Source organism: Polyangium sp. y55x31 (genome assembly GCF_029946505.1).
GTDB lineage: Bacteria > Myxococcota_A > Polyangia > Polyangiales > Polyangiaceae > Polyangium.
Genome location: NZ_JARZHG010000019.1, coordinates 57,672 through 115,342 on the forward strand (window position 1 = coordinate 57,672; position 57,671 = coordinate 115,342).

The window sequence follows — 57,671 nt, forward strand, 5'->3', positions numbered from 1 at the left end:
TCGTCGCGTGATGATCTCGCGCTTGGCGAGGTCGCCGAGCTGCATCCGCACCTGCGTGGCGTCCGTTTCGCCGCCGAGCAGCGTGACGACCGCGCCCTCCCAGAACGTGACGCCGACGAGGGCCGCCGCGCGGAGGAGCCGACGCGCAGCCGGCGCGAGCTCGGCGATCGCGGGGCCGTGCACGGCGAGCAGCGCCTCCGGCGTGACGGCCTGCGCGCCGTGCGCGAGCTCCTGCAGGAAGAGCGGATGCCCATCGGCCCGCTGCGCGAGCGCCGCGAGATCCTCGTCCGCCACGTCGGGCCCGAGCGCGCGTCGCAAGAACTCGCGCGAGGCGCGCTGCGAGAGCGTCCCGAGGCGGATCTCCTGCACGCTGCGGCGCGCGAAGAGCCCCGGCGCGCGATCGCGCACCTCGGGCCGCGCCAGCGCGAGCACGCCGAACGGGCGATCCGTGAGCTCCCCGAGCGCCTGATCCACGAGCGCGAGGGATGCCCCATCCGTCCACTGCACGTCGTCGAGCACGAGCAAGAGCGGGCCCGCCTCCGCGCGCGCTCGGAGGACGTCGAGCGCTCGCTCCTCGAAACGAGCCGCGTCGTTCGCGGCAGGCGTGGGCGAGAGAGCGCGGATCACGGGCTCGATCACGCCGAAATCAGCGCCGAAGGCGCCGGGCCGTCCGAAGCCGACCACGAGATCCGGACGGCTCGCCCGGAGCGAGCGAACCACCTCCTGTGCGAGGCGCGTCTTTCCGAGCCCGGCCGGCGCGACCACGAGCGCCGCGGCCGCGCGTGGCTCGTCGAGACCTTCTTCGAGCAGATCGAGGATCACCGCGAGCTCGCCCCTGCGGCCCATGAGCGTGCACGGACGCCCGAGCAGGGGACACGGCTCGCCGAGATCGTTTCGTTCGCCGCGCAGACGCGCGTCGTCGGGTGATCCTTCGAGCTCGAACCGCGCGGGCAGCAGCGCCTGCGTCCGATCGTCGATCCGAACCCCGAAGGCCGGCGTGCGGCACCCGCGCTTGAGCAGATGGAGCGCGCGCTCGACGACGTCGGGGGCCGGCAGATCACGCCCCGCATCGGACCGACCCGTGACGAGCGCGACCCGGAAGCCGAGGAGGAGCTCGGCCATCTCGAGCGCGCAACGCGCAGCGCGCACCGGCCCGTCCGCGGTGCCATCGAGCGAGAGCAAGAGCGTGCCCGATGCAAGCTCGGTGGCCGACGCGCCGTGCCTTCGCGCGATGACCCGCACGTCGTCCCAGGACGAACGAGGGAGCTGCGTGCGCAACGTGGGGCTCGAAGGCCGCACGGCCGCCTCCACGGCAGGCGCCGCGACGACCGCGCAGACGAGGCGATGCTCGCGATCGCTGATCCCCTCGGGCAAGGCCGGCACGACGGAGATCCTTTCACCTCCAACGGTGTCGATCCCTTCGAGAGCACGCAGCACCTCGGCGCCGTCCGCGGGCCGGGCCTCGGCCACGCGCGAGAGCATCCGCGCGACGAGCGTGTCGAGCGCGCGGGGTATGTCGGGCCGGAGCGAACGGACGCGCGGCGCATCCTCGAGGAGGAGCCGCGCCAGGATGGCCATGACGCCCTCGCCCTCGAACGCAGGTTTGCCCGTCAGGCACTCGAAGAGCAGCGCGCCGAGGGAAAACACGTCGGCCCGCGCATTGACGCGGATGCGCGAGCCCTGGGCCTGTTCGGGAGCCATGTACCCGGGCGTGCCGAGGACGCTTCCGGTGCGGGTGAGGCGCGCCCCGCCCGCGGCAGCCTGCGCGAGGCCAAAATCCAGGACCTTGGCGGCGTCGGGCGAGCCGCCGACGAGGAAGACGTTGCTCGGCTTGACATCGCGGTGGACGATGCCGCGCGCGTGCGCCGCCGCGAGGGCAGAGGCGATGCGGATCCCGAGGATGACGGCCTCGGCCTGCGTGAGGTGCCCTTCGACGAGGCGTGACGCGAGGCTCCTGCCCTCCAGCCATTCCATGACGAGCCACGGCGCGCCCGAGGGCGCGGCTCCGTGCGCGACGTAACGCACGATATGCGGATGGCCGAGCTCGGCGAGGATCTTGGCCTCGTGATCGAAGCGGCGGATGGCCTCGAGGTCGTGCTGGCCGAGGACCTTGATGGCCACGGGCTGCTGCGTGATGCGGTCGGTGCCACGGAACACCGAGCCCATCCCCCCCGTGCCGGCGATGCGCTCGAGGACGAAACGACCGCCGACCACGTCTCCAGGCTGCACGGCGAGAGGATGCCGACGCTGCGCTGGATAGGCAAGCGGGACGGAGAGGGGGGCCGCCGAGGCGGGAGAAGATGCGGAAGCGGGAGCGGCGGCGGAAGCGGCAAGCGGAAGATGCTCGTGTGCCGTGGCCTTGGCGAGGCGCTCGCTGAGCGTGATGTCCAGACAGCACCGATCAGGTGCGTGATGCGCGCCGGGTCGGGAACGGGTCTCGTCCACAGCCAGCCGATCCCCGGCGCCGCCTCAGCATGGCGGCCGCTGCCCGGCGCCGCCTGTGCCGACGCCCATGGTGCCGGACGTCCCCGTCGCGCCGTCTCCCCCTGTCCCCGCGCCGGTGCTCGCGCTTCCGGCGGCGCCTCCCGTGTCATTGACGCTGCTCGCGCCGCCGCTGTTCCCTGCGCCCGTGCCGGAGCTGCTGCTCGTCCCTCCGCCCGCTCCACCGGAGCCGGAACCTTCGCCGACGCTTTGCAGGCGCCGCCCATGCACGGGCTGCCGTCGGCCTTCGCGGGATGGTCGATACAGTGGCCCCGTCGTGCAGTCGACATCGAGACCGCAATTCGAACCTTGGGCGAACACCGCCGCGTAGCTCCACGTATCGCCCAGGCTATCCGTCCTCGTGCTTCGTGCACCTTTTTGCGCACCACTTTCAAAGCAGGGAGGAGAGATGGTAAGCCGGTGGCAATGAAAGCCTGCCTCATCTACAACGCCGCCGCCGGCAGCGCCGCCGATGACGTCCTCGAGCGCGTGCACGCGATTCTCGCGCCCCGTTTCGAACTGAACGTGCTCAGGACGGGCCCCGACCGAGACCCGTCCGCATGCGCGCGGGAGGCACTCGACGCGGGCGCGGAGTTGCTGATCGCGGCGGGGGGCGATGGTACGGTGTCGTCCGTGGCGGGTGTGCTCGCACAGAGCCAGGTGCCGCTCGGGATCCTGCCATGTGGCACGTCGAATTCGCTGGCCGCAGCCCTCGGCATTCCAGGGGACCCGATCGCCGCATGCGAGACGCTGCTCGCAGACCACCGTCGGGTGATCGATACGGCCCTCGTCGACAATCGCTGCATGGTGTTGCACACGTCGGTCGGTCTCCACGCCGACACGGTGGCGGAGACGGCGAGGGAGGACAAACAGCGCTGGGGCGTGCTCGCCTATGTCGCGACGGCAGTGCGCAAGCTCAGCACGCTCTCGCCGTTCGAGGTCGAGCTGGAGACCGACGAGCAAATCGTCCGGTGCCGCGCCGTGGCCGTGACCGTGGCGAACATGGCGCCGCTCCGCACGGTGCTTGCACAAGGCCCTTCGGCGCTCGTCGGCGACGACGGGATGCTCGACGTGACGGTCGTCGCGGCCACCACGCTCAACTCGGCCGTGGCCACAGGCATTCACCTCTTTCTCACGGCCGCGCGCGGGGAGCCCGCGACGCGCGACGAGGTCGGCTATTTCTCGTGTCGCCGCTTGCGCATCCTCGCCGACCCAGCGCAGCAGTTGCTCGTCGACGGCGAGGCAGCAGGCACGACCCCCGTCGCGATCGAATGCAGGCCGGCAAGTCTCGTGGTGCTCGCGCCGCCTCTCGCCGAGCCCGCAAAGGTCGGCCCCGAGATCAAGCTCCCGACGAGTCCGGAGGCGAAGGTCGAGATCGAAGTGTCGGAGGATTGATTTCCTCGGGGGGGAGGCGGGAGCGGGGGCGGAGGCGCGAGCGCGAGGGGAACGGGGGCAGGGGATCCCGCTCGGGGACGGCGATCGTGCTCGGATTGCCGAGCGAATCGAACGCAGGGATCGGGACCTGGCGCATCAGCTACGGCGCGCGATGCACAGCGTGGCGTTGAATGTCGCCGAAGCGGTGGGAAGCTTTCACCTAAAGAACGCTAACGTCATGAGACGGCTTGGGTTTTCGTCTACGTCGACGTCACGAATGGCCGCATCGTTGACCTTTCGCCAAAACGTACCGGCTTGCTCGTCGTCTCGCTGGGGCAGTCGTGATCTCGGCGAGCCGAAGCGGTGGAGTTCTCGCCCAAGTAACTCGAGGACGCGAACCGCACGTCGCTGCTTCCGGCGCGAGCCACCTCCCGGCCCGGTCAGACACGCGTACTCGCCTAGCACCACGACCGATCACCGAGGCCCTAAAGCCCCCTACCAGCATCCACTCTGCGACCCAATTTCCGTTGCGCGGTCGGGCCTGCGTGCGAGGGAGGCTTCGAGTGCGGCAATCGCGTCGATGGGAATCTGTCAAGAGGAAATCTTGCGGAGCTGGTGGCGCCGGCCATCGGGCAAGACGGGGGCCGGCGCGTGGCCATCGAGCCGAGCTAGCGTCGAGCGAGCGATGACGTGTCGGAGGGCACCTCGGAGACCACCGACGTTACTCATCGTGTCGACGAAGGCCGGGTTCGCGGCAGCGTGCGAGGCGGTTCCGGTGGCTGTGGAAATCTTGCAGGGACGATTGGTTGGCATACGACGGCGGGTCGAGCGGCGAGCTGCTCTTGGGCGAGTTTGGCGAGCGTGCTGTTGGAGTGCAGGGGCCAAGCGAAGGACATCGCGGTCGCCGATGCTCTTGAGCCGTGTGGCCGTCTCTGTCGCTGCCCCGGCTGTTGCGGACATCGAACGTGTTAGCATCCGGCCGGCATGGATGAGCACGAGCTAGAGCGCAGAGTCGGCACGGTCCTGTGCGGAAAGTGGACGCTCGAACGGCTGCTGGGTTCCGGCGGCATGGCGGCTGTCTACGTCGCCGTGCACAAGATCGGGCGGCGAGACGCCATTAAGATTCTCCACCCCGAGATCGCTCGCGTACCCGAGCTGCGCGCGCGGTTCGATCAGGAAGCGCGTGCCGTCAATCAATTCGTGCATCCTGGAGCTGTCGAGATCCGCGATGTCGACACGACCGAGGACGGTTGCCCGTTCCTCGTCATGGAGCTGCTCGAGGGTGAGTCGCTCGCCGCGCGTGCCCGTCGCGGCCGGATGGATATATCCGAGATCCTGCGAATCATCGACGAGCTTTTGGACGTCCTCGCAGCGGCGCACGCGCATGGCATCGTCCACCGCGACATCAAGCCGGACAACTTGTTCTGCCTGCGCGACGGGCGCCTGAAGGTGCTCGACTTCGGTGTTGCCCGCGTGCGACAGGCGGCCAACTCCGTTCACACGCGCACCGGAACGACGCTCGGCACGATCGCGTACATGCCCCCGGAGCAAATCGCAGGCAAAGACGTCGATGCGCGCGCCGATGTGTTCGCAGTCGGAGCGACGATGTTTCGGCTGATCACGAGGAGGCGCATCCACGAGGCGCACTCCGATTCCGAGCTGCTCATCAAGATGTCTTCGCTGCCGGCGCCGTCACTCGCGAGCGTCGCTCCGGAGACGCCCCAGGCAGTGTGCGCCATCGTCGATCGAGCGCTCGCGTTCGAGCGCGATAAGCGCTACCCGAGCGCGAGGGCGATGCTGCAAGACATACGCGCAGTCCGAGCCGGCCAACCGCTCGCCATCCCCCAGCAGGTCGTCATAGCCGCGGCCTCCACCCATCCGGATGAGGCGATCGGCACTGACAAGACGGTGGCCGCTCCGCACGCAGCGGCGGCGGGGGCCGGACAGGGGCTCGTTCCTTCATCGGCCGCATCGGCGCGCGCTGGATCGGCGGTCGCTCCAACGCCTGCGCCGTCCTCCACCGCGTCGGTCTTCACCCAGGCGACGCAGTGGACGGTAACCACGGTACGCGGACGAAGACTGCGATGGGCCGCGCTGGCGTTCCCGTTGCTCGGCGCTGGCGTGCTCGCCCTCGTGTATTACCGCGCAGTGCACGTCGATTCCGACGCGAGGCCTCCCGCGTCGAGCCGGGCGCTCGGGCCACTGGCCTCGTCGCCCACACGGAGCCCCGCGGGAACTCGCAGCACGGCTGCGGTTGTAGATCCCAGCCTCGCGAAAACGGGCGGCGACAAGCCTCGCCTGCCGAGCCAGGCGCCCCGCGGCAGCGGGCAAGGGGCTGGCGCCCTGCCGCATACCAACTGCATGACGACCAACGCCTGTGACTACGTGTGCGACGACGCGTGCGAGGTCTCATGTAAAGACCCGCGCGGCTGCGAGATAGGAGCGCGCCGCGATGCGCTGGTAGACTGCACGGGATCGTTGACGTGCAAGGTCTCGTGCGAAGGGGATTGCGTGATCAACTGCATCGAGGGCACCCCATGCCTGGTGCACTGCACGCCTGGATCCCGATGCGTGTTCGGCGCGTGTCCGCAGCAGACCGAGACCTGTGCGGGCGATATCACCGTGTGCGGAGCCAAATGCCCTGAATGACGAACCTGCGGGGAGTGTGAATGGCCACGAATCGGTTCGACAGCCCTGACAAGGTCGCGTCCGGCTCGCATGCCGACGCCGATAGCCGTCCTCTTGACGCGAAGGCGAGCGCGCCTGATGAGGCACGGTTGCCGGCGCGCTTGCCGCACGCCGTCCCTCCGACGATCCCCGACGTACAGCCAGGACCGCTACCGCCCGCAGGCAGCGCCCACCAGCGCAGGCGAAAGGTGCCTTGGAAACGACGCTTGCGGCGGTGGATGTGGCGCATTGCTACGGCCGCTTCGATATTGCTGGGCCTCGGTTTTCTCTCGTTTGCGGCCCTCATCTGGTACTACGGCCAAGGCCTGCCAGAGACCTCGGAGCTCAAGAACTACCGTCCGCCGCAGGTCACGCGCATCCTCGCGCGCGACGGGACACCGCTCGCGGAGCTCTTCACCGTGCGACGCACGGTCGTCCCGATCTCGGTGGTGCCAAAGGGCATGAAGTCCGCTGTCCTGGCTGCGGAAGACGCGAGCTTCTACTCGCACGAGGGGCTGAACTACTTCGGCATCTTGCGGGCACTTTTGGTGAACCTGGTGTCCGGGCGAGCGCGCCAGGGCGGCAGCACGATCACCCAGCAAGTCGTCAAGAATGTGCTCCTCACGAACGAGCGCACCTTCGCGCGCAAGATCCGTGAGCTCATCCTCGCGCGCCGCATCGAGCAGGAGCTCACGAAGGACGAGATCCTCGAGCTTTACCTCAATCACATCTATTTCGGGCACGGTCGCTACGGCATTGAAGAAGCAGCGCGGTATTACTTCGGCAAGAGCGTTCGAGACGTGCAGCTCGCCGAAGCCGCCACGCTCGCGGGCCTGGTCAAGGGGCCAAGCATCTACTCTCCGCGCGTCGACCTTGCCAAGGCCGAGGAGCGGCAGCGCTACGTACTCCGGCAGATGGGCGACAAAGGATTCGCGCCGCTCGCCGACGTGGAAGCCGCCGCTCGCCAGAAAATCACCCTCGCCCCCCTGCCGGAAAACAGTGCCGAGCTGGCGCCCGAGATCATGGCCGAGGTCGAGCGCCAGCTCGGCGCCGTGGCCGGCCCGCAGGCCGACCACGGTGGCTACACGGTGACGACCACGATCGACCCAAAGCTGCAGACAGCGGCGAGGGCGGCGGTGCGCAATAACCTCGACGCGTACGCCGCACGCCGCGGGCTCGTCGCTCCGCTCAAGCGTGGCAAGGGCGATCCGGCTCCCTTCAAGGGAACCCCCACGCCGGGCAGCGGGCGCGTCTATAGCGGCGTGGTCACGAAGGCCGACGACGGACGCGGCACGCTCACCGTGAGCGTCGGTACGGCCGAAGGCATCGTGAAGTTGGACAATGCGAAGCGCTATAATCCTCGCAATCTGCCCCCGAGCCAGTTCGCCGAGGTCGGCAAGGTCGTGCGTGTCACCTTTGCCGGCGACGACCCGCGCAGCGGACGGCTGGAGCTCGCGCTTGGGCCCCAGGCTGCGCTCGTCGCCCTCGACGTCCGTACGGCCGAAGTGCTCGCGGTCGTCGGCGGCTATGACGCCGTGCGCGGCGCCTTCGATCGGACAAGATCGGCGCACCGGCAGCCTGCCTCGACGTTCAAACCGATCGTTTACAGCTACGGGATCCACTCGCGCGCATTCACCGCGGCGTCGATTCTCGAAACCGATCCGGCCGCTCTCGGAGGGAGATACCAACCCGCCAACTACGACGAGAGCGACGGACAGTCTCCGCGTCGGCTGCGCGAGGCGCTTGCCACGAGCGTCAACGTCGCCGCGGTATGGACACTCGACAAGCTCGGGCCGGCCAAGGTCGCGGCGTGGGCGCAATCCCTGGGCATCGCCTCGAAACTCGGCGCGGATCTGTCGCTGGCGCTCGGAGCTTACGAGGTTACGCCGTTCGAGATGGTCGCCGCGTACAATACGTTCGCCGCTGGCGGCACGTACCGTGAGCCGGTGCTCATTCGGAGCATCACGGGCCCGGACGGCAAGCCGCTGCCGCTGCCCGACGCAACGCCTCCACGCCGCGTGATGGATGAAGCCGAGGCCTACATCATGACGAGCCTCTTGCGTTCGGTCGTCGAGTCGGGGACAGCCAAGCGCGCGCGCTCCATGACGATACCCGTCGCGGGCAAGACGGGCACCTCGAATGCCGCGAAAGACACCTGGTTCGTGGGTTACTCCCCGGCTATCGCATGCGCCGTCTGGACGGGTTACGACGACGCCTCTCCGCTCGGCGCCGGAGAGACGGGCGGCACGACGTCGCTGCCGGCCTTCATCGCGTTCATGCAGGAGGCACACAAGACGACACCGCGTACCGACTTCGCCGCGCCGCCGGTCGGGCTCGTGCGCGTGCCCATCGATCCGCAGACCGGTCAACTCGCGCCGCTGGGTGTCGGGGGCATCGAGGAGGTGTTCCTTGCGGGCACCGAACCGACGGAGCCCACGGAGCTGCCGTCGAGCAACGAGCCTGCTCCCTCGCTGTGGCCTTTTTGAGTCTCGGTCAGCTTTGCAGGATGGCGATCAAGAGCGCGATGCTGAGCAAGAGCAATACGACGATGGTCGCAATGAGCCACGGCCGCATCGCCGGCGAGGTCCACCGGGACGCGAGCGATGTCGCGCTCGTCTGGTGCCCCGGAGCACCGAGGTGCATCGAAACGGTCGGCTCGAGCGGCCTCGACGCGCCCTCCATCGCCGCAATGGCCCCGTCGATGGCCGCGATCACGTTGGTAGCTGTCGGATAGCGTTGGGTTGGGTCTCGCTGGACGAGCCGCATCACGATTGCCTCTACTTCGGGGCGGATACCTGCTCCCGGAGCACGCTGGCGGAGCGGGGGCGCATCCTCGAGGAGCCGCTGCCGGAAGGAAGATTGGCCGTCGCTCGTGTCGAACGGGCCTCGCCCGGACAGCATTTCGTACAAAATGATTCCAAGCGCATAAAGATCTGCACGAGCATCGACGGCTTCCATGCCGCGCACGGCCTCCGGCGCCAGATAACTGAGCGTGCCGAGGACTTGGTCGGCAGCGGTGAGGTCCTGGCCTTTGCGCGCGGCCTCGCGGCTTTCGGTGGACAGGAGCTCTACGTTCACCTTGGCGAGGCCGAAATCGATGAGCTTGACGTGATCACGGGCGCCTAGAAGGATGTTCTGCGGCTTCACATCGCGGTGCACGATCGCCTTCGCGTGCACCGCCTCCAGAGCAGACGCGATCTGCCTCGCGATGTGGAGCGCGCGTCGCGCGGGGAGCGGCGCCGAGGCGATCACGTCCTGGAGCGGGGTGCCCTCGACATACTCGAGGATGAGAAAATGCGACCGATCCGGGAGCTGACCGAAGTCGCTCGCCGAGACCACGTTCGGATGCTGGATATGCGCCCCCGCGATCGCCTCGCGCTCGAACCGCGCCACGATCTGGGGGAGGTTCCGGGCGCCCGGCTGGAGGACTTTGATCGCGACCTGCTTGCGGAGGTGCACCTGCTCGCCGCGGTACACGGCTCCCATGCCGCCCTCCCCGATGAGTTCGTGGACGCGGTACCTCTCTGAGATCAAGCTCCCGATCAGCGCTGGCGCTTTGTTGTCCGAGCGCACCAACGTGGGTGCGTCATTGTCCGAGCGCACCAACGTGGGTGCGTCATTGTCCGAGCGCACCAACGTGGGTGCGTCGTCCGTCCACCGTGCCGTCGTCTTTTCTTCCCCAAGCGCCGAGCTCGAGAGCTCAACGACGGATGCGTCGCGTCGGTTCCCGAGCATCGGCACCGTGACGTCATCGTCGGTGCTCGAGCGCCCCTTGGGTGGGGTTATCCCTGCCATGCGGAGGAGTGTACACGGACAAAGGTGCTGAGCGCGGAGGAACCGCACCGCCGTCCGGGTGGACATCCTGCTCGATCCACCCACGGCACGGAAAAGTTGTGTAGTTCCGTGATGTTCGTGGAGTTGGTCCCGTACACCGACATCAGCCTACAAGGATGACCCCAGTGCATCGGGCCGTAGGCTCGCTGGGCGCCGCCCGCCTCGCCGGAGCCTAAAGCCCCGCCCCGAAGGTCGACACGAAGCTATTCCCATTGAAACTCGGAGGGGTGGTAGGCTTTGAGGCCGTCAACCGGAATGGGCCCTTCGGGGGTGCCGCTGCACACTTTGACACCCTCGTCATTCGTGCGTACGGGATATGCATTTTTCAATTTCGACGTGACGCAAAACGGATATTTGCCGTCTTTGAGGAGGAGGCGATACTTGCCATTGGGGGCGGGCCGGCGCGTCGATGAGGACCCAGCGGTCGAGGATGGCGTGTTGGTATTGGCCGTTGTGCGGGAGCTACCGCTCGCCTTGTCCTCTCCAGATGTGTCATCGTCCGCGCTCTCACGAGTGTCTTCGGCGGAGTCTCGCGAACGAACGACGAAGAAGACAGCGGCGAGGCATACAGCGAGAACGAACGAGCCAATCACTGCAACCATCAAAACCCGGGAATTCGAGCCTGCTGCGCTGGTTGCAGCAGATTGAGGCTGCACGGGCGTGGCCATGGGTGCCTGCATCGCTTGGTCGGGAGCAGGAGTGACCATGGGTGCCTGCATTGCTTGGTCGGGAGCAGGAGCAGCCATCGTCGGCCCATCGACACTGATTCCAGTCGACGCGTCGGCTCGGATCGACACCGGGACTGGCGCGTGAGGGGTAGCCTTGACGCCCAAAACTCGCTCGACGTCTTCACGCATCGCGCGGGCCGTTGGATAACGGCGCGATAAATCGGAAGCGAGCGCGCGATCGACGATGGCGCAAACCTCTGGGCTGACAGAGGGGGCAACGGTGCGCAGGGCCGGCGCAGGCTGCGTCGCCATTTTGATGAGGAGCTCGCTTTCCGTGGAGCCCTCGTGCACATGGCGTTTTGCTAGGATTCGAAACATCGTCGCGCCAACCGCGAAGACGTCGGCCCGACCATCGATTTCGCGACCAGCGATTTGTTCGGGCGACATGTAAGGTATCGTCCCGAGCATCGAGCCGACGCGTGTACGAACGGAGCCGCCCTGTTTCATTCGAGCAATCCCGAAGTCGAGGACTTTGACACCGCCCGAAGAGGTCAAAAACAGATTATCAGGTTTGATGTCTCGATGAACGATGCCGAGCCCGTGCGCGACATCGAGCACTTCGAGCACGGTCGAGACGATGCGGAGCAGCTCGCGCTCCTCGATGCCGCCGGAGCGATGAGCGCGCTTGCCGAGCGATTCACCATCGAGCAACTCCATCACCAAGAACGGCGAGCCATCTTCGCTCGTGTCGACGTCGAGGACATTGACGGCTGCGGGGTGACCGAGCTGGTTTACTGCGAGCGCCTCTTGCTCGAACCTGGCTCGATGCTCCTTGGAGACCGCGATTTCCGGATGGAGGATTTTGATTGCGCAGCGCCGGCCGATCCTGTGTGTCGCCTCGTAAACCGCAGCCATCCCGCCGACGCCGATGAGCGAATCGATGCGCCATTTGCCCCGGAGGACCGTTCCGATTCGTGCTGTATACTGTTTCAGCTCGGGATCATCACTCATTGCGGTTCAGGCTCTCCAATGTATACCGGATGCGAGGACAGGTGAAATATCCCCCGAGCCGCCCGGGGCGGCTCGACGGTACCATGAGACGTTCTGCACCGCAATGGAACTTGCCCGAGGCGAGTAGCCCTGTTCTTCGGATCGTGGACGAGCGGCATCGTGCCGCTCGCGCCGGCCTTGACGGGCTTCCACGTAGGGGGAAGGCCGGATGCTTGGCCCCCTTGGCGTTCTCCGCCTCCGCCCCACGCCTTCGCTTCCGGGGTTCGGCGCGACGATTGGCCGTTTCGTGATCCAAAAGGGCCGCTTGAACACTGATTTTACAGCGCTGGGGAGCGCACCGCGGTCGTCACTTCCTCGAACGACGATCGCGGTCATCGTGCCCCCGCAGATACCGCGGGATCCCGACGCCAGGCCGATGATGCCGCGCGAGCACCCGGATCGGCTTCCCGCACCCGCAGGCGCACACGTGCCGTCCCTTCGCGTTCTCAGCCTCCGCCCAGGCTGTAGACACATCCGGCTGATGCCACCGGATAAACCGCGGGATCCCCACGCAGTGGTGCCACGGCTTCACCACGACCCGCCCCCCGCACCCGCAGGCACACGCGTGCACCTTCGCGTTTTCGGCCTCCGCCCACGCCTCCGCCGCGCCTGCAGGCGTTGGTCGCATAGGCAACCTCACCGTTTCCTCCAACACCACGGGCGGTGCCGCCGTTTGGCGAAAGGTCAACATTGCCGAAGCGGTGGGAAGCTTTCGCCTAAAGAACGCTAACGCCACGAGACGGCTCGTGTTTTCGTCTGCGTCGACGTGACGAATGGCTGCATCGTTGACCTTTCGCCAAACGCACCGGCATCCCTCCGGAGCCACGCCGCAGCTCTTCAGGAGCGCGTCCGTCACCTGACCTCGCGCGCTGTAGTAACAGGCGGGGCGGCGCCGACAGGCGCCCGATGCTCGGCGGTGAAGCCGCCGCTGGCACCGTCGATGGGACGCCCTGTCCCCTGAATCGTTCCCGCAGCCGCGCGAGCCCTGCCCGCACCAGCGCGCGTGCCCTCTCCCCGTTCTCCAGCCCGAGCTGCATCGCGATCGCGTCGAATGGCTCGTCTTCCATCCACATCCGGACTGCTCTCCGCATCGGGTCTGGAAAGGTGTCCATGAATGCCGACACCTCGGTCATCAGCCGGTGGAGCGTCACGGCGTCGGTGAGCGGCGGCCGCGCGCCCGCTTCGGTGATGGCGTCGAGCCGCTCCGCTCCCGTGACCAGATCACGCTTGCTCCGCCGCAGATCCGGCTTGGTCGTGATTTCGTACCCCGCTCGTTCGATTGCGGCGTGGATTTGCGTGGGCCGAGCCGTGCCCGGCAGGTATTCCACGCCGAGCACCAGCGTCCGTTCGTCGAGCTCCGCCGTCAGCACGACCGGAAGGCCGCGCACGGCCCCCTCGAGCGCCTCGCGCGGGACGCTGGCGCCGCGACCCCGCTCCAGGCCATATGTCACGCGCACGCTGGTCGACCAGCCCAAGCGCTGCTTCACGTGGTCCTTCACAGCGAAACGCGTGAGTGACAGCAACCACCCCCGAAGGGGCGTCTCTTCGACGAAGATCCCGACGAAGCGGCGGCGCGGAAGTGTCGTCCTCCAGCTCGCTACCATGGACGAGGCGCACGGCTCCCTCGACGAGCGCCGCGTCGGCCTCCTCCTCCGGCGCCGGCCGGCGGGAGAGATAAGCGTGGAGGTTGCATGTACCGCTGGTCCGCGCGCTTGACGCTCGCGCTCGCCCCCGAGGACTCTCGTCGCGATGCCGTCACGGGGCCCCTGCGACCCCTACATGTGCGACTGGGGCCGGCCCATGCGCGGCACGCGGTCGCCTTCCCAGGGAAGCCCCGTCATCGGCTCGATGTCGGGCCCCGCCCGCCGCTCGATGGCGGCGAGCAGCGCCTCGGCCGTGTAGGCGCCGTTGTGGCGCTCCCCGTTGATGAAGAAGGTCGGGGTGCCGTTCACGCCACTGCGCACGCCCTCGATGAAGTCGCGCTGGATCTGCGGCAGGGAGCGGTGCTCCTGGAGGTCGCGCGTGAAGCGGCCCATGTCGAGCCCCAGGTCGGCCGCGTACGTCAGCAGCGCGGGAGCCTCCAGGTTCTGCTGGTTCTGGAAGAGCACGTCGTGCATCTCCCAGAACTTTCCCTGCGCGCCGGCGGCCTCGGCGGCCTCCGCGGCCAGCAGCGCGTGCGGGTGGAGCTGGGTGAGGGGGAAGTGGCGGAAGACGAAGCGGACCCGGTCTCCGACAGCGCTCTCGAGCCGCTTCAGCTCCCAGAAGGCGCGCCCACAGAAGGGACACTCGAAGTCGCCGTACTCCAGGAGGGTGACGGGGGCATCGGCCGGCCCCTTCGCCCAGTCATTGGCGTCCACGTTTCTACGAAGTCTGCTCATGTCCGTGCCTCCGGCTGAGGTCGCTGCTGTTGTGGCTGGAAGGTGGGGAACTCCATCTGCTTGCCGGTCAGCCGCTCGAGCGCGTCGATGACGCCGTCCGCGCCGGGGTTGAGCTCGATGGGCGAGACGTAGCTCCAGTAGATGACGCCCTTGCCGTCGATGACGTAGAGCGCCCGCTCGCAGATGCCGACGTCCTCCTCGCGGTAGACGTTGTAGCGGCGCGAGACCTCTCCCTTCGGATGGAAGTCGGAGAGGAGCGGAATCTGGATGTGGAGCTCCTTGGCGAAGGCGATGTGGCTCCAGAGGGAGTCGCACGAGATGCCGAACACCTTCGCGCCGAACTGGCCCAGCACGGGCATCAGCTCGTTGAAGAGCCCCAGTTCGTTGGTGCAGACGGGGGTGAAGTCCCCCGGGTAAAAGATGAGGACGACCGGCGAGCCCTTGACGTCCGCGAGCGTGATGCGACGCCCGTCGGGGGTGGCTGGCAGGCCGAGATCGGGTGCACGCGTGCCGGGTGGCAGGCCGCGCGAGCGGATGCCGGAGGCAGGCGGGGGAGGAGCAAGAGTGACCATGTGCTGACCTCGTTCAATCGCAATGTGATCAGGTGCTGACCGCGTTCAATCGCAACATGGGGACCGTCCCGCGGCGACGACACCCCACAGCGGTGGAATGTGCGGTCCCCTGCACGTCGATGCGGCCAAACCAATCGACCACGGCGGCGATGGACCGCTTCGCCTGCGCTTCGCTCGTGACTCGAAGCGGCAAGAAGGCGAGCCTGTCGTTCGCCGGCCGGCCAATCGCGGACCGCAGCTCCTCCAGGTTGCGCGCCGTGGCGACGACGCGGTCGCCCGCCGCCAGGGCAGCCAGGACGACTCCTGCGCCGATGCCGCTGCTGGTCCCCGTGACGAACGCAGCGCCGTGTGCATCGAGAAACGCCTTCCCGGCCGAGTGAAGGCGCGCGAACAGGACACGGAGGGTGCGCAGCCCGGGCGCTTCGATCGTAAAGCAGGCGCAAACAGCACATTCACTGTGTGCGCGTCGTTTTTCGCGGGGCTCCCGGGTACGGCGGATCGGGTCACGTGTCGCGCGCGGCATGTCGCCGCTGGGGCCAGTGGATCCGGCGCTCTCGACGACCCTCCCCGCCTGGCATGCGGACAAGAAAAACAGCGGTAACAGAGCCCCGAGCAAGCGGCGGCTCGCGCCTCGTACGAGCATCGTCTTCCCCCTTCCACGTTACGCCCCTCGTTATGGCGAGGCATAGTCGGGCGCCTTCGGATAAGCTGCTAAGGGGCTTGACGAGTCGTGGTGATCGGGCCCAAGGCAGGCCGCCCAAGAGGCTCCCGATCCAGGCTGGTAGGCATACCGATGTCCCGGGGCGGCAAGGCGGGCCGAATGACGGCCACGGGTGATGGGTGTTCAGTCGCGATCGTCGCCATCGCCTCGAACGGCCGCCGCGCCTGGGCTCGCCCGCTTTGCCCTGGGCGGAGTGGGCGCGGCCCGGGCCTTGCTAAACCGGCGCCCCGGAGGCGATATCGATGCAAGCCATGACGTACCAGGGCCCCAAGAGGGTCCGGGTCGAAAACAAGCCCGAGCCGCGGATCGAGCACCCGAACGACGTGATCCTTCGCGTCACGCGGGCCGCGATCTGCGGATCCGACATCCACCTGTATGAAGGGCTCATCCCCGATACCCGCGTGGGGCACACCTTCGGGCACGAGTTCACCGGCGTGGTCGAAGAGCTCGGGCCCTCGGTCCAGACGCTGAAGCGCGGCGACCGCGTGGTCGTCCCGTTCAACATCTCCTGCGGCACCTGCTACTTCTGCAAGCGCGGCCTCACCGCCAACTGCGAGAACACGAACCCGAACGCAGACCTGGCTTGCGGCGTCTACGGCTACTCGCACACGACCGGCGGCTACGACGGCGGCCAGGCCGAATACGTGCGCGTCCCGTTCGCGGACGTCGGGCCGATGAAGATCCCCGACGACATGGACGACGAGGACGTCCTCTTCCTGAGCGACATCCTCCCGACCGCCTACCAGGGCGCGGAGATGGGCGAGATCGTCGACGGCGACACGGTGGTCGTCTATGGCGCCGGCCCGGTCGGCATCCTGATCGCGCGTTGCGCCTGGCTCATGGGCGCGGGGCGCGTGATCATGGTCGATCACGTCGACTATCGCCTGGCGTTCGCGCGCCGCTACGCGCAGGTCGAGACCGTCAACTACCGGCAGGTGGACGATATCGTCCTGCACATCAAGAAAATGACCGACGGGCGCGGCGCGGACGTATGTATCGACGCGGTCGGCTGCGACGCCTCCGGCTCGCACATGCACACCGTGCTGGGGAAGATCCTCAAGCTCGAGGGCGGCGCGCCGACGGCGATCGAGTGGTGTATCAACACTGCCCGCAAGGGGGGAAAAATTTCTCTCATCGGCGTGTATGGCCCGCCGTGGAACATGATCCCGATCGGCACCGCGATGAACAAGGGGCTCACGCTCCGGATGAACCAATGCAACGTCAAGCGGTACATGCCGCACCTGCTCGAGCACATCCGCGCCGGGCGTATCGACGCGAAGGGTATCATCTCGCATCGCCTGTCGATTGAAGAGATCCCCTATGGTTACGAGATTTTCACCAAGAAGCAGGACGAGTGCATCAAGTGCGTCATCGTCCCGCCGCGCGCGGCGTAACGCCACCCGAGGGAGACACGAGCCATGGCAACGATGCAGACCACCCAGACCTCATTCAGCTCCACGACCGCGCTCGGCGTCCCGGATCGCGGCGTCGATCGCCCCGAGGATCGGCCCGGCGTGCCGATGGAGACGGCGCCCCGCCCGGTCGGGGGCGCGCATTGGACCACGCCCGAGAGGCAAGTGCCGACGGTGCCGGTGCTCAAGCGAATGGAGATCGATGCGCTCACGCCGGCCTTCGGCACCGCGCAGCCCCCCAAGGGCCTGAGCGGCGCGATCCGCCGCCTCGCGTACACCGTCCCGCAACACAAGGCGCGGCGGTGGATGATGCTGCTCATGGCCGATCGCGTCGACGTGATCGAAAACCGGATCGCGAGCGCGCCGAAATGGCTGGCGGTCGCGCTACCGATCGTCGCGATTGGCGTGGGCATCGGGCTCGCCCGGGGGCGAAAGCGCACCTTCTGGCAACGCGTATTCGCCTGATCGGCGGCGCGGAAGTCCGATAACCGCCTGACGGGCGACGGCGCCGCTCGGTGAATGCGAATCCGCCTCGGCGCCGGTGTCTTCCCCTGCCGGGGGCGGCTGATCAGCGGCCTCGGGTTAGGCCTTCTTTCCTCGTTTCGTCAACGCGTCTCCCATGAAGGCGAACGCGTGCCCCACATCGGGCTCGACGCGCGCGAGGGCCTTTGCGACGGCATAAGCGTCGAGCACCATCTTCCAGGCCGAATGCTCGGCCCGGAGGCGCGAATCCGTGAGCGGGCCGCGTTTTTCCTCGAGCTTCCGTCGAGCCGCGTCCGAAGCCGTCGATCTCGATCTTCACCTCGTCTTCGAGGTGGATGAGGTCGAGCTGCGCCTTGCCGGGTAGAAGCGCCCGATTGCCTCCGAGTTGCCGGCAATGCCGTAATACCCGTAGTGACCGCGCAGCTTCAGCGAAAGACTGCGTTGCTGTTCGCGCATCGGGGCCCTGCGAAAGCGATCCCTGGCGGTTCGCCGTCGCACGACCCACTTCCCGCTGCGCGCGCGTCCCCCAGATGCTCGCGCTTCCGACGAAGAAGTACCTGCTCGAAATGGCCGACCTGTTGTGGCGCCGCTTCCCCCGCGTGCCTTTGGCGGTTCGGGGTGACGACCGCCCAGCTCTTGCCGCCCTCGCTGCCCGAGCACGATCTCACGGAGATTTCTCTCTTTCCGATGACGGTGACGGAGCGCGACGAGCGTATGGCGGCGTTGATCGGTCGGCTCATCGTCAACACGTGCCTCGCGATGAGTGATCCCGCACGGGTACGCGCGCCGGCACCGGCGGGCGCACGGGGAGCGAGGAGGCAGGCCGACGCGCGGCGCGGAGGGGCCCCGCCCGAGCTCCGCATGAGCGGCGGTGGGTCACCACTCGCCCGCAGCCCCGCGAGCGAGGCGAGCGCCACGACCGGTTTCTGCAACCGTGGTGGACAACCGTCCAGAGTCAAAGTGGTGACGCCTTATCGGTTTCTGGAGCTCGTCGGACAGCGGGGGACGCGCGGGCCAATTCGCGTAGCACGGACGGTGCCTGAGTCGCACACCCCGCGGCGGACTGCCAAGCGGTCGAGATGAGTCGGCTAGAGGGTCAAGCGGCCTACGGCCATTTCTTCGACCGTACGCCCCCGGCCCTGGGCGTTAGCCGCCCATCCCCCGCCGCTCGCGCCCCATTCGCACGCCGTGCGCCCTGCGAAGCGCAACGAGGATTTGCCAGCCGAAGCAGACGGTTCCCGATATCAGGGCCAGGTAGAACAGTCCCTCACCCACCCCTGTACTGAAGGGGTCGGGTGGACCGTTGACGCTGGGTCAACCCTTTCAGCGACGACGCCGGTCGTAGTGCCCCCGCAGATACCGCGGTATCCCTACGCCAGGCCGATGATGCCGCGGGAGCACCCGGATCGGCTTGGCGCACCCGCAAGCGCACACGCGCCGCCCCTTCGCGTTCTCAGGCTCCGCCCAGGCTGTAGACACATCCGGCTGATGCCACCGGATGAATCGTGGGATCCCCACGCAGTGGTGCCACGGCTTCACCTCGATCCCGCCCCCGCACCCGCAGGCACACACGTGCCCCTTCGCGTTTTCGGCTGCCGCCCACGCCTCCGCCGCCCCCGCGGGCGTCGGCCGCGTGGGCAGCTTCACGGTTCCTTCCAACACGAGAGGCGGTATCGCCGTTTGGTGAAAGGTCAACATTGCCGAAGCGGTGGGAAGCTCCCGCCTAAAGAACGCTAACATTATGATACAGCTCAGGTTTCCGTCTGCGTCGATGTGACGAATGGCTGCATCGTTAACCTTTCGCCAAACGCACCGGCTCGTCTGGCGTCGTGGGGGCGCCGTCTTGGTCACTTTGCGCGCACGAGCAGCTCCTTGGCCACGTCCACGAAGAGGCGCAGCGCTGGGGAGCTCTGCGCACGGCTGGGGTAGTAGAAGAAATAGCCAGGGACCCTGGGCGCGTAGGGCTCGAGCACCCGGCCCCCCCACGGAAAAGCAGGAGGCGATCTCGCTGATTCGAACGGCCGTCGAACGCGGCGTCACCTTCTTCGACACCGCCGAGGTCTACGGCCCGTTCACGCCACGGCTTCACCTCGATGCGCCCTCCACAGCCGCAGGCACACACGTGCCCCCTCGCGTTTTCGGCCTTCGCCCACGCCTCCGCGGCACCTGCGGGCGTCGGTCGCGCGGGAAGCCGTACCGTTCCTTGCAACACGAGAGGCGGCGTCGACCAGCAGCCTATCGAGCGCTTCGAGCGTGGAAAGCCCAGAGCCGCCTGCCGTTTGCGTCTCGTCCCACCGCTTGCTGACGAGCGCCGCTGGCTGTGGCGGGTAGGCTGGCGGAGCGGCCGAGCTAAACGAGAAAAACAGGCGCTCTCTCCTGAACGAATTGTGACGCACCGTATCTTGTCGGCGCACCTGCGGGTCGTAGGTTTGTGGGCACGAGGCAGGGTGGAGGCAGGGGGGACGTGTAGGGCAGTGCCCATCGCGCCCCACCGAGGAGTGCAGATGAACACGATCGCGACGAGCGCGCCGCACGTGGCGCGTATTGCTTCGTTTGCCCTTCGCACCACGCAGCGTGTCAGCCGCGCGTTGCTCCTCGACCGTCCGTTCCGGTTCTGGGTCAACGAGCTCGCTCCGGTCGCCTCGCGTGTCGAGCTTCGCGCACGCGTCCTTTCGGTGGTCGACGTGACCCACGACGTGAAGACATTCGTGCTCGCACCCCGAGTATGGCCCGGTCACCTGCCAGGGCAATGGGTACCGATCGAGATCGAGGTGGACGGCATACGCCTCCGTCGTTGTTATTCGATCTCCTCCCCACCGAACGACCCCCACGTCGAGATCACCGTCAAGAGAGTCCCCGGCGGCCGCGTCTCGAACTGGATGCATACACGTCTTCACGCAGGCGACTTCGTTCGCCTCGGCGCGCCCTCCGGCGACTTCGTCCTCCCCGCGGCGACGCCCGCGAAGCTCCTCCTCCTGAGCGGCGGCAGCGGGGCGACACCGCTGATCGCGATTCTCCGCGACCTTGCCCATCGGCGCGCGCTCGAGGACGTGACTTATCTCCACGCCGCGCGTTCGCGACGAGACGTCCTCTTCGCCAGCGAGCTCGCGCGTCTGGGGGCGTTGCACCCCGGGCTCCGGGTGGTGCTCCACCTCGACGACGAGTCGCCACGACTCGATGCCACACAGCTCTGGGTGTTGGTCCCCGACCTCGCCCACCGCGAGACGTTCCTTTGTGGCCCGACCGGCATGATGGACGCCGTCGCGCCCGCGTTCGTGGGTCTCGAAGGACGGTTGCATCACGAGCGATTCGTCGTCGCCAAACCTGCCGCAGCGGCGCCCGGCGCAGGCGCGCTGATTCACCTCGGTCGCTCGAAACGATCCATTACCACCACCGGTCGCGGGACACTGCTCGACGAGCTGGAGCAGGCCGGTGAACGCCTCGAATACGGCTGCCGCATGGGCATCTGCAACACCTGCCGGTGCGCCAAGCGGAGCGGGGTGGTCGAAAACGTCCTGACCGGCGCGATCTCCAACGAACCCGACGACGACATCCGCCTTTGCGTGTCCATCGCCCGCTCTGATCTCACGCTCGTCCTCTGATCCGACAGGCCTCCGATGAACCGCGTCCTCACCCCCCACGAAATCGACGCCTTCGGCCGCGAGCTCGATTCGCTTCGCCAAGAAGTTCTCAACCAGCGCGGACAACGCGATGTCGATCACATTCGCGGCGTGGTGCGCACCATGCGTTACTCGGAGGCCGCCGGCCGGTTGCTCCTCCACGTCGGGATCGATCCCGTCACTTTCGCGCTCGGCAGCGGAGCACTCGGCCTGGCCAAGATCCTCGAGAACATGGAGATCGGGCACAACGTGATGCACGGCCAATACGATTGGACGCACGATCCCGAGCTCGACGGCGAAACCTACGATTGGGACATGGCCTGCGCCGCCCACCAGTGGCGCGAGTACCACAACTTCGAGCACCACACGTTCACCAACATCCTCGGTCGCGACCGCGACGTGGGCTACGGCTTTCTTCGGGTGACGTCGGAACAGCCGTGGAATCCGGCCCATATCATACAGCCATTCGTTGCGGTGGGGCTCGCATTCCTGTTCCAGTGGGGCATCGGGGCTCATGCGCTGCGCCTCGACGACACCATCGCCGGCCGCCAGCCCGTCGCCGAACTCTGGACCCGTGCGCGGCCATTCCTGGCCAAGGGCGCGCGACAACTGTTCAAGGACTACGTGTTCTTTCCGGGATTGGCGCTGGCGAACGCGCCACGGGTCGCGCTCGGAAACCTCATCGCCAATGGGATCCGCAACGTGTGGGCCTTCGCGGTCATCTTCTGCGGGCACTTCCCGGAAGGGGTGCGTATCTATCACGAGCAGGAGACCCGGGACGAACCACGCGGTGCCTGGTACCTGCGCCAGATTCACGGGTCGGCGAACATCGAAGGCGGTCGCCTGTTCCACGTGTTGAGTGGCCACCTCAGCCACCAGATCGAGCACCACCTGTTCCCCGATCTCCCCGCCTGCCGCTACCCGGAGTTCGCGCCGCGCGTGCGCGCGATCTGCGAACGGTATGGGCAGAGCTACAACACCGGTAGCTTCCGGGCGCAGCTCACGAGCGTGGCCAGACAAATCCTCGAAAACGCACTCCCCTCGCGCGCGCGTCCAGCTCGAATGCACTAACGTTCGGGGAACGCCGGGACTGCATCGCGACGCTCCAAGAAAAGCCGTTCACCGAACGCCTCCGCCCAGGCCGTCGGGGCACGAAGGGCTCACCGCGCACGAAACGGCGAGACCGGCGCTACGCGTGTGCGCACCCATCTGGTAAGCTTATCGCATCCAATGGCGCTCCCACCCGTCCCGCACGAATTCGCGTCGAGCCTCCGGACCAGTCGGATCGAGGCCCTGAGTGATGCGGCCTTCGGCATCGTGATGACGATCCTCGTCCTCGAGATACCCGTGCCGGAGATCGATCAACCCACAGCCCTGGACGTACCGCGTGCGCTGCTCCGCTTGTGGCCGAATTTCCTTGGTTATTTCGTGAGCTTCGTCATGCTGGGGATGTCCTGGGTGGCGCAGCACGAGCAATTTCATTTCATCAAGCGCGCCGATCAAGCCCTCTTGTGGATGACCATGCTGTTCCTCATGCTCATCGCGACCGTCCCCTTCACCACGACGCTGATCGGCCGGTACCTGGAGCAGCAGTCGGTCGTGGTGCTCTACGGCGCGCACCTCCTTGCCATCAGCCTCGTCCACCATGCGACGTGGCGTTACGCGGCCATGAATCGGCGGCTGGTCGATCCTCACATTGATGTGGAGGACGTCGAGATGCACCTACGCCGCTCGCTCACCACACCGGTGATCTATCTGGTCGCCATAGGGCTCTCGTTCATGAATACTGTCCTCAGCGTTGTGGTCTATGCACTCGTGCCGCTCGTGTACGGCATGTTGCCGAGCATCTACGCCAAGCGGAAGAGGTCCCGCCCTCGCGAGAGGTGATTCTTCCGCAGCAAGAGGCGAGGCGAGCTCGGCTGCGCCATGCGAGGTCGTCCTCGCGCCCCGAGGAACCTCTTCGAATGGGCCCTCGTCGGGGGCTTCCGACACACCCGCCAAGGAGCGCCCTCGTCCTCCATCAGCCCGAACAGCCGTTCCGCCGCCAGACCGACCTGTAGGTCAGGATGCAGCAAATGGCATTGCACGCGATCCTCACCGCGGGCAAAGCACCGGTCGATGGCGGCGTATTCGTCAATCTTTCGAACAACGACGCCGCTCGTAGTGCCCCCGCAGATACCGCGGAATCCCGGTGGTGTGGTGCCGCGGTAGCACCCGGATACGCTTCCCGCACTCGCAAGCGCAGACATGCAGCCCCTTCGCGTTCTCCGCTTCCGCCCACGCTGAACACACCTCCAGCTGATGCCACCGGATGAACCGCGGGATCCCCACGCAGTGGTGCCACGGCTTCACCACGACCCGCCCCCCGCACCCGCAGGCGCACAGGTGCCCCTTTGCGTTTTCAGCCTCTGCCCACGCCTCCGCCGCACCCGCGGGCGTCGGGCGCGTGGGAAGTCGCACCATTCCTTCCAAAACTAGAGGCGGTCTCGCCGTTTGGTGAAAGGTTAACATTGCAGACGCAATAGGGAGCTTTCGCCTGAAGAACGCTTGACGTTATGAAATGGCTCAGAATCTCAGTCTGCGGTCAACTGACGAGCATATGCATCGTTGACCTTTCGCCAACCCACGGACGCGCTCATTTGGTCGTAAGCCGCTTCTTCACACCGTCCGCGTACGTGGGCGCCTGGTCGATGCCGTCGGCGTCAGGGCCCGCCGCGTTCAACGTCCGGTCTCCCCGCGCGATTCTCGCAGACAGGTTCAATCCTCACGCGAAAACGTCAGGAAGCGTGCCGCTGGCATTCCATGGATAGTGCTCGCTTTCGCTCGGACCCTTCACGGGTCGAGCTTCACGACGAACACGTCCATCCCTGTGTGGGTGGCTTCGAGGACGCCGGCGCCGAAATCGATGTCCCCGTGGACCGTCCCTGCCATGTATACGTGCCCCGACGGGGCCGCGACGAGCCCGTCCAGGGAGAGGCCGAGGGCATTGCCTTCCCCGAACCGCCGGCTCCACAAGGGTTCGCCGTCGGGCGAGAACTTGGCGACGAAGATGTCCGCCGAGAGCGGCGACGATGCCTGGAGCACGCCCGAGCCGAGATCCACCGTCCCTCCGAAGCTCCCTCCGAGGATCACGCTCCCGCTCGGGTCTGTGGTGATGGCGTGGGCGAACTGGTATTGACCATTCCCGAAGAACTTGCCCCAAAGGTAATTTCCGTTCGGATCCAGCTTGGCCAAAAAAGCGTCCCCTTCCCCCTCGGGGGCCTTGGACGTGACCGGTCCGCCGCCGAAATCCCAGGTGTCGCTGAATACGCCTGTCAGATAAACGTTGCCCGCGGTGTCCGGCTCGGTCGTGAGATAGGAATAGTGGTTGATGCCGCTCCCGCCGAAGCGCTTGCTCCAGAGGTGCTCGCCGGAGGGGCCGAGCTTCACCACGAAATAGTCCTCCTGTCCCACGCTCGTCAGCGTTTCGCCTCCGAAGTTCGCCGAATCGAACATGTACCCCGAGAGGAAAATGTTTCCTTGCGGATCGAATCGGGTGGAGCGCACCTGCACCGGCGGCAGGGTCTTGCTGAAGATGTGGTTCCCCGCTGCGTCGAAACGGCCGAGGAACGTGACGCTGTCGGCATCCACCAGAGGTCCGCCGCCGAGGTCGAGGGAGCTCGCGGACGTGTCGCCCCCGAGGAGCAGATCCCTCGCCGCGTTCGAACCGATCGCGTCGACGACCAGCCAATCCGTGGCGCTGATATGCTTCCGGAACACGACGTCGCCGGCCGGATCGAGCGAAAAGAAGAGCGCGTCCTGGGTGCCGACCGAGGTGAACGTCTCCCCGGCGAGCGTGACCGGGCTCTGAAAACTCACGACGCCGGAGGTTCGGCCCGCCGCATGGGTGACGAAGAGCTTCCAGCCGTCTCCATCGAGGACCTCCGCGGCGAGTGGATTGCCCTCCGCGCCGATCTCGAGCACGCAGGCCCCGTACCCGAAGGCCGATTCGACGACGCCCACGGGGCCGCCGACGTCGAGGGCGCCGCCGAGCTCGACACCGAGGACGATCCCGCCGGCGTCCGTGGCTGCCGCGCTTCGCACGAATCCGGCATCGGGACCCACGAAGCGCTTCGCCCACGAGGTCTCTCCGGTGCAGACGGCCGACATGCCGTCACAATCCTCGTCCCCCGGGGTGGAGCATGCCTCGAAGGCCGGCAAAATCTCCCCCGTGCACGGGCCGAAGCCGCTCCCGTCGTCCGCGCACGTCCGGAGGCCGGCGCGGCATTGGCCTACGCCCTCGGTGCCTTCCGGGCCGGTATAACAGAGCTCCTGCACGTGCGGCTCGCAGACGCCGGCCTGCTCGACGTGCGAGCTGCAGCCGGGCATCGCGGAGGCGAGCATCGCGAGAAAGAGCAGACGGAGCACGCCCAGCGCGCGGTTCACCATGACCACATGGTAGCCCTGGCCGCGCGCAAAGAAAATCGCGTAGGATGCGCGAATGCGGGAGCGAACCCGGGGTACGATCGTCCGTTGGGGGGCCTCGGCGATGGTCGTGGTTTGCGCCGCGGCCGGTTGTGGTGAGGGGAGGAACGCCTCATTCGAGAAGGAGCCCGAGATCGCCCGCGCCGTCCAGCCGCTGCTCATGGGCGTCGAGCAGGCGAAGCTCATCCCGAGCAAGCCCCACCCGGACGGGCGTTTTGGTATCTCAGCGGCGATCGACGGGGACACCGCGGCGGTAGGCATGCTTTGGTCCGCCGGTTCGGACGACCATGTCGGTGCCGTCTACCTGTTCGAGCGGAGCGGCGCCACCTGGAGCGAGGTGGCCGAGCTCAAAGCGCCCGGCACGGCCTACTACGACGAATTTGGGGATTCGGTGGCCCTCGCCGGGGATCGGCTCGCCGTGGGCGCGCCCTACATCGACGAGCTCCCGGGCGCCGTCTTTTCGTACACGCGGCAAGGGGGCGTATGGACCTTGGAGGGGAAGGTCGTGGCTGCGGACGGGCTCGGGTCCCGCGAGTTCGGGTGGAACGTCGTGCTCTCGGGGGATCGGCTCGTCGTCATGGATCCGCGCAGCGGCGACGTCGGCGCGGTCTACGTCTTCGTTTTGCAGGGAGGCACCTGGACGCAGGAGGCCCGGCTCGTCCCGAGCGGGCTCGGCAGCGAGGGAAACGTGTCTGCCATCGGTTTGTCGGGAGATATGCTCGTCGTCGCGCACGGGTTCGGGGCGCGCGCCTTCACGCGTGCAGGGAGCACGTGGAGCGAGGATGCGGAGATCCCGACGGACATCAACCTCCGGGCGGTGGCGCTGGAAGGGGACACCCTGGCGCTCGGAGGTGGCGCCGGGTGCCGGATCTTCTCGCGGGTCGGCGGCGACTGGATCCAGGTGGCCGAGCCCTGGCCCACCCCGCAGCTCGGATGGGACTATTTCGGCGCGGCGCTGGCGCTCGAGGGCGACCGGCTCCTCGTGGGATCGAGCATCCTCTACGCGGGGACTTCCGCGTACCGTGCCCATACCTTCCGCCGCTCGGCGGGAGCGTGGGAGCTCGAATCCGTCGTCACCCCGAAGGAGCAGCCCGTGGATGGGAACGGGGCGTTCGGCGCCTCCGTTTCGCTGTCGGGCGACACGCTGCTCATCGGCGCGCCACATGAAAATACCCCCGGGAACGAGGGCACGGCTTACATCCTCACGCTTGCGCCGGGGCTCGAGAATGGCACCCCCTGCGACAAACATGCGGTTTGCGCGAGTGGCTTCTGCACGGATGGCGTCTGCTGCGACACGTTGTGCGAGGGCACGTGCGTGGCGTGCGTCGGGGCCTCGAAGGGCGACGGCATCGACGGCATCTGCGGCCCCATCGCGGCGGGGACCGATCCCGACGCGGAGTGCGCGGCGCAGGCGCCCGAGACCTGCGGAACGACGGGCATGTGTAATGGCGGCGGGGCGTGCGAGAGGCATCCGGCAGGCACCACGTGCGACGACGGCAATGCGTGCACCGAGGGCGACGTCTGCGTGGAAGGGGGATGCGCAGGCGAGCCGCTCTCGTGCGCCGCGCCGGATGCGTGTCACCTGCCGGGGTCATGCAATACGTCGACGGGTATGTGCGAATATGCCTTGATCAACCCCGAGGATCCGGAGTGCGCGGTCGTCTCGGAGGCGTCCTGCGCGTGTGGCGTTCCAGGGAACGGTTCGGGGCTGGGCGAGCTCTCCGGACTCATGATGCTCGCGCTCGCCGCGACGGCGGCTCGGCGTTCGCGGGGGCGGCGTTGAGCGCCGGTTCTGTACATGTCGGAAACAATCATGGGCTCTTGAAGACGGCGCGCGATGCACTTCCACTTCACGCATGAGATTTCGATCGAAGGACGCCCGGGGGGCCTCGCTTTGGAGCTCCCCGAGTCGTGCTGCAACTGCGGTGCGACCGAGAGCATATCGTGGGTAGATGCGCGCCTCGTCAGGACCACCTTCGTGCCCTTTCCGGTCGTGTTCGGGAGTGAAGTCACGCTTCCCATCCGCTTGCCCTCGTGCCCGCGATGTACCCGGACGATGAATCGCCTCGCTCCCACGCTGATGAGCCTCGCCTTGCTCACCTTTCTGGTGTTCCTTGTCGCATTGTTTCCAAGCTGGCCCATCGCCGGTATGTTCGTCGAGACGGGGCCAAAACGGATCGAGCTCACGCTCTGGATCAGCATCAGTCTCACGGCGCTCTGGCCGTTGCTGTGGTACGGGGCCATCCGGCGCCCTCGCAATGGTCAGACGACGGCGTTTCAACCCATCCGCTTGGTTGGCGTTCGGCGCCGGTGGATGAGTGGCGATATCAGGCACGTCATTCTCGAGTTCACGAACGACGCCTATCGAGCGAACTTCGTCGAGCGCAATCCAGCACTCCTGCGGGCTGGTGTGGTGCGCGTAAAATGACCATCGGAGCAATTGCCCAACCAGGTTCTGATGTCGACGGGCGCTTCGCGGAGAGAAGCGGCGGTTCCTTGCAGATCCTGGAGCCGGCTAACGATGCGCTGCACCTGAATAGATCGGATGGCATTGCACATGCGTTTGCACTTGGTTGACATGAATGAAACGCTGGTAGCCGCCTGGCGGGGCGAGTTCCAACGGTTTCCGGACGTCGAAGTTCTCTGCGGCGACATCTTGGCGGTCGCCACGACGGCCGTGGTTTCCCCTGCGAATGGCTACGGATTCATGGATGGTGGTGTGGACCGTGCGTACGCAGCCTTCTTCGGGCCGGCCCTCGAGAGGCTCGTCTACGACGTCGTTGCTCGCAGGCCGGAGGGCTTCCTTCCCGTGGGCGCTGCCGAGATCGTCCCGACGGGGCACGCTCGTGTGCCGTACGTCATCCTTGCACCCACCATGCTCATGCCGGAGCACGTCCCAGCCTCCCACGCTTACCGCGCCCTTCGCGCGGCATTCCGAGCCGCAGCCCGCGAGAGCGAAATCGGAGACCTCTACTGTCCGGGGCTCGCGACAGGCGTCGGCGGGGTCGAACCTATCGACGCAGCGCGTGAGATGATGGCGGCCTACGTGGACGCCATGGGCGTGAGGGCCTGACGATTCAGGCTCACAGCGACCTCGCTGCGGCCTTCGCCCAAGCCTCCGCCGCCCCCGCTGGCGTTGGGCGTGTGGACAGCTTCACGGTTCCTTCCAGCACCAGCGCCGGCGTCGCCGATTGGCGAAAGGTCAACATTGCCGAAGGCATGGGCAGCCTCTCCTCGCCCTGCACGGTGGACATCCGTGGTTATTTCGATGCCATCGACCACGGATGGCTGGTGAGATTCGTTCGTCGAGCACAGGATCGCGGACAGGAAGCGGCTCGTCGCCATTGGCTGACCGCAGGCGGGGAACGCCACAGGGGGCGACGATATCGCCGCTCCTGGCGAACATCTACCTGCACTACGTTCTCGACCTATGGGCCCAGCAGTGGAGAACGCCGGCACGCCACCGGCGACGTGATCATCGTGCGGTATGCCGACGATTTTCCGCCGCGAGGTCGAACCTGCGGATTCTGCCGAGTGATGGCTCAGTGACATGATACCAATGAGGTCGCTTGACGCACTCCCCGTGCGCATGTTCTACTCGCTGCACAGGGTATGGCAGCTCGAACGGGCGTCGCTGAAGAGAAGATGTCGTTCACGAACACATTGCGACTCTCGCTCTCGTATCTCGCATATCCGGCGATGACCGGCTTCGCTATCGCGTTTGGCCTCTGGGCCATCGCGCGACATTGGCCAGCCTGGGCTGTCGGCGTCGTGGTCGTCTTGGTGGCCGCGGTGCTCGTCACCTTGCTCGAGTGGATCATCCCGTATTCGCGAGTTTGGGCGAAGCCGCACGGTGACCGGCTCACCGATTTCTGGCACCTCGCCCTCTCCAATCGCGCCTTCGACGTCGGCACGCTCGTCGCCGTCGGCGTGTTTGCCCCGCTCGGAGAGGCGCTTTCATCTCGGCTCGGCACACGCCTCTGGCCGCACGGTTGGCCCCTCCCGCTGCAAGCGCTGCTCGCCGTGGTGGTGTTCGAGCTGCCCTGGTATTGGATCCACCGACTCGAGCATATCTGGGCCCCCTTGTGGCGCGTGCACTCGGTGCACCACAGCTCGCTTCGGATCTATTGGTGGAACTTCGCCCGCACCCACCCGCTCGACAACCTGATCAGCGCGGTCGCCGCCTTCACGCCGCTTTCGTTGCTCGGCGTCGGTGATGAGCCTCTCGCGCTGATGGCGGCCTTCTCCGGCGCGCACGGCATGCTGCAGCACTCGAACATCGATCTTCGCACCGGCTTTCTCGATCTGTTTTTCAGCACCGCGCGTGTTCATCGCTGGCACCATTCGCCCCGCCGCCACGAGGCCGATGCCAATTACAGTCCGAGGGTGATGCTCTGGGATCACGTCTTCGGGAGCTATCGCTTCCGCCCCGACGTCGCTCCACCCGAGGACGTGGGACTCGGCGAGGATGCGGCGGAATTTCCCGAGAGCTACGTCGGCCAGCTCCTCGTCCCGTTTCGCTCGGACCATTGGCGCAAGCGCCACCCCTGAGGCTCGCTGCTCGGGCCGGAGGTATAGCCACGTGGTCGCTTGAGCGATAGCGCTCGAGGGAACCACGTTGGCAGCCGTGAGGCCGACGAGGACGACGCGGCGGCACCCTCGCCGCTGGCGCCCGTCACGCCTGCGGCCGAGGGCGCGTCGCTTCCGACGGGTGGGTAGGCTGCCGGGGACGGTTCGAGAGGGACGCGCGCCGCGGGCGAAGGGGCGCGCGGCACACGTGACCGGGAGGCGGCATGCGTCGCGGCGAGCCCGCGGTGCTTCCCGAGGGCGGGGATGTCGGGGGGGAGCGCGTAGGGCTCCGGTGGCGGATCGGGCTTTTGGCAACGGCGGTTCGTCGGCAGGCCACGCCTCGAATACGCCGCGCGGAGACGCATCTTTCAAGGTAGGCTTCCCCCATGCCTCCGCCCATCACCTTCCGCGCCCTCACCGAGGCCGATCTCCCCTTGATGCACGCCTGGCTCACGCGGCCCCACGTCGCCGAATGGTGGCAGCCCACGCCGACCCTCGACGAGCTCCGCGATGATTACCTCCCGAGCGTCGGAGCCGCCGACACCTCGCCGCTCGACGCCGAGAGCGGCACCATTCCGTACTTCGCGTGCGAGGATGGAAAGCCGTTCGGCTTCATCCAGGCCTATCGTGTCATGGCGAGCCAGGCCGACGGCTGGTGGCTCGACGAGACGGACCCGTGCGCGCTCGGCATCGACCAGTTCATCGCCGACGCCGATCGTATCGGCAAAGGCCTCGGCACCCGCATGATCCGCGCGTTTCTCGAATTCCTGTTCGCCGACCCGCGCGTGACCAAGGTGCAGACCGATCCGGAACCGACGAATGGCCGCGCGGTGGCGTGTTATCGGAAAGCGGGCTTCCGCGACGTGTCGGTGATCGAGACGCCGGATGGCCAGGCGCTCTTGATGATCGCCCACCGCGGCGCCTGAGCCGGGTCCGCTCGATGGGGCGTCGATCAGGGGATCGAGGGGGCTTTCGCGCGGGGGGCGGGGGGCGCGCGCCGTTCGGCCTCGATCCACGCGCGCGCCTCGCGCTCGTTCGCGAGGAAGACGAACGGCACGTGGGTCTTGTGGCGCCAGAACAGCCGCACGGCCTTGAGGGCCAGCGTCGCGAGCACCCGCTGCGAAAAGCCGCCGCCGATGAGCACGATCCCGCGCAGATACGCGCGGGCGTCCCGCTCCGAGAGCAGGCGCCGGGCCTCCGGCGCGATGCCGTCGAGGTCCGTGAGGTCGACGAGCCAGAAAATCGGGCCCCGCTTGCCGTGAAGCTCGATCACGTCGAGCGCCGTCGCGAACTCGTCGCGGGAGATGGGGCCGACGGCGATGGTGTGAAGGAGATCGGGCGCCTCGAAACGGTGGCGGTGCGCGCCGACGCGCTCCCAGGTATCATCCATGCCGCTCCACCTCCATCCTTCGTTCCCGGCATGAGCGCAAGTCCATCCAGGATGAGCTCCAGGAAATGACGCATTTTGCCTTTATTTTCGCACGCCACCTCGTTCCCATCGCCGCCGCGCTCGCCGCCGTACCCCCGACGCGGTCCTCGTGGCTGCTCGCCGGCGCCGCGCTCGCGAGCGCCGGGATCCCCCGCAACGCGGGCAAGGTGGTCAGCGCCGTTTCCTCCGGCAAGCCCGTCGATCGAGGCGCCCTCGTCCTCTTGCTCGGCGCCTCCGTCCTGACGCTCGCGCTCGGCGCCGCGGGCTTCTTCCAGGTGCCCGATGCTTCGGCCGTGGCCCTTCCCACGGCGCTCCTCGGGATCGTCGCGCTCGGCGCTTCCCTGTTCGGGTTGAGCGGTGGACCATCGCTCGTCGAGACGGCCGCGGCGGCGGCGCCCACGCCGGAAGAGCAGGCGATCCTGTACCCGCAAGGCGGCGTCCCCATCGGCGAGCCGACGAACCTCACCGCGGGTCAGCAATGGGAGCGGGACCGGGTCGTCGAGCAGGTGAACACGCGCGGCCAGGTCGCCGCCATCGGATACGTCGCGGGGCTCGTGATCGAGTCGTCCGCCGCGCTCTTCGCGGCGATGTTGTTCGCCGCGATCATGGTCGCCTCCGGGGCGCCGTCGTTCTGGGCCTGGGAAGGGGCCGGCGCGTTCGCGCTCGCGTTCGCCGCCGCGGGCGCCGCCGTCGCGCGGATGTCTTCCGCCGACGAGGGGGAGCCCCTCACGGCCTTCGGCGGCGTGCTGCTCATCGCCTTCATCGCGATTGCAGTCGCGGTGGCGAACGGGTGGACCGTCATGCTCTCGGGCGCCCCGATGGTCGTGCTCTCGATGCTCATCACCATCATCAAGCCCGCCCGCCATCGCCGCGTGGTGGACGTGATTCTCTGCCTCGTCGCGATTGCGACGGGCGTCGGGGTCGCCTATTTCTGAGGCATCCGGCCTGGCCTTTCCTCGAGCCGCGCGCCCCCCGCAATTCGGGCTTGCTTCGAGCTCAAAGGTTCAGGAACATGTCTCCATGCGTACCCTTGCTTTCACCGGATTGCTTTTCCTCTCGTCCTCGCTCCTCGCCTGCGGCGGGGGCGGCTCCCCCGGCAGCGGCGCGGGCTCCGGGGATCCTCCGACGGATCCCGCGCTCGACGCGGTCATCCAGGAAGGCCTGAAGGCGTTCCGCAAGCCGGGCGTGCGCGGGCCTTGCGCCGGTTGCCACGCGCCCGACGGGATCGATATCGCGTCGATCGACTACGACGAGGCCACGATTCGCCGCAGGGCCGAGGCGGATCAGGTCGGCGCCGGGGAGACGGACGCGATCGTGGCCATGATCGAGGCGCTGCGGAAAAAACACGCGATCGTCCCGGTCTCGCGGACGGCTTTCCGGCCGTACCAGCCCGGCGGCGAGGTGCTCGGCGAGCTGCCGCCCGAGGGCGAGATGGATTCGTACGAGCGGCGTGAGGCGCGTGATCGCGTGTTTCTCGCGTCCCTCGAAGAGCAGAAGCTGAAGGTCCTCGACGGCATGGTCGACAGCATCGAAAAAGCCGAGGCGGCGGCGGACGAGCTCGACGCGATCGACCTCCGCAAGCTCCGCGTGGGCATCCCCTTCGATCGCTGGTCGGAGGATCCCTTCAACACGCCGGCCGGCCTTCCGCCTTTCGAAAGCGTGGCCGAGTGGATCCCGTGGCACGCGCAGCGGCCGATCATGGGATTGGAGGAGGACTGGTACACGATCGTCGACGAATACCTCGCCGATCCGGCCGACGAGGCGAAGTTCTGGCGATTCTACGACGCCATCGACGAGATGACCGAGCCCGACCCCTGGAACGGCGGCGCCGACGAGCCCGGGATCGCCTGGAACCGTGAGAAATGGAAGAGCGTGCAGATCGCGCAGCACATGCTCTTCCGCATGAAGACGGACGAATACCCGGACGTCTGGCACGGATCCGATCCGCCGAGCGCGACCGCTGGGCCCACGGAGTCGGCGCGTAACCGCGCCATCGATCGCAACCCGATCTGGCACGTGGGCGACATCATCCGGGTGAACCCCCTGCATTGCACGGGCGCGAGCACCTGCATCGAGCTGCCCGATTTCGCCGACGTGCCCGAGGACGAGGACATCCGCGAGCTGCAGACCGACGTGATCCAGCAATCGTGGTTCTGGACCGCGTGGGAATACGACGCGCCCCTGCTCATCGCCGGCAATGGCATCCCCTCGATCGACGGCGACTATTTCCTGTCGACGCTGATGAACCGTTATGCGATCCACCACGGCTTCTTGATGGCGAAGGGGATGGTCGCGAAGGCGCGCGCGCCGCTCGGCTGGCTCAACGCGAAGGCGCCGGACCGCGATCGGAACAAGGAGGATTACAACGCGGCGGGACACGGCCAATGGGCGAGCCCGCGGCCGTTCCTCCTCACGCGCCAGCTCGAAGGGACGCGGCACGTCGTGGCCGATCCGGCGCGGCAGCCGGCGCATACACGTTTGGTGACGAACGCGATCCGGATGGGGCTTTACCTGATGAAAAAGGAGCTCGACGCGCCGAACCCGACGGTCTTCGACAAGGAGAGCACGATCAAGAAGCTCGAGATCCTGAAGAGCTGGTTCCACGACGGCGAGTGGGACGATCCGCTCTACAACACGGGCATCGATCCGCTCATCGACGAGCTCGTGGGCAAGGTCTCTGCCGCGACGGAGAGCAAGGACCCGAGCATTCAGTTCCCGGACGCGAGCGACATCCAGTAGCTCGCCGGCGATCCAGTACGACACGAATTGCGGCGTGGGGCTCCCCGCGATCCGGACGGAGCTTTAGGCTCCGGCCAGGGGGGCATTCATGAAACACGATACCATGGAGCGTTTGTCGCGGATGGGGCGCGGCCTTCTGGTCGCCTCGGGCCTCGTCCTCGGGAGCGGCTGCGTCGCGGATAACGCGGAGAGTGAGGACACGCCTCCGGCGACGGGCACGCCGGCGGCTCGGGTGGCGGAGAACGCCGTGTCCACGCCGCCGAACTGTCGGGGCGCGGAGGGCCGGGCCTGGAGGCTCACCCGGAGCCCGATCGGGTATTGCTCGTACGCGGTCCCCGTGTACGACCCGCGCACCTGGATCTCGGCGGGCCCCTTGCCCTCCTGCGCGTCGCTCTGGCGCAAGCTCCGCTGCGTGTACGGGCCCCGCGTCCGTATCGGGCCGTAGACGTCGCGCGATTTTCTCCCGTACACTCCGCATCCATGCCTCGCACGTGGATGTCTCCGCGCCAAACCTCGGCCGCGTCCCTCGCCGGGTTCGCGGCGGCCGCCGCGATCGTGAGCGTGGCGGCCCCGGCACGGGCGGAGCTGCCGGATGTCGAAGATCGCCAGTATGGCCTCGGCAGCGTGAACATGTTCCTCCGGTACGCGCAGGCCCGTGATCCCGAGGCGGTGCACGATCTGTCGGGCCTTTTCATGGGCGGGCTCTCCGCGCGTGCCCTGTATGGAAAGCGATTCGCTTATGCGTTTGGCCTGGGGATCGAGTTCGGCGCCGGCGGGGCGCCGGGATTCGGGTTCGGGTTCGAGCTGTATCCGGCCGGCGTCGCGGTCGCGATCGGGCCGTCGGGGTATTTCGGCGTCTTCGGCGGGATCGGCGTGAACGGCGTGACGGCGCGCGTGCCCATGACGCTCGTGCTCCCGGCCGAAGTGCGGCTCGAGCTCGACGTGACGAAACGCGCGCGGCTCGGGGCGCTCTTCGCGGTCGGCTGGACCCCGACGAACGACGTGCGGCAGAGCAGCGCGGGGCTGATCCCGTTCGTCGACGAGAACACGATGGCCCTCACGGCGCGGTTCGGCAAGACGTTCGAGCGATACGGCTCGATGATGGGCCGCGGGTATTTCTTTCGCCTCGAGCGGCGCGAGCAGATGCGGACCGTTTTTCTCGGGCTCGCGTTCGGCTGGGAACTCGAAACGGCGAATTGATTACCGATCGTCGAAGCCGAGCCGGCCCGGGTTGACGGGCAAGATCAAAGCCGGCGGCCACCAATCGACGCCGATCGTGAGGCCGAGGACGTGCAGCTCCACGCCCTCCGTCAGGCCGAGCTTCACGCCCGCGATCCACGTGTCGAACTGCACGCCCGTGCCGCCGCTCGTCAGCGATACGCCGATCGGACCCCGATAATCCTTGCCGATGGCCGTCGACGGCAGGTCGATCGGGATGTCGCAGCGCCGGAGCATCTGATCGACGTAGGTATTGCTGTTCGGGCCGGGCATCGGCCAGTAATCGGGGTGCTCCTCGTTGTACCGCGGCGTCTCCTCGTCGAGGCATTCCACGATTTTCTGGATCGAGCCCCGATCCTTCTCGACGATGCCATGCAAAGCCACGTCCCCCTCGCCGAAATAGTCCAGCGGCCGCGACGTCGTGTCCTTGAATGCGCGCGAGAGGAGCTCGTACCGGAGCAGCGGGCGGCCCCGATCCGCGACGTTCGCGACGATCCACGCGTGCCGCGCCACCATCGTGATCGGCTCGGGCATCTCGCCGCTGAGCACGGCGACGTAAGGCTTGTCCGCGGGCGGCAAGGTGGTCGGGCGCCGCAGGACGACACATCCGGCGCTCGACGTGAGCGCGGCCGCGGCGAGCACGGCGTGGGCGAGGAGGCGGGTTTGGTTCACACGAACCTCACGCGCGCGAGGGCGACCTCGTCGAGCTGATAGAGGGCGTCGAGCAGGTTCATTTGCAGGCTGCCGGGGCCTTGGCTGCGCTCCGCGGCGATCTCGCCCGCGACGCCGAGCACGGCCATGGCGTGTGCGGCGGCGACGAGCGGATCGGGCTCCACCGCGAGGAAGGCCCCGACGAGCGCGCTCGCCGTGCATCCGAGGCCCGTCACCCGCGGCATCATGGGATGGCCGTTGCGGACGCCGAGCAGCTTTTCGCCGTCGGTCACGTAATCGACGGCCCCGCTCACCACGACCACGCATTTGTAGGTCTGCGCGAGCTGGCGCGCCGGCTCGATCGCGGCTTGGGATGGATCGGTGCTGTCGACGCCGCGGGTGACCTTCGAGCTCACGGCCGCGAGGGCGAGGACCTCGGAGGCGTTTGCCCGGATGACCGTGGGCCCGATCTGGGCGAGCTGATCCGAGACGCGTGTCCGGAGCGGCGTCGCGCCGACCCCGACCGGATCGAGCACCCAGGGTTTGTCGAGCTCGTTCGCGCGCGTGGCGCAGAGCCGCATCGCCGTGCTCCAGGGCGACGAGAGCGTCCCGATGTTGATCACGAGCGACGACGCGATGGCCACGAAGTCCTCGACCTCCTCGGCCGCGTGCACCATCGCCGGCGCGGCGCCGAGCGCGAGGAGGGCGTTCGCCGTGGTGTTCATCACGACGTAATTGGTGATGTTGTGCACGAGCGGTCGGGTCGCTCGGACCTTCCGCACCGATTCCCAGACTGCGCCCGCGTGATTCTCCATGGCTCGCCCCCTGCTCGAAGGGCCGATATTCTGGACAACCGGGGGCGTCTGTCAACCTAGCATTCGGGAATGCCCACGCTCACGTCGATCGTCGTGTCGACGGGCGCTTCGAGGACGTTGACCGCGAGGCCGCCGCGCGCGGTCTCCTTGTACTTCTCCTTCATGTCGGCGCCGGTGTCCCGCATCGTCTTGATGACCTTGTCGAGGGCGACGAAATGGCGGCCGTCGCCGCGCAGCGAGAGGCGCGCGGCCTGGATGGCCTTGATGGCGGCCATCGCGTTGCGCTCGATGCACGGCACCTGCACGAGGCCGCCGATCGGATCACACGTGAGGCCGAGGTTGTGCTCCATCGCGATCTCGGCCGCGTTCTCCACGTGCGCGGGGCTGCCGCCGAGGACCTCGCAGAGCGCGCCCGCCGCCATCGAGCAGGCCGATCCCACCTCGCCCTGACAACCCACGTCCGCCCCGCTGATCGAGGCGTTCTCCTTGTAAAGCAGCCCGATCGCCCCCGCCGTGAGCAAGAACCTGACGACGCCGTCGTCCGTGGAGTGGGGGATGAACCGCCGATAATAATGGAGGACGGCCGGGATGATCCCCGCCGCGCCGTTCGTCGGGGCCGTGACCACGCGCCCGCCGGCGGCGTTCTCTTCGCTCACCGCGAGCGCGTAGAGGCTCACCCAATCCATCGCCGTCAAGGGATCTCGCAGGCCCGCCTCGGGGTTTTCGAGCAGATTCCGGTAAAGCCCCGGCGCGCGCCTTTGCACGCGCAGGCCCCCGGGGAGCGTGCCCTCCGTGCGCAGGCCGCGCTGCACGCAGGCCTGCATGACCTGCCAGATCCGCAAGAGCCCCGCGCGTGTCTCCGCCTCGGGACGAAAGAGCGACTCGTTCGCGAGCATCAAGTCGCTGATCGAGCGTCCGTGCGCGGCGCAGGCGGCGAGCAGGTCCGCGGCCGTGCGGAATGGGTGGGGGAAAACGGCCGGCGAGGCCTCCTTCGGCGCGTCCGCGCCCGCCTCGGGGTCGTCGACCACGAAGCCGCCGCCGACCGAATAATAGACACGCGCGTCGAGGACCTCGCCTTCCGCGTTCGTCGCGGTGAATCGCATCCCGTTCGGGTGGAACGGCAAGGTTTTCCGGGAGAAGAGGATCTGGGAGGGCAGCGCGAAATCGATCTCTTTGCGGCCGAGCAGGGCGAGCCGGCCGGTGGACTTCACGGCGCTCACGTACGTCTCGACGCGCTCGACGTCGACCCCGTCCGGCGTCTCGCCGAGCAGGCCGAGGATCACGGCCTTGTCGCTGCCGTGGCCCTTGCCCGTCGCGCCGAGCGAGCCGAAGAGCTCGGCCTTCACCTTGGCCGTTCGCTCGAACACGCCTCGCTGCTCGAGCCCCAGGGCGAACGTGCGCGCGGCCCGCATCGGCCCCACGGTGTGCGAGCTCGACGGTCCAATGCCGATCTTGAACAGATCGAAGGTGCTGATGGTCATCGCGGGCGGAGTGTACTCCCGTGCGAGGGCGCGTGGTGAGGCGAAGCGCGGGGGGCGCCACCTTGCGCGCGGGCAGGCGGTTCGTCCGGGCCCCGCGTGGCTCGCCCGTCCGAGGAGCGTAGGCAGGACGACTCCGTCGAGGCGTCGTGTATCCGTGCCAAACCCCTTGTACCACTGAATGGGACGGTGGCGAACGAGACCGATAACGTGAAAATGCAGGCAGACGGGATCGACCTGGACGTGATCGCACGATTTCTGAGAAAACCGATGAATCGTCCGGAACAGCTCGCTTTTCCGCGCTAGCACGGTGGGCGGACGTCCATTAAAGCTGGATTCATGGTTCCGGATGGGGTCCAGGATTCCGCGGCCGAGGGCTGCCTCACCGGCGGCGGGGAGATGGGCGCTTTGATGCGCTCGTTCGATTGGTCCCGGACGCCTCTCGGCCCGGTCGCGGGCTGGCCGACGAGCCTCAAGACGATGGCCGGCGTCGTGCTCAACACGCGGTTTCCGATGCTCGTCTGGTGGGGGCCGGAGCTCGTCCAGGCCGTCTACAACCACGGCTACCGGGTCATCCTGGGCGACAAGCACCCCGCGTCGCTCGGCGCCCCCGGCAGCGAGGTCTGGCACGAGATCTGGGACGTCTGCGGTCCCATGGCGCGCAGCGTGCTCGAAGGTGGTCCCGCGACGTGGAGCGAGCACCTGCTGCTCTGGATGCAGCGGCGCGGGTTCGTCGAGGAGACGTACTTCAGCTTCTCGTACAGCCCCGTCCCGGGCGACGACGGCCGCGTGGGCGGCGTGCTCGTGACCGTGCACGAGACGACCGAGCAGATCCAGGACGACCGGCAGCTCCGCATGCTGCGTGATCTCGCGGCGCGCGCCGCGGACGCAAAATCGGCCGAGGAGGCATGTCGTACGGCCGCGGAAATTTTTGCGACGAACGAGGCCGATCTTCCGTTCGTGTTGCTTTACCTCGCCGAGGGGCGCGAAGGCGAAGCGCGGCTCGTCGGCGAGAGCGGGCTCGCCGGATACGAGGGCCCGGCCAAACCCGCGATCGTGCCGCTGCGGGGCGATACCTCGCGCGCCGCGTGGCCGCTCGCGGAGGCGGCGCGCGCGGGGCGCGAGGTCCTCGTGAACGACCTCGCCGGGAAGTTCGGCGCGCTGCCCGGTGGCTGCTGGGGAAGCCCGCCGGAGCGCGCGATCGTCCTGCCCCTCGTGCGCACCGGGCAGCCCGAGCCGTATGGCTTCCTCGTGGCCGGCGTGAGCCCGCATCGCCTGCTCGACGATCGGTACTGTGGGCTCTTCCGGCTCTCGGCCGATCAAGTCGTCACCACGATCGGCAACGCCCGCGCCCACGAGGAGGCGCGCGCGCGCGCCGAGGCGCTCGCCGAGATCGATCGCGCGAAGACGGCCTTCTTCAGCAACGCGAGCCACGAGCTGCGCACGCCGCTCACGTTGATCCTCGGGCCGGTCGAGGACGCGCTCGCGTCGGGCACGGAGGCGCTCGGCGGCGAGGCCCTGCGGTGGGTGCATCGGAACACGATGCGGCTCGCGAAGCTCGTGAACGCGCTGCTCGACTTCTCGCGGATCGAGGCAGGCCGCATCGACGCCGCGTACGAGCCGACCGATCTCGCGGCGCTGACGATCGATCTGGCGAGCGCGTTTCGTTCGGCCTTCGAGCGGGCGGGGCTCGCGTTCGAGGTCGACTGTCCGGCGCTCGTGGAGCCGGTCTTCGTCGACCGCGACATGTGGGAGAAGATCGTGCTGAACCTGCTCTCGAACGCGCTCAAGTTCACGTTCGAGGGGAAGGTGCGCGTGGCCTTGCGGGCGGCGACGAGCCACGTGGAGCTCACGGTCGAGGACACGGGCACGGGCATCGCCGAGAACGAGCTGCCGCGGCTCTTCGATCGGTTTCACCGCATCCAGGGCGCGCGGGCGCGCACGCACGAGGGCTCGGGCATCGGGCTCGCGCTGGTGCAGGAGCTCGTGCGGCTGCACGGAGGGCGCATCCAGGTCGCGAGCGAGCTCGGCAAGGGGACGAGGTTTCTGGTGGTGATTCCGTTCGGCGCGGCGCACCTGCCCGCCGAGCGTGTGCGCGCCGAGCCGGCGCCGGCTTCGAGTCGATCCGGCGCGGCGGCTCCGTACGTGGAGGAGGCGCTGCGGTGGCTGCCCGGCGCGGACGCGGAAGGCGACGCCGAAGCGCCGAGCTCGGAGCGGCTCTTGCCGGCGCCTTCGATCGGCGCGCTCGCTTCGCATCCGAACGCGCGCATCCTGCTCGTGGACGACAACGCCGACATGCGCGCGTACGTCGGGCGTATCCTCGGCGAGCACTGGAAGGTCGATGCGGTCGCGGACGGCGCGGCGGCGCTCGAAGCCGCGCGCGCGTCGCGGCCGGATCTCGTGCTCACGGACGTGATGATGCCGAACCTCGACGGCTTTGGTCTCGTGCGCGCGCTGCGCGACGACGCGGTGCTGCGGGACGTGCCGGTGATCATGCTCTCGGCGCGCGCGGGCGAAGAATCACGCGTCAAGGGGCTCCGGGCGGGCGCGGACGACTACCTGCCCAAGCCCTTCTCGGCGCGCGAGCTCGTGGCGCGCGTGGCGGTCCACCTTCAGCTCGCGGAGCTGCGGATGAGCGCGCTCCGGGAGCGGGCGAAGATGCACGCGCTCTTCATGCAAGCGCCGGTGGCGATCTCGTCGCTCCGCGGCCCGCGGTACGTCTTCGAGCTGGCGAACCCGCACTTCGAGGCGATGGTGGGCAAAAAACACCTGGAGGGGCGGGCGTACGTCGAGGTGTTCCCCGAGCTCGCGGATCACGCGATCATCGGCGTCCTCGACCGGGTGTACACGACCGGCACGCCGTACGTGACCGACGAGGAGCGGCTCGACATCGATCGCGGGCGTGGTCACGTGGAGGAGTCGTACTTCAGCTTCAACCTGTACCCGGTGCGCGGTGAGTCCGGGGAGCCGGAGGGGATCCTGTGCGTGGCCGTCGACGTGACGGAGCGCGTGCGCGCGCGCAAGCGTCTGGAAGAAGCGATGCAGGAGCGGGAGGAGCTGCTCGTGCGGGAGCAGGAGGCGCGTCGGCTGGCGGAGTCGGCGAACCGTTCGAAGGACGAGTTCTTGGCGATGCTCGGGCACGAGCTGCGCAACCCGCTCGCGCCGATCACGACGGCGCTTCATCTGATGCGGATGCGCGCGGGCGACGTGGTCGCGCGGGAGCGAGCGGTGATCGAGCGGCAGGTGAAGCACCTGGCGCAGCTCGTGGACGATCTCCTCGACGTCTCGCGCATCACGCGGGGCAAGGTGGAGCTGAAGAAGGAGCGGATCGAGATCGCGGAGGTGGTGGCGAAGGCGATCGAGATGGCGAGCCCGCTCCTCGAGCAGAGGCGGCACCACCTGATGGTCGAGGTGCCGTCGCGTGGCCTCTTGGTGGACGGAGACGGGACGCGGCTCGCGCAGGTGATGTCGAATCTGCTGACGAACGCCGCGAAGTACACGGAATCGGGCGGGCAGATCGCGGTGGAAGCGGAGCGGCGGGGGCGCGACGTGGAGATCCGGGTGCGCGACAATGGAATGGGGATCGCCTCGGACGTGCTGCCAAAGATCTTCGATTTTTTCGTGCAGGACAGGCAGGCGCTCGACCGCGCGCAGGGAGGGCTCGGGCTCGGGTTGGCCATTGTGCGGAACCTCGTGACGATGCACGGGGGGACGGTGTCGGCGCGGAGCGAAGGGAAGGGGAGGGGGAGCGAATTCACGGTGCGGCTGCCCGGGGCGGCGGGGTTTTCCGAGGTGGAGGCGGTGCGAGCGCGGGCTTCCGCGCCGGTGAGGTCCGGGGGCACGGGCGGACACCGGATCCTGGTGGTGGACGACAACGAGGACGCGGCTTCTTTGCTGGCGGAGTCGCTGGGGACCTTGGGGCATCAGACGCGGGTGGCGTCGGACGGGCCGTCGGCATTGCGGGTGGCGGAGAAGTTCCGGCCCGACATCGCGCTGCTCGATATCGGTTTGCCGGTGATGGATGGGTACGAGCTCGCGCATCGGCTCCGGGAGCGGCCGGAGCTCATGAGGCTCAGGTTGATCGCGGTGACGGGTTATGGGCAGGAGTCGGATCGGTCGCTCTCGCGGGAAGCCGGCTTCGATGCGCATCTGGTGAAGCCAGTGCAATTCGATCGGCTGGCCGGGCTCTTCGAGGAGCTGTTCGGGCAGGAGAGGAAGGCGGAGTAGCTGCCGCCTAAAACGCCGTCCAGAACCGGCTTCGCCTGGCCTGCGCGCTGTGTCGCGCGCCTTCCCCTTCCTTCTTGTCCGGCCCGAGCGCGACGCCGAGGACGAACGATCCGCGGAAGAAGTATTCGTCCTCTTCGAGCCGCTTCCCCGTCGAGAGCTGCTCCCAGGTGACCCCGTGGGGCGTGAAATCGACCTGCAAGCCAATCACGAAGAAGTCGAGGATGAACGCCGTGCGGAGGCCGGTGGTGAACGCGACGTCGTGGTTGTCGACGATCTTGTAATCGGGCACGTTCACCGTCTGGAGATCGAGCGGGAAACGCGCGCCGAAGAAGGGCCGGAGCTCGAAGATGTCGGCGAATTTGATCGACCAGCTCCCGTGCACGGCCGGCCCGAGGTACCGATACGTGCCGTAGGTGCCTGCATAGTTGACGCCGTAATCGAGCGTGCCGCCCAAGCAGATCGCGTCGAGGAGCCGAAGCTCGAGCGTGCCGCCGACCCCGGCCTCCGTCCCGGCGCCGCCGTGCACCGTCGCGACGAACCGATGGCCCTTGTCACGGGCCGAAGCCGCGGGCAAGAGCGCGAAAAAGCCGAGCAGCGCGGACGCGATTTGCGCAAATCGAAGTCGAGTCATGGAACACCTCCATCGGCGATTCGTTCCAGGGATGCTGAAAGGAAGCTCGTCCCAAGAATGGAGGTGGGCGCTACCGCAGCGACGCTCAACCGACGAGCTGCGGGATCCGGCCGACGAGGGGCGCTCTGAGGACGACGAGCCGATCAGGCCTGGCGGAGGTTGGTCGCGCCCGCGACGCGCATCGCGCTTTCCGCCGGAATACACGGGAGCTCGACGATGGATCGTGTCCCGTCGCCCGAGGATTCGAGCCGCATGCAAGCGTCGGCATATTTGAGCGCGAGGCGTCTCCGGACCGCGTGCAAACCGAACGCGCCGGAGCGCGGGGGCGCTTTGGGAATCCCGGGCCCGTTGTCCTCGATCGTGCAGACGAGGCGCGCGGCAGAGCCGCCGTCCGCCGGGGTCACGACGGCGCGAATGAGCACGGTGCCGCCGCCGCCGCGCCGGCGCAGGGCCCCGTGCTTGACGGCATTCTCGACGAGCGGCTGGAGGAGGAGCCGTGGGAGGAGCACATTTTCGGCGAGGCTCTCGATTTCCCACTGGAAGCGGAGCGACCCGGCGTGGCGTGATTCGAGGATGTCGGCATAACGGCGGAGCCAGGCAATCTCCTCGTCGAGCGTCTGCATTTCGTCGGCCTCGTGGAGGGCGTCGCGGAGGAGATCCCCGAGGCAAGCGAGGAGGCGGCGGGCTTCGCGAGGATCCTGCGTGACGAGGCCGGCAATGGCATTCAGCGTGTTGAGGAGGAAATGGGGCTCGAGCTGGGCGCGGAGGCGCGCGAGCTCGGCCGCGGCGCGGAGCTGGTCAGCCTCGAGCTTGAGCTTCTCGGTTTCGAGGGCGCGGAGGCGCGCGTCCTCAGCCGCAAAGGGATACACGAAGGCGAGGGCCCAGACGGCGCACATGATGAGGCCATAGATGGAGCCGAAGGTCGCGAGGATGGTGTAGGGGGCCGGGTTCTCGGGCTGCATGCCGAGGATCGGGAAGGTCTCGGCCGCGAGGACGATGGCCAAGGTGGACGTGGCGCCGACGACAGCAGCAACGAGGAGGCTGACGAGCAGGGTTCGCCCCGAAGCGAGTCGTCTCCGCGTGGCCCAATGGAAGCTCCCCGAGAGGGCAAACATGAGGAGGGGGACAGTGACGAGGAGGAAGGTAATGCGGAGGGCGAGGTCTTTGGGGGGCTGGCGGTTGAGGGCACTCGGGACCGTCTGCAGCACCATCACGCCGAGGACGACGAGGGTGGCAATGGCCCAGCGTTTCCAGCCGAAGAACTGAGGGTAGAGCGGCGAGATGCTCACCACGCTGTCGGGCTCGCGCATGGCGAGAGAGTAGACTGGCGGAGGGGCGAAGGGGCAAGCCGTAGCGCCGGGGCGCTGCCCCGGGCCCCGCGGGGGCTGTTCGCCCCTCGACCCGAACCAGCGCAAGCGCTGGACCTTTTGGGGAAGAACTGCGCGATGCGCAGTTCTTCCCACAGGCCGGTGGCAAGACCAGGGACGGTGTTGCCGATCGGAGGCGTCTTGGGTTGGCGTCTCCAGGTCGTGTGCACGCGTCTCAAAGACGTGCCCACACGCCTGCCGATCGAAGCCCCCTTGGTTGGCAGCGTCACTCGCCGGTCTTGCCTCTTCCTGTTCGATGAACTGCGCATCGCGCAGTTCATCGACCCCGAGTCCAGCGCTTGCGCTGGTCCGGGTGCAGGGGCGGACAGCCCCTGCTGGGGCCTGGGGCGAAGCCCCAGCGAAACGCCTCCCGGACGAGACCCATGCGCCGCCCAGAAAGCGCTGCGATTCTCTGGGTCACCTCACCACGAACGGATCCCGATCTGCCCCGCTCACGAACACGGACAGACCTGGCAGCGCCCCTGCGATTCGCTCCCGGATGCGCGGCAAGACTGCCCGTTCGCTGTTCGAATGCAGCGCGCACACCACCGTCATGCCGAGCTTTGCCGCCCGTAGCGCGTCGTGGTGCCTCATCTCGCCCGTCAGGTAGAGATCCGCCCCCTGGCCGAGCGCGTCTTCGACCATCGCGCCCGCGGCGCCCGCGCTTGCCGCCACCGTGCGCACCATTCCTGTCGCTGGCCCCGCCACGAGCAGCGCCTCGATCCCGAGGCCTCGCTTGATTCGCTCGAGCAGCTCTTCCCGTGACACCTCTGCTTCGAGCGCGCCGATGCGCCCGAGGCCGAGGGATTCTCCTTCCGGCGCCGGACCGAATTTTGCGCCTGGCGCGCGCATTGGACGGCGCGCGGGCAGGCCGCGGCCGAGGCCGAGGACGTCGGCCAGGAAATCGTTCGTCCCGCCCTCGGCCACGTCGAGCGCCGTGTGCGGCGAGTAAATGGCGATCCCGTCCCGGATCGCCTCGAAGATCGGCCCTGGCGCGGTCACCCGCTTCATCGCCTCGAAGATCGGCGGGTGGTACGAATACACGAGGTCCACGCCTTTCTCGCGCGCCTCGGCGGCCACGCCGGGCGTGTAATCGATGCAGAGCAGCGCCGCGCGGATCTCTGCCGCCGGATCTCCCACGAGCAGGCCCACGTTGTCCCAGCCCTCGGCGAGCCTGAGGGGGGCGATCGATTCCAGCACGGGGAGCACGTCGGAGAGGCGCATGAGGTCTGCTCTTATCACAAAGCCCGCCCCGGCCGCGCCATTTTGCGCTACCAGAGGGCCATGCCTGCGGCGCCCCCCGATCGTATCGTCGTCTACGCCTCCGATCATGGCTTCGGCCACGCCGCCCGCATGCTCGCGCTCGCGGCGCGCCTCGCCGAGGACGGCGTCTCCGTCACGCTCTGCGCCGGCGCCGCTGCGCCCATGATCCGCGCTGCTTTGCCCTTCCTCGCCGCGCACGTCGACGTCGCCGTGGCCTCGCTCGACCCCGGCCTTGCCCCGCGCGCGGGCGCCCTCGACTTCGACCTCGACCGCTCCCGCGAGGCTCTCGCCGCGTGGCGTGCCGATCTTCCCCGCCTCGTCGCGGCCGAGGCCGAGCGCCTCGTCTCCCTTGGCGCCGCGCTCGTCGTCGCCGACGCCCCTGCCGCCGCGATCCTCGCCGCCGACCGCGCGGGCATTCCCGCCGTCGTTTGCTCGAACTTCACGTGGCTCGACATGTATGCGGGCCGATTTGGCAGCGACGTCGACGAAATCCTCGCCGATGCGTACGCCCGTGCGCGCCTCGGTTATCGTCTCCGCCTCGGAGCCATGCCGCTCGCGGGCCTTGCGACCTTTCGAGACATCGACGGCGTCCTCGCTCGCCGCCCGCGCCGCGATCGAGCGACCATTCGCCGCGAGCTCGGCGTACCCGAGGGCGACCTTCTGCTCGGCCTCGGCCTCGGCGGCAGCCTCGACGCCGTCCTGTACGACGTCCTCTCCGCCTCCGCGCCCGCCTCGGGCGTTCGGCTCCTCGCGCCCTCGCACGCCCCGGATCCGCGGCAGAGCGGCCCGCTCGTGCAGTTCCCCGCCATCACGCCCGACCCGCAGAGTTATTTTGGCGCCTGCGATCTGGTCCTCGCCAAGGCCGGGTATTCGACGCTCGCCGAGGCTGCCATTGCCGGCGTGCCGCTCGCCGTCTTCCCGCTGCTCGGCAGCCCCGAGTCGGTGCGCCTTGCCCACGACGTCGAGGCGCTCGGCCTCGGCACCCGGCTTGCTGACGAAGCTGAAGCGCGCGCCGCGTTATCGCGCCCCGAGGCTCTCTTCGACGCTGCGCGTCGTGCTTGCCGCGGCCCTTTGCCCGACGCGGCGCCGGAGCTTGCCGCAGCGCTCCGCGAGCTATGGCGCTGAGGAGTCACCAAAAGGGTATTTTCATCGCGACCATGCGCGTGTAAACTCCCGACCATTCTTCGCGAAGCGGGAGGACTCTTCCATGGGATACGAGATCGCGCAGGTGGCCCGGAACTACGAGCAGATGCAAGGCCGGGAGATCTCCTACGCCGAAATGAAGTGCAACCAGTTCGTCGTGGCCGTGCTCCGTGCAGCGGTGAACCCCAAGTTCCCGTACATGCTGGCGAACGACTTTGGGAACTCGCCCTACTTCCAGAAAGTGACCGAGCCCCAGGCGGGCGACCTCGTCCACTGGCCCGGGCACATCGGAATCGTACTCGACCCGGATCAGGGCACGTTCATCGGCTCGCAGACCTCGACGGGCGTGGCCGAGGCGAACTACAAGAAGGGCTACTGGAACGGCTCGTACGGCGGCAAGAAGCCGGACGCGTTCCTGCGCTACACCGGCTTCTGATCCTCGCATGACGCGCCCCCGACTCGACGCCGATCTCCACAAGGTGATCGGCGATGTCCGCGCGGGGCGCCCCGTCTCCGATCGCGCCTTCGATCAGCTCTTCCCCGAGCCCATCCGGCGCGTCTCGTCGCGCTTCTGGACCCCCCTCGTCGTCGCCCGCAAGGTGAGCCGCCTCCTCGCCGAGGAAGGTGGCCCCGTGCTCGACGTCGGCGCCGGCGTGGGCAAGCTCTGTATCGCGGGCGCCCTCACGACCGACGCGGTGTTCCATGGCATCGAGCACCGCGCGGCCCTCGTCGAGACCGCGATGGACGTGATTGACGCGCTCGGGCTCACAGGTCGCGCCGAGGTGCGTCGAGGCACGCTCGCCGACATCGATTGGGATGTGTACCGGGCTTATTACTTTTGCAATCCGTTCGAGGAGAACATCTTCCCCGAGGCGAGGCGCCTCGACGACGCCATTCCGCTGACCGAGGAGCGATTTCGCGAGGACACGGCGCGGGTGGAGGCGGCGCTCGACGCGGCGCCCGTGGGCACGCGGATCGTGACGTTCCACGGCCTCGGGGCGCGGGTGCCGGCGACGTACCGGAAATACCCCGAGCGGACGGCCGGGACGGCGTTCCTCAATTTGTGGATCAAGGTCGAAGCCGGGACCGCAAGCGGGGAGGGGACGTTCGACGGGTGGATCGCGGGGCGGTGAGGGCGCTCGATCGAGCCACGCTCGACCGCGAGCTCGCTCGTTCCCCCGGAAACGACTGACGGGCGCGTCCCTGTCGCAGAATGCGACAGCGCCGCGAAACACGGCGCCCGCGCGCGCGTCCGTGGGGCGAATTTCGGCGTGGATCGGCGTGGCGCGCCCTTTGCAGTTCCGCCGAGCGGAATGGCGCAAGGCACATCGAGCGCAGCGTGGGACCTTTCGGCCGGCGGGGAGGACTTGCGACGTCGCGAGCCTCTGCGCGTCTTCCTCGCCGAGGACGACCTGGAGGTGCGCCGCCTCCTCGCGCACGCGCTGCGCAAGGACGGGCATACGGTGATCGAGTTCGAGAGCGGCACGCAGCTCCTCGAATTTTTGGGCACGCTCTCGCGGGGTGCGTCCGAAGAGAGCCGGCCCGACGTCATCGTCTCGGATAACCGCATGCCTGGCAAGAGCGGGCTCGACGTGCTCGCGTCCCTGCGCGAGGTCGGGTGGCGCACGCCCTTCGTGCTCACCACGGCATTCGGCGACGCGGCCACACACGCGCGCGCGCGGGCCGCGGGCGCCTTCGCGGTGTTCGACAAACCGTTCGATGTCGACGATCTGCGCACGGTCGTGCTCAATGCCGGCCGGCCCACGGGCGCGGTGGGCTCGAAGGTGCCATGAAAGACGAGGGTATGAAGAAGACGATTGTCAGGACCATGTTGCTGGGAGCGCTCGCCGCGTTCGGCGTCGCATGTGCGGAGGGCACGCCTCCCGACGGCGGAGGGGGAGGGGGAAGCGGCGGCCAGGGCGGGGGTGCGTCCTGCCGGAACCCCGACGATTGTCCGGCCCCGACGAACCCGTGCGTGACAGCCACCTGCGACGCCGGCGCCTGCGGCACCTCGCCCAAGCCGGCCGGAACACCTGCGCCCGAGCAGCAGCCGGGCGATTGCGTGATCCAGCAGTGCGACGGGGCTGGAAGCGTGGTCCCGGTTCCCGAGGACAGCGACGTGCCGGTCGATGGCAATACGTGTACAAACGACGTCTGCACGAGCGGCATCGGCTCGAACCCGCCCGTCCCGTCGGGCACGGCCTGCGACGACGCCGGATCGATTTGCGACGGCGAGGGCGCGTGCGTCGAATGCCTCACCGCCGCCGATTGCCCGGGGCAGGATACCTCGTGTGGGACCCGCGTGTGCGTGATGGGGGTGTGCGGCGTCGAGTATGCGGCTGCGGGCACGCCCCTTCCCTCCCAGATGGCCGGCGATTGCGTGCAGATGGTCTGCGACGGCTCCGGCGGCACCTCGCCCGAGGTCGACGACAGCGACGTCCCCGTCGACGGCAATACATGCACATCCGACGTCTGCACGTCCGGCGCGCCTTCCAATCCGCCGCTCGCCACAGGCGCGGCGTGTAACCAGAACGGAGGCAAGGTTTGCAACGGCGGCGGCCAGTGCGTCCAGTGCAATACCGGCGCACAGTGCCCGAGCGGCGTCTGCGCGAGCGGCGTCTGCAAGGCGGCGAGCTGCGCCGACGGCGTGAAAAATGGCTCCGAAACGGACGTCGATTGCGGCGGCGCCGGTTGCCCCGGCTGCGGGGTGGGCGAGAGCTGCCTCGCGTCGGCGGACTGCAAGAGCGGCCTCTGCGCGGCGAGCCTCTGCCAACCTCCGACCGTGCTCGGCACGACGCCCGCGGACGCAATGACCGGCGCTCCCGTGAGCTCCACGGTGGCGGTCACGTTCAGCGGACCCATGGATCCGGCCTCGCTCACCGCGCAGACCACGGTCGGACCTTGCGCCGGCACGGTCCAGCTCTCGACCGATGGATTCGTCACCTGCCTCGGCTTCGCCGCGGCCGCGCCCGTGATGTCGGGCAATGGCACCGTGGCCACGTGGACCCCGTCGCCGGCGCTCTCGTATGGCACGACGTACCACGTCCGCGTCACCACGGCGGTCAAGGGCGCCGACGGTACGCCGCTCGGGGCGGCATATACGTCGAGCGTCGGCCTCGGGACCGTGGCGCCACCGTCTTCCGCGCCTTGCGCGAGCACGGTGGTGGTGAGCCAGATTTATGGCGGGGGCGGAAACGCCGGCGCCACGTACAAGAACGATTTCGTCGAGCTGCACAACCGCGGCAACACCGCGGTGAACCTCGCCGGCTGGTCGGTGCAATACGCGAGCGCCGTCGGGACGACGTGGCTCGTGACGAACCTGAGCGGCACCATCGCCCCCGGCGGTTATTTCCTCGTCCAGCAGGCCGGCGGCGCGAATGGCGGGGCATTGCCGGCGTCCGACGCGACGGGCACCACGAACATGAGCGCCGCGGTGGGCAAGGTCGCGCTGGTCAACACCACCACGGCGCTCAGCGGCGGCTGCCCCAGCGGCGCACAGATCATGGACTTCGTGGGGTATGGAAGCACGGCGAACTGCTTCGAGGGGAGCGGCACGGCCCCTGGAGCGTCGACTGCCGCGCAATCGATCCAGCGCCTCTCCGGCGCGTGCGCCGACACGGGCGACAACAAGGCAGATTTCGCGGTAACTCAGGTCGCGCCGCGCAGCTCGGCGAGCATGGCGAGCGCCTGCGCCTGCGCGGGCGACGTCACGGCCAACGAATCGGATCAGGCGTACGAGATCGATTTCTGCAATGTGCAATCTCCGGCCTCGATGACGGTCTCCGCCTCGGCGATGACGCCCGTCATTTACGGTCGGGTCTACGAGGCGGGCGTGACCGAGGCGGCCGGCGCGAGCGCTACGTTGAAGGTCGAGGTGGGCTTCGGCCCAGCCAGCATCAACCCCACCACCCAGAGCGGCTGGCAGTTCTTCCCGGCCACATACGATACGCAGATCGGCAATGACGACGAATACAAGGCCTCGTTCCTCGCTCCCGCCACTCCAGGCTCGTACCGCTACGCCTACCGGGTGAGCCTCGACGGGACGAGGTGGACCTATTGTGATCTGAACGGCGCAGGTTCGAATGCGGGGCTCTTTTTCGAGGTGACCCAGCTCCCGCCGCTCACGGTGACGCCGTGACGACGTCCGCTTCGCCGAAGGCCCGTCGGCCCGCCCGAGGACGCCTTCGTGGTACGCTCCCTCGGTGAAGCTCGCCCGCAAGCTCGCCATCGCCCTCATCCTGGGGGTCTTCGCGGTCGTCGCCGTGCACGCCTACTTCCGCGTGCGCCGGCTGGTCGCGCTCTTCGAGACGGACATCCGACACGATTCGCACGCCTATGGCCGCGCCCTCGCCGGGGCCGTCGCAGCGGTGGTCCACGCCGACGGGCGCGAGCGGGCCCGCGCCATCGTGGAGCTCGCCAACCAGCGCGAGAACCACGTGCGCATCCGCTGGGTCTCCCTCGACGCGCCCGCGGAGAGCCCCGACGCCCCCGCCGCGCCCCGCGTCGTGCTCGATCCCGTCGCGAATGGCGAAGAGCTCGTGCTCAGGCTCCCGCGCCTCGACGACGTCCACGAAGAGCACCTCGTCACGTTCGTGCCCGTGGTCGCCGAAGGTGGAGGATCCCTCGGCGCCATCGAGCTCGCCGAGTCGCTCGCGGGCGAGAAGCAATACGTGCGGACGGCGCTGTTCAACACATTCCTCGCCAACCTCGCGGTCGCGCTCGTGTGCGGGCTCATCGCCACCGGCCTCGGCGTATGGTTCGTCGGCCGGCCGATGCAGAGCCTCATCGCGCAGGCGCGCCGCGTCGGCGCGGGCGACCTCTCCGCGCGCCTCAGGCTTTCCCAGCGCGACGAGATCGGCCAGCTCGCCCACGAGATGAACCTCATGTGCGACCGCCTCGCCGAGGCCAACGCGCGCGCGGCGCGGGAGACGGAGGCGCGCATCGCCGCGCTCGAGCAGCTCCGCCATGCCGATCGCCTCGCGACCGTGGGCAAGCTGGCGGCGGGCATTGCGCACGAGCTCGGGGCGCCGCTCCAGGTCATCTCGGGCCGCGCGCGTATGCTCTGCGAGGACGGGACGAGCCCCGGCGAGGTCGAGAACGACGCGCGCATCATCGCCGAGCAGACCGACCGCATCATCCGCATCGTGCGCCAGCTCCTCGATTTCGCGCGTCGGCGCGGCGCCGAAAAATCGCGCACCGATCTTCGCGGCGTCACGCGGCGCACCCTATCGCTGCTCGGGCCGCTCGCGGACAAGCGGAACGTCTCGATCGAGATCGCGGCGGGCGAGGCGCCCATCGAGGCGGACGTGGACGCGGCCCAGATCCAGCAAGCGCTCACGAATCTCGTGGTCAACGGCATCCAGGCCATGAAGGCGGGCGGAAAGCTCTGCGTGGAGGTCCACGAAGAGCGCGCGGCGCCCCCTCATGACATCGGTGGGGACGAGGCAATGTATGCCTGCATCGAGGTCCGCGACGAGGGCGAGGGGATGCCGTCCGACGTCGTGGCCCATATTTTCGAACCTTTCTACACGACCAAGGACGTGGGCGAAGGGACCGGGCTCGGGCTCTCCGTCTCGTATGGCATCGTGCGCGAGCACGAGGGGTTCATCCGCGTCGACAGCGAGGTGGGCAAAGGCAGCCGGTTTCGCGTATACCTGCCCTCGTGCAGCCGAGCATCCCCGGGCGTGTCCTGATCATCGACGACGAACCCGAGGTCTGCGAGCTTCTCGACAAGGGGCTCAAAAAGCGCGGGTTCGTCACGGCGTACCGCACGAGCGGCGAGGAGGGGCTCGAACTGCTCGCGGCCGACGATTTCGACGTGGTCGTGGCCGACCTGCAGATGAAGCGCATGACCGGCCTCGCGTTATGTGAGCGGATCATGGGGACGCGGCCCGACGTGCCCGTCATCGTCATGACCGCGTTCGGGAGCCTCGACACCGCGATCGCGGCCATCCGCGCGGGCGCGTACGATTTCCTCCCCAAGCCGTTCGAGCTCGAAGTGCTGCGCATCGCGGTGGAGCGGGCGGTGCGGCACCGGGCGCTGCGCGACGAGGTGAAGCGGCTGCGGCACGCGGCGGCGGAGGCGTGCGAGTTCGAGGAAATGGTCGGGGCGAGCGCGGCGATGAAGCGAGCGACCGACATGCTCGAACGGGTGGCCGATCTCGACACCTCGGTGCTGATCACGGGCGAGAGCGGCACGGGCAAGGAGCTCGCGGCGCGCGCCCTGCACCGGCGCAGCGCGCGGCGGGGCGGGCCGTTCGTCGCGATCAATTGCGCGGCGATGCCCGAGGCATTGCTCGAGAGCGAGCTCTTCGGCCACGTCCGCGGCGCCTTCACGGACGCGCGCACGGCGCGCACGGGCCTCTTCCAGAAGGCGCACGGGGGGACGCTTTTCCTCGACGAGATCGGCGACATGCCGCTCGGCCTGCAGCCGAAGCTCCTCCGGGCCTTGCAGGAGCGGACCGTGCGGCCCGTCGGCGGCGATGACGAGGTGGCCGTGGACGTGCGTATCGTGTCGGCCACGAACCGCGATCTCGAGGCCGCGGTGGAGGAGCGCCGATTCCGGGAGGACCTCTATTACCGTATTCACGTCGTGCTGGTGGAGATGCCGCCGCTGCGCTCGCGCGGCACGGACATCCTGTTTTTGGCGCAGAGGTTCGTGGAGAAGTTTGCCGCGGCAACCGGGCGGCGCGTCACCGGCCTGTCGCATGCGGCGGCCGACAAACTCATGAGTTATGCGTGGCCGGGCAACGTCCGAGAACTCTCGAATTGCATCGAGCGCGCCGTCGCGCTCGCCACGTACGAGCAGATCGGCGCGGAGGATCTACCCGAGAAGATTCGCAACCACGAGGCCAAGCACGTCGTGGTGGCCACGGACGATCCCGCGGAGCTTTTGCCGCTCGAGGACGTGGAGCGCCGATACATTCTGCGGGTCCTCGAGGCGGTGCGCGGCAACAAGACGCGCGCGGCGGAGCTCCTGAAGCTCGATCGCGCCACGCTTTATCGCAAGCTCGCTCGGTACGGCAGCGGCGATTGAGGCGACACCGCCTGCAAAAGGATCATCCCCGCCGCGCCAGCGCCCACGCGACGCCTGCTTGCATCGTCGACAGCGTGACGATCCCTTCCAGGCGGGCATCCATTTCGATCATGGCCTGCGCCATGGCGGCCTTCACGCCGGTGAGCACCACGCGCGCGCCGAGCAGACGCACGGCCCCGGCGGCGTCGACGAGCAGGCGCACCACCTCGGTGTCGATCGTCGTGACGCCCGTCACGTCGAGCAGCACCACGGAGGCCTGGCGCTCGGAGACGCCGTGGAGGAGCGAATCGAGCGCTTGCGCGGCGCGTGCGGCGTCGATGCGGCCGATGAGCGGCATCGCGAGGACCCGCTCGGCGAGCGGCAGGAGCGGCGCGCCGAGCTCGCGCAAGGTCGCCGCTTGTGCGCGTCGTTCCTCCTCCAGGCGCTCGGCGCGGCGCACGCCCGTGACGTCCCAGTAGATGCCCATCGAGCCGGTGATCGCGCCGTCCGCGTCCCGCACGGGCACCTTCTTGACCTCCACGTAACGCGAGCCCTCGGTGGCCGGCGCTTTGTGCTCCTCGATGCCCTGCCACGTCTCGCCCGTCTCGACCACGCGCCGATCGTCGGCGTCGTATTTCTCCGCGAGCTCGCGCGGGTAATAATCGAACACCGTCTTGCCGAGCGCATCCTCGAGCCCGCAGCCGACGCTGGCGAGCATCGTCGCGTTGGCCCAGACGCAGCGCCCTTCGTGGTCCTTGTGATAAAGGCTCAGCGGCAGCTCGTCGGCGAGCGCGCGGAAAAAACGTAGCTCGTCCTCGAGCGCCTGCACCTTCGCTTCGAGGGTGCGCACCAGCGCGTGGTCCTCCGCGGACCCGTCGAGCATCTCTTCGGAATGACTCATGAACCTTCCACCTGTAGCCCGTATCGCACGCATCCGGCAAGGTTGGAAGAGGAAACGACGACGTGGAGATCGGCATGTTTCGGGAGGATCACGGTGTCCGCGGGAAAGAATGGATCTCGGTCGGGATCGAGGCGTTGACGTAGGTCCGCGACGGTGGTGCCATCACGCACGCGATGCGATCCCCGCGCAGGCTCGTGGAGCGTCTTCTCGTTTTTCTCCGGCGACGATGGATCGCCGTGACGACCACGCTCGTCGTCGTGGCTCCGGCGCTCGTCGACCTGCTCTCGTCGATCAAAACGGCCCCCTTTCACTGGATGGCCATCGACACCTACTATTACCTCACGATCGGCAGGAACCTCGCGCGAACGGGCCGGTTTTCCTACGATGGGGAGTTCGCGACGAACGGCTTTCATCCGCTCTGGCAGACCTTCATCGGGTTCACCGAGCTCGTGCGCGAGAAGGCCGGGCTCGGCGACATCGGCCTCTTCCTGGCCGTCGTGAGCAGCGTGATTGCGGCCGGAGGTGCGACGTGGCTCCTCGGCATGACGCTCCTCCGCGCGCGTCGGCTCACGCCTGCCTTCGTCTTGCTGCCCGTCGGCGTTTATGCCCTTCTCGTCCTTCCCCTCTGGAATTTCGGCCTCGGGCTCATCGAAAAGGCCGGTTTGTCTCACTGGCGGCTCCCCGTCTTCGGGACCCCGTGGAGCTACATGAATGGCATGGAGAGCGGCCTTTGCCTCTTGCTCTTCGCGCTCTCTCTTTTCCTTGCGACCTCTCGCTCGGCCCTGCATTCCGCGAGGGCAGGGGCGTACGTCGGGGCGGCGCTCGCGGCGCTCACGCTCGCGCGCCTCGATCTCGGGCTCATCGCCGCGCCCATGCTTTCGGGGTATTGCTTTTTGTGCTTGCGCCGAGGCGGCCTTCGGCGGGCCGCGGGCGCGGCGGTCCTCGCGTTCGTCGCGCTCCTCTTGCCTTATCTCTTGATCAATCGAATCTACTTCGGATCGTTCATGCCCATCAGCGGGGCCGCGAAGACGACCTTCCCGAAGTGGAACCCGGAGCACGCGCACCTCATCAAAGCCCTCTTCCAGGGAGCGCTGAAAAACTCGCCGTGGTGGCTGCCGAATGCGTGCCGCGAAGCGCAGATCGTCCTGCCGCCGCTCCTCTCGCTGCCCTACATCCTGGTCGTCGCCCTGCGCCGGCGGAAGGCGACGAGGCTCCAGATCCTGCTCGCGTTCGCGGCCCTGGGCGTCATTGCGCTCGGCGCGTACAATTTCTGCTTCGGGCTCGCTCTGCACCAGGGATACTGGTACTTCCCCGTCTCCACGCTCCTCCCCACGCTGTTCGTCCTTTCGGCGCGCCTGCCGCGCCTCCGCTTCGCGGCATTCAACACGCTGCGACCTTCCCCGAGATACCTGGCCGCCTGCGCCATCGGGGAGGCGCTCGTCCTCGTGTTTTTCTTCAAGTACCACAGGCACGTCGCATACAACGGCGACTTTCTGCGGTTCCATGAGAGGACCGTGCCCGAGGTGCGAAAGCAGTATCCGAACGGGCTCCCGAAGTTCATCGAGGTCGACGACGGCTTATTGAGCTACTCATTCGACACGCCGTCGCAGTCGTTTCTCCTCGCGCTCGATCGCGAGGGTTTTACCGCGCGGCGCGAGCATCGCTTCCTCGAGCTCTCGTTCCAGCGAGGGTATCACCATTTCGCCTCGTTCCAGTACCGCCCGCGCGATTACCGGCCCTCCGAGATGTCCGCCTGGCTCGGCCGGGCGGCCGATCAACCCCCGGAGCGTTTCCTCCTGGAGCGGGAATGGGTCTCTCCGGATGGGATGTTCGCCCTGCTCCGCGTCCGGGCTCGATGACCGGCGCGCTCGCGGGGACCCTCGGCCATGGGAATGACGAGGGCGGGCGCTTCATGGCGCCGCCGACCCTCGTCAAGGGCGAGGGCTCGACGGCGTCTCCGTCGTTCAGCCCGCCGCGGCCTTCTGCAGGGCCGCGATGTCGAGCTTCTTCATCCCGAGCATGGCCATCGTGGCCCGCCGCGCTCGATTCGGGTCGGGATCGGAGAGCAGCTCGACGAGCTGCTTCGGCACCACCTGCCAGGACACGCCGAAGCGATCCCGGAGCCAGCCGCATTGCTGGGCCTTTTCGTCGCCGCCCTCGGTGAGGCGATTCCAGTAATGGTCCACCTCCTCCTGGTTCTTGCAATGCACGACGAACGAGATCGCCCCGCTGAACGTGAACTGGGGGCCGCCGTTGATCGCAGTGAAATCCTGCCCGTCGAGCTGGAAGGCCATCGTCATGACCGACCCCTCCGCCCGGCCGGACGCCTGGGCGGCTTCCTTGCTGTAACGCGTGCTCATCACGATCCGGGAGTTCGGGAAGATCGACGTGTAGAAGTTGACCGCCTCCTCGGCCTGCGTGTCGAACCAGAGGAACGGCGTGATGCGCTGGAACCTGTCTTGCATGGTCTTGTTCTCGCTGTTCTCGTGAGCGTGACGGAG

At 67.9% G+C, this 57,671-nt stretch carries 43 protein-coding genes and 3 pseudogenes (1 of these 46 only partly in view); 28 read left to right on the forward strand and 18 right to left on the reverse strand.

The features are described 5' to 3' along the window. Nucleotides 1-2,229, reverse strand: partial view of a serine/threonine-protein kinase gene (locus QHF84_RS28855; protein WP_281316658.1) — the 5' portion only. Its footprint begins 216 nt before the window's first position; only the first 2,229 of its 2,445 coding nucleotides appear in the window; it begins with the start codon at nucleotides 2,227-2,229; its stop codon lies off the left edge, out of view. A gap of 678 nt (nucleotides 2,230-2,907) precedes the next feature. On the opposite strand from QHF84_RS28855, the gene QHF84_RS28860 reads away from it, so the two are divergent. The 3 genes from QHF84_RS28860 (at nucleotide 2,908) to QHF84_RS28870 (ending at nucleotide 9,008) form a co-directional block, all read left to right on the forward strand. Further along, nucleotides 2,908-3,876: a YegS/Rv2252/BmrU family lipid kinase gene (locus QHF84_RS28860; RefSeq protein WP_281316659.1), complete on the forward strand. Its 969-nt coding sequence runs from the start codon at nucleotides 2,908-2,910 to the stop codon at nucleotides 3,874-3,876. Between the two features lie 963 nt (nucleotides 3,877-4,839). Further along, nucleotides 4,840-6,504 (forward strand): serine/threonine-protein kinase, encoded by a 1,665-nt coding sequence (locus QHF84_RS28865; RefSeq protein WP_281316660.1) that lies wholly within the window; start codon nucleotides 4,840-4,842, stop codon nucleotides 6,502-6,504. A 257-nt stretch (nucleotides 6,505-6,761) separates the two neighbouring features. Then, nucleotides 6,762-9,008: a PBP1A family penicillin-binding protein gene (locus QHF84_RS28870; protein ID WP_281316661.1), complete on the forward strand. Its 2,247-nt coding sequence runs from the start codon at nucleotides 6,762-6,764 to the stop codon at nucleotides 9,006-9,008. A 7-nt stretch (nucleotides 9,009-9,015) separates the two neighbouring features. Here the strand turns inward: QHF84_RS28870 and QHF84_RS28875 are convergent, their stop codons facing one another. From QHF84_RS28875 to QHF84_RS28900, 6 genes are all read right to left on the reverse strand, one after another. Further along, nucleotides 9,016-10,155 (reverse strand): serine/threonine-protein kinase, encoded by a 1,140-nt coding sequence (locus QHF84_RS28875; RefSeq protein WP_348652889.1) that lies wholly within the window; start codon nucleotides 10,153-10,155, stop codon nucleotides 9,016-9,018. Nucleotides 10,156-10,559: 404 nt separating this feature from the next. Beyond that, nucleotides 10,560-12,035, reverse strand: a complete 1,476-nt coding sequence (locus tag QHF84_RS28880) for a serine/threonine-protein kinase (protein ID WP_281316662.1) — start codon at nucleotides 12,033-12,035, stop codon at nucleotides 10,560-10,562. A gap of 755 nt (nucleotides 12,036-12,790) precedes the next feature. Continuing rightward, nucleotides 12,791-13,561 carry a hypothetical protein gene (locus tag QHF84_RS28885; protein ID WP_281316663.1) on the reverse strand — a complete coding sequence of 257 codons (771 nt, stop codon included), beginning with the start codon at nucleotides 13,559-13,561 and terminating at the stop codon, nucleotides 12,791-12,793. Between the two features lie 288 nt (nucleotides 13,562-13,849). Continuing rightward, nucleotides 13,850-14,452, reverse strand: coding sequence for a thioredoxin domain-containing protein (locus tag QHF84_RS28890; protein WP_281316664.1), 603 nt, complete (start codon nucleotides 14,450-14,452; stop codon nucleotides 13,850-13,852). Beyond that, nucleotides 14,449-15,024, reverse strand: a complete 576-nt coding sequence (locus QHF84_RS28895; protein ID WP_281316665.1) for a redoxin domain-containing protein — start codon at nucleotides 15,022-15,024, stop codon at nucleotides 14,449-14,451. The genes QHF84_RS28890 and QHF84_RS28895 overlap by 4 nt, the downstream gene beginning before the upstream one ends. A 28-nt stretch (nucleotides 15,025-15,052) precedes the next feature. Next, the gene (locus QHF84_RS28900) at nucleotides 15,053-15,547 is read right to left on the reverse strand and encodes an SDR family NAD(P)-dependent oxidoreductase (protein WP_281316666.1); all 495 of its coding nucleotides are present in this window, start codon (nucleotides 15,545-15,547) and stop codon (nucleotides 15,053-15,055) included. Nucleotides 15,548-15,987: 440 nt separating this feature from the next. Between QHF84_RS28900 and QHF84_RS28905 the strand changes: the two genes are divergently transcribed. Together QHF84_RS28905 and QHF84_RS28910 are read left to right on the forward strand one after the other, a co-directional pair. After that, on the forward strand, nucleotides 15,988-17,139 hold the full coding sequence (locus tag QHF84_RS28905; protein ID WP_281316667.1) for a zinc-dependent alcohol dehydrogenase: 1,152 nt from the start codon (nucleotides 15,988-15,990) through the stop codon (nucleotides 17,137-17,139). Nucleotides 17,140-17,163: 24 nt separating this feature from the next. After that, nucleotides 17,164-17,622, forward strand: coding sequence for a hypothetical protein (locus QHF84_RS28910; protein ID WP_281316668.1), 459 nt, complete (start codon nucleotides 17,164-17,166; stop codon nucleotides 17,620-17,622). Between the two features lie 1,865 nt (nucleotides 17,623-19,487). Here the strand turns inward: QHF84_RS28910 and QHF84_RS28915 are convergent. Further along, nucleotides 19,488-19,616 (reverse strand): annotated as a pseudogene (locus QHF84_RS28915) (LysR family transcriptional regulator); the annotation flags it as partial. On the opposite strand from QHF84_RS28915, the pseudogene QHF84_RS50285 reads away from it, so the two are divergent. From QHF84_RS50285 to QHF84_RS28930, 4 genes and pseudogenes are all read left to right on the forward strand, one after another. After that, a pseudogene (locus tag QHF84_RS50285) lies at nucleotides 19,616-19,714 on the forward strand (aldo/keto reductase); the annotation flags it as partial. The pseudogenes QHF84_RS28915 and QHF84_RS50285 overlap by 1 nt on opposite strands. 430 nt (nucleotides 19,715-20,144) lie before the next feature. Continuing rightward, entirely contained in the window at nucleotides 20,145-21,242 is a 1,098-nt protein-coding gene (locus QHF84_RS28920; RefSeq protein ID WP_281316670.1) for a ferredoxin reductase, read from the forward strand. Between the two features lie 15 nt (nucleotides 21,243-21,257). Further along, nucleotides 21,258-22,331, forward strand: a complete 1,074-nt coding sequence (locus tag QHF84_RS28925) for an acyl-CoA desaturase (RefSeq protein WP_281316671.1) — start codon at nucleotides 21,258-21,260, stop codon at nucleotides 22,329-22,331. 159 nt (nucleotides 22,332-22,490) lie between these two features. Then, a complete protein-coding gene (locus tag QHF84_RS28930; RefSeq protein WP_281316771.1) occupies nucleotides 22,491-23,147 on the forward strand; it encodes a TMEM175 family protein in 657 nt (218 codons plus the stop codon). 945 nt (nucleotides 23,148-24,092) lie between these two features. Here QHF84_RS28930 and QHF84_RS28935 read toward each other — a convergent pair. Continuing rightward, the gene (locus tag QHF84_RS28935; RefSeq protein ID WP_281316672.1) at nucleotides 24,093-25,688 is read right to left on the reverse strand and encodes a hypothetical protein; all 1,596 of its coding nucleotides are present in this window, start codon (nucleotides 25,686-25,688) and stop codon (nucleotides 24,093-24,095) included. Nucleotides 25,689-25,740: 52 nt separating this feature from the next. Between QHF84_RS28935 and QHF84_RS28940 the strand changes: the two genes are divergently transcribed. From QHF84_RS28940 to QHF84_RS28965, 6 genes and pseudogenes are all read left to right on the forward strand, one after another. Further along, nucleotides 25,741-27,507 carry an FG-GAP repeat protein gene (locus tag QHF84_RS28940; protein ID WP_281316673.1) on the forward strand — a complete coding sequence of 589 codons (1,767 nt, stop codon included), beginning with the start codon at nucleotides 25,741-25,743 and terminating at the stop codon, nucleotides 27,505-27,507. A gap of 273 nt (nucleotides 27,508-27,780) precedes the next feature. Further along, entirely contained in the window at nucleotides 27,781-28,152 is a 372-nt protein-coding gene (locus QHF84_RS28945) for a hypothetical protein (RefSeq protein WP_281316674.1), read from the forward strand. Between the two features lie 150 nt (nucleotides 28,153-28,302). Further along, the gene (locus QHF84_RS28950) at nucleotides 28,303-28,797 is read left to right on the forward strand and encodes a macro domain-containing protein (protein ID WP_281316675.1); all 495 of its coding nucleotides are present in this window, start codon (nucleotides 28,303-28,305) and stop codon (nucleotides 28,795-28,797) included. A 176-nt stretch (nucleotides 28,798-28,973) separates the two neighbouring features. Next, a pseudogene (locus QHF84_RS28955) lies at nucleotides 28,974-29,222 on the forward strand (reverse transcriptase domain-containing protein); the annotation flags it as partial. Between the two features lie 114 nt (nucleotides 29,223-29,336). After that, nucleotides 29,337-30,275, forward strand: a complete 939-nt coding sequence (locus QHF84_RS28960) for a sterol desaturase family protein (protein ID WP_281316676.1) — start codon at nucleotides 29,337-29,339, stop codon at nucleotides 30,273-30,275. A gap of 404 nt (nucleotides 30,276-30,679) precedes the next feature. Then, complete coding sequence (locus QHF84_RS28965; RefSeq protein ID WP_281316677.1) at nucleotides 30,680-31,219, forward strand: GNAT family N-acetyltransferase; 540 nt, start codon at nucleotides 30,680-30,682, stop codon at nucleotides 31,217-31,219. Between the two features lie 26 nt (nucleotides 31,220-31,245). Here the strand turns inward: QHF84_RS28965 and QHF84_RS28970 are convergent, their stop codons facing one another. Next, nucleotides 31,246-31,683 carry an STAS/SEC14 domain-containing protein gene (locus QHF84_RS28970; RefSeq protein ID WP_281316678.1) on the reverse strand — a complete coding sequence of 146 codons (438 nt, stop codon included), beginning with the start codon at nucleotides 31,681-31,683 and terminating at the stop codon, nucleotides 31,246-31,248. Nucleotides 31,684-31,748: 65 nt separating this feature from the next. Here QHF84_RS28970 and QHF84_RS28975 point away from each other — a divergent pair, with 65 nt between their 5' ends. The 4 genes from QHF84_RS28975 (at nucleotide 31,749) to QHF84_RS28990 (ending at nucleotide 35,661) form a co-directional block, all read left to right on the forward strand. Then, complete coding sequence (locus tag QHF84_RS28975) at nucleotides 31,749-32,657, forward strand: hypothetical protein (protein ID WP_281316679.1); 909 nt, start codon at nucleotides 31,749-31,751, stop codon at nucleotides 32,655-32,657. Nucleotides 32,658-32,742: 85 nt separating this feature from the next. Next, complete coding sequence (locus QHF84_RS28980; RefSeq protein ID WP_281316680.1) at nucleotides 32,743-34,461, forward strand: hypothetical protein; 1,719 nt, start codon at nucleotides 32,743-32,745, stop codon at nucleotides 34,459-34,461. Between the two features lie 88 nt (nucleotides 34,462-34,549). Then, nucleotides 34,550-34,906, forward strand: coding sequence for a hypothetical protein (locus QHF84_RS28985; protein ID WP_281316681.1), 357 nt, complete (start codon nucleotides 34,550-34,552; stop codon nucleotides 34,904-34,906). A 35-nt stretch (nucleotides 34,907-34,941) separates the two neighbouring features. Then, nucleotides 34,942-35,661 (forward strand): hypothetical protein, encoded by a 720-nt coding sequence (locus tag QHF84_RS28990; protein WP_281316682.1) that lies wholly within the window; start codon nucleotides 34,942-34,944, stop codon nucleotides 35,659-35,661. On the opposite strand, the gene QHF84_RS28995 is transcribed toward QHF84_RS28990, so the two are convergent. From QHF84_RS28995 to QHF84_RS29005, 3 genes are read right to left on the reverse strand one after another with little or no spacing between them, the layout of a single operon-like run. Next, entirely contained in the window at nucleotides 35,662-36,351 is a 690-nt protein-coding gene (locus QHF84_RS28995; RefSeq protein WP_281316683.1) for a DUF3750 domain-containing protein, read from the reverse strand. Next, complete coding sequence (gene thiM / locus QHF84_RS29000; protein WP_281316684.1) at nucleotides 36,348-37,145, reverse strand: hydroxyethylthiazole kinase; 798 nt, start codon at nucleotides 37,143-37,145, stop codon at nucleotides 36,348-36,350. The genes QHF84_RS28995 and thiM overlap by 4 nt, the downstream gene beginning before the upstream one ends. Nucleotides 37,146-37,201: 56 nt before the next feature. Beyond that, nucleotides 37,202-38,626, reverse strand: a complete 1,425-nt coding sequence (locus tag QHF84_RS29005; RefSeq protein ID WP_281316685.1) for an L-serine ammonia-lyase — start codon at nucleotides 38,624-38,626, stop codon at nucleotides 37,202-37,204. A 336-nt stretch (nucleotides 38,627-38,962) separates the two neighbouring features. On the opposite strand from QHF84_RS29005, the gene QHF84_RS29010 reads away from it, so the two are divergent. Continuing rightward, nucleotides 38,963-42,850, forward strand: a complete 3,888-nt coding sequence (locus QHF84_RS29010) for an ATP-binding protein (RefSeq protein ID WP_281316686.1) — start codon at nucleotides 38,963-38,965, stop codon at nucleotides 42,848-42,850. A 7-nt stretch (nucleotides 42,851-42,857) separates the two neighbouring features. Here QHF84_RS29010 and QHF84_RS29015 read toward each other — a convergent pair whose 3' ends face one another. From QHF84_RS29015 to QHF84_RS29025, 3 genes are all read right to left on the reverse strand, one after another. After that, nucleotides 42,858-43,481 (reverse strand): hypothetical protein, encoded by a 624-nt coding sequence (locus tag QHF84_RS29015; RefSeq protein ID WP_281316687.1) that lies wholly within the window; start codon nucleotides 43,479-43,481, stop codon nucleotides 42,858-42,860. A gap of 143 nt (nucleotides 43,482-43,624) precedes the next feature. Beyond that, nucleotides 43,625-44,791 (reverse strand): sensor histidine kinase, encoded by a 1,167-nt coding sequence (locus tag QHF84_RS29020; RefSeq protein ID WP_281316688.1) that lies wholly within the window; start codon nucleotides 44,789-44,791, stop codon nucleotides 43,625-43,627. Nucleotides 44,792-45,265: 474 nt separating this feature from the next. Further along, entirely contained in the window at nucleotides 45,266-46,072 is an 807-nt protein-coding gene (locus QHF84_RS29025) for a Nif3-like dinuclear metal center hexameric protein (protein WP_281316689.1), read from the reverse strand. 60 nt (nucleotides 46,073-46,132) lie between these two features. On the opposite strand from QHF84_RS29025, the gene QHF84_RS29030 reads away from it, so the two are divergent. The 7 genes from QHF84_RS29030 to QHF84_RS29060 all read left to right on the forward strand — a co-directional run bounded on the left by QHF84_RS29030 (nucleotide 46,133) and on the right by QHF84_RS29060 (nucleotide 54,290). Continuing rightward, a complete protein-coding gene (locus QHF84_RS29030; RefSeq protein WP_281316690.1) occupies nucleotides 46,133-47,236 on the forward strand; it encodes a hypothetical protein in 1,104 nt (367 codons plus the stop codon). A gap of 82 nt (nucleotides 47,237-47,318) precedes the next feature. Then, nucleotides 47,319-47,690, forward strand: a complete 372-nt coding sequence (locus tag QHF84_RS29035; RefSeq protein ID WP_281316691.1) for an NlpC/P60 family protein — start codon at nucleotides 47,319-47,321, stop codon at nucleotides 47,688-47,690. A gap of 7 nt (nucleotides 47,691-47,697) precedes the next feature. After that, complete coding sequence (locus tag QHF84_RS29040) at nucleotides 47,698-48,387, forward strand: hypothetical protein (RefSeq protein ID WP_281316692.1); 690 nt, start codon at nucleotides 47,698-47,700, stop codon at nucleotides 48,385-48,387. Between the two features lie 234 nt (nucleotides 48,388-48,621). After that, complete coding sequence (locus QHF84_RS29045; RefSeq protein WP_281316693.1) at nucleotides 48,622-49,047, forward strand: response regulator; 426 nt, start codon at nucleotides 48,622-48,624, stop codon at nucleotides 49,045-49,047. Between the two features lie 11 nt (nucleotides 49,048-49,058). Beyond that, nucleotides 49,059-51,392, forward strand: coding sequence for a lamin tail domain-containing protein (locus QHF84_RS29050; protein WP_281316694.1), 2,334 nt, complete (start codon nucleotides 49,059-49,061; stop codon nucleotides 51,390-51,392). Nucleotides 51,393-51,456: 64 nt separating this feature from the next. Beyond that, entirely contained in the window at nucleotides 51,457-52,947 is a 1,491-nt protein-coding gene (locus QHF84_RS29055) for a HAMP domain-containing sensor histidine kinase (protein ID WP_281316695.1), read from the forward strand. After that, a complete protein-coding gene (locus QHF84_RS29060; RefSeq protein WP_348652890.1) occupies nucleotides 52,929-54,290 on the forward strand; it encodes a sigma-54 dependent transcriptional regulator in 1,362 nt (453 codons plus the stop codon). The genes QHF84_RS29055 and QHF84_RS29060 overlap by 19 nt, the downstream gene beginning before the upstream one ends. 22 nt (nucleotides 54,291-54,312) lie before the next feature. Here QHF84_RS29060 and QHF84_RS29065 read toward each other — a convergent pair whose 3' ends face one another. Beyond that, nucleotides 54,313-55,170 carry a PAS domain-containing protein gene (locus QHF84_RS29065; protein ID WP_281316697.1) on the reverse strand — a complete coding sequence of 286 codons (858 nt, stop codon included), beginning with the start codon at nucleotides 55,168-55,170 and terminating at the stop codon, nucleotides 54,313-54,315. A 236-nt stretch (nucleotides 55,171-55,406) separates the two neighbouring features. On the opposite strand from QHF84_RS29065, the gene QHF84_RS29070 reads away from it, so the two are divergent. After that, on the forward strand, nucleotides 55,407-57,029 hold the full coding sequence (locus QHF84_RS29070; RefSeq protein WP_281316698.1) for a hypothetical protein: 1,623 nt from the start codon (nucleotides 55,407-55,409) through the stop codon (nucleotides 57,027-57,029). A 105-nt stretch (nucleotides 57,030-57,134) separates the two neighbouring features. Here the strand turns inward: QHF84_RS29070 and QHF84_RS29075 are convergent, their stop codons facing one another. Next, entirely contained in the window at nucleotides 57,135-57,635 is a 501-nt protein-coding gene (locus QHF84_RS29075; protein WP_281316699.1) for a VOC family protein, read from the reverse strand. Nucleotides 57,636-57,671 lie beyond the last annotated feature (36 nt).

Bases quoted from the DNA above. Each gene is read 5' to 3' on its own strand.
- QHF84_RS28900 (WP_281316666.1), bottom strand. From the start codon at position 15,547: ATGCCGCGCGCGACACGTGACCCGATCCGCCGTACCCGGGAGCCCCGC.
- QHF84_RS29065 (WP_281316697.1), bottom strand. From the start codon at position 55,170: ATGAGTCATTCCGAAGAGATGCTCGACGGGTCCGCGGAGGACCACGCG.
- QHF84_RS28980 (WP_281316680.1), top strand. From the start codon at position 32,743: ATGCGTACCCTTGCTTTCACCGGATTGCTTTTCCTCTCGTCCTCGCTC.
- QHF84_RS28950 (WP_281316675.1), top strand. From the start codon at position 28,303: ATGAATGAAACGCTGGTAGCCGCCTGGCGGGGCGAGTTCCAACGGTTT.
- QHF84_RS28880 (WP_281316662.1), bottom strand. From the start codon at position 12,035: ATGAGTGATGATCCCGAGCTGAAACAGTATACAGCACGAATCGGAACG.
- QHF84_RS28870 (WP_281316661.1), top strand. From the start codon at position 6,762: ATGTGGCGCATTGCTACGGCCGCTTCGATATTGCTGGGCCTCGGTTTT.
- QHF84_RS28920 (WP_281316670.1), top strand. From the start codon at position 20,145: ATGAACACGATCGCGACGAGCGCGCCGCACGTGGCGCGTATTGCTTCG.
- QHF84_RS28925 (WP_281316671.1), top strand. From the start codon at position 21,258: ATGAACCGCGTCCTCACCCCCCACGAAATCGACGCCTTCGGCCGCGAG.
- QHF84_RS29075 (WP_281316699.1), bottom strand. From the start codon at position 57,635: ATGCAAGACAGGTTCCAGCGCATCACGCCGTTCCTCTGGTTCGACACG.
- QHF84_RS28945 (WP_281316674.1), top strand. From the start codon at position 27,781: ATGAATCGCCTCGCTCCCACGCTGATGAGCCTCGCCTTGCTCACCTTT.
- QHF84_RS28910 (WP_281316668.1), top strand. From the start codon at position 17,164: ATGGCAACGATGCAGACCACCCAGACCTCATTCAGCTCCACGACCGCG.
- QHF84_RS29030 (WP_281316690.1), top strand. From the start codon at position 46,133: ATGCCTGCGGCGCCCCCCGATCGTATCGTCGTCTACGCCTCCGATCAT.
- QHF84_RS29025 (WP_281316689.1), bottom strand. From the start codon at position 46,072: ATGCGCCTCTCCGACGTGCTCCCCGTGCTGGAATCGATCGCCCCCCTC.
- QHF84_RS29010 (WP_281316686.1), top strand. From the start codon at position 38,963: ATGGTTCCGGATGGGGTCCAGGATTCCGCGGCCGAGGGCTGCCTCACC.
- QHF84_RS28990 (WP_281316682.1), top strand. From the start codon at position 34,942: ATGCCTCGCACGTGGATGTCTCCGCGCCAAACCTCGGCCGCGTCCCTC.
- QHF84_RS29050 (WP_281316694.1), top strand. From the start codon at position 49,059: ATGAAGAAGACGATTGTCAGGACCATGTTGCTGGGAGCGCTCGCCGCG.
- QHF84_RS28970 (WP_281316678.1), bottom strand. From the start codon at position 31,683: ATGGATGATACCTGGGAGCGCGTCGGCGCGCACCGCCACCGTTTCGAG.
- QHF84_RS28905 (WP_281316667.1), top strand. From the start codon at position 15,988: ATGCAAGCCATGACGTACCAGGGCCCCAAGAGGGTCCGGGTCGAAAAC.
- QHF84_RS28935 (WP_281316672.1), bottom strand. From the start codon at position 25,688: ATGGTGAACCGCGCGCTGGGCGTGCTCCGTCTGCTCTTTCTCGCGATG.
- QHF84_RS28895 (WP_281316665.1), bottom strand. From the start codon at position 15,024: ATGGTCACTCTTGCTCCTCCCCCGCCTGCCTCCGGCATCCGCTCGCGC.
- QHF84_RS28975 (WP_281316679.1), top strand. From the start codon at position 31,749: ATGACGCATTTTGCCTTTATTTTCGCACGCCACCTCGTTCCCATCGCC.
- QHF84_RS29040 (WP_281316692.1), top strand. From the start codon at position 47,698: ATGACGCGCCCCCGACTCGACGCCGATCTCCACAAGGTGATCGGCGAT.
- QHF84_RS28960 (WP_281316676.1), top strand. From the start codon at position 29,337: ATGGCAGCTCGAACGGGCGTCGCTGAAGAGAAGATGTCGTTCACGAAC.
- QHF84_RS28985 (WP_281316681.1), top strand. From the start codon at position 34,550: ATGAAACACGATACCATGGAGCGTTTGTCGCGGATGGGGCGCGGCCTT.
- QHF84_RS29020 (WP_281316688.1), bottom strand. From the start codon at position 44,791: ATGCGCGAGCCCGACAGCGTGGTGAGCATCTCGCCGCTCTACCCTCAG.
- QHF84_RS28890 (WP_281316664.1), bottom strand. From the start codon at position 14,452: ATGAGCAGACTTCGTAGAAACGTGGACGCCAATGACTGGGCGAAGGGG.
- QHF84_RS29015 (WP_281316687.1), bottom strand. From the start codon at position 43,481: ATGACTCGACTTCGATTTGCGCAAATCGCGTCCGCGCTGCTCGGCTTT.
- QHF84_RS28965 (WP_281316677.1), top strand. From the start codon at position 30,680: ATGCCTCCGCCCATCACCTTCCGCGCCCTCACCGAGGCCGATCTCCCC.
- QHF84_RS29035 (WP_281316691.1), top strand. From the start codon at position 47,319: ATGGGATACGAGATCGCGCAGGTGGCCCGGAACTACGAGCAGATGCAA.
- thiM (WP_281316684.1), bottom strand. From the start codon at position 37,145: ATGGAGAATCACGCGGGCGCAGTCTGGGAATCGGTGCGGAAGGTCCGA.
- QHF84_RS29005 (WP_281316685.1), bottom strand. From the start codon at position 38,626: ATGACCATCAGCACCTTCGATCTGTTCAAGATCGGCATTGGACCGTCG.
- QHF84_RS28865 (WP_281316660.1), top strand. From the start codon at position 4,840: ATGGATGAGCACGAGCTAGAGCGCAGAGTCGGCACGGTCCTGTGCGGA.
- QHF84_RS28940 (WP_281316673.1), top strand. From the start codon at position 25,741: ATGCGGGAGCGAACCCGGGGTACGATCGTCCGTTGGGGGGCCTCGGCG.
- QHF84_RS28930 (WP_281316771.1), top strand. From the start codon at position 22,491: ATGGCGCTCCCACCCGTCCCGCACGAATTCGCGTCGAGCCTCCGGACC.
- QHF84_RS28860 (WP_281316659.1), top strand. From the start codon at position 2,908: ATGAAAGCCTGCCTCATCTACAACGCCGCCGCCGGCAGCGCCGCCGAT.